The sequence below is a fragment of the Pseudomonas rhodesiae genome (assembly GCF_007858255.1).
GTDB lineage: Bacteria > Pseudomonadota > Gammaproteobacteria > Pseudomonadales > Pseudomonadaceae > Aquipseudomonas > Aquipseudomonas rhodesiae.
Genome location: NZ_VFEU01000020.1, coordinates 1 through 55,628, shown reverse-complemented (window position 1 = coordinate 55,628; position 55,628 = coordinate 1). Strand labels below are relative to the sequence as shown.

57 protein-coding genes, 1 tRNA gene and 1 pseudogene are annotated in these 55,628 nt (G+C 59.9%); 44 read left to right on the top strand and 15 right to left on the bottom strand.

The window, feature by feature from the left end:
* The first annotated feature begins 10 nt into the window (after positions 1-10).
* A complete protein-coding gene (gene mgtE / locus FIV35_RS22305) occupies positions 11-1,453 on the top strand; it encodes a magnesium transporter (protein WP_034099922.1) in 1,443 nt (480 codons plus the stop codon).
* A gap of 128 nt (positions 1,454-1,581) precedes the next feature.
* Here mgtE and FIV35_RS22300 read toward each other — a convergent pair whose 3' ends face one another.
* The 3 genes from FIV35_RS22300 to FIV35_RS22285 all read right to left on the bottom strand — a co-directional run bounded on the left by FIV35_RS22300 (position 1,582) and on the right by FIV35_RS22285 (position 2,715).
* A complete protein-coding gene (locus FIV35_RS22300) occupies positions 1,582-1,908 on the bottom strand; it encodes an Arc family DNA-binding protein (RefSeq protein ID WP_024076996.1) in 327 nt (108 codons plus the stop codon).
* Between the two features lie 386 nt (positions 1,909-2,294).
* Positions 2,295-2,474 (bottom strand): PA3371 family protein, encoded by a 180-nt coding sequence (locus FIV35_RS22290; protein WP_080761473.1) that lies wholly within the window; start codon positions 2,472-2,474, stop codon positions 2,295-2,297.
* Positions 2,475-2,484: 10 nt separating this feature from the next.
* Positions 2,485-2,715, bottom strand: coding sequence for a hypothetical protein (locus tag FIV35_RS22285; protein WP_034139045.1), 231 nt, complete (start codon positions 2,713-2,715; stop codon positions 2,485-2,487).
* Positions 2,716-3,039: 324 nt separating this feature from the next.
* On the opposite strand from FIV35_RS22285, the gene FIV35_RS22280 reads away from it, so the two are divergent.
* A tRNA-Arg gene (locus tag FIV35_RS22280) sits at positions 3,040-3,116 on the top strand.
* A gap of 285 nt (positions 3,117-3,401) precedes the next feature.
* Positions 3,402-4,793: an MFS transporter gene (locus tag FIV35_RS22275; RefSeq protein ID WP_034139044.1), complete on the top strand. Its 1,392-nt coding sequence runs from the start codon at positions 3,402-3,404 to the stop codon at positions 4,791-4,793.
* A gap of 59 nt (positions 4,794-4,852) precedes the next feature.
* Here FIV35_RS22275 and FIV35_RS22270 read toward each other — a convergent pair whose 3' ends face one another.
* From FIV35_RS22270 to flgA, 4 genes are all read right to left on the bottom strand, one after another.
* Entirely contained in the window at positions 4,853-5,602 is a 750-nt protein-coding gene (locus tag FIV35_RS22270) for a flagellar brake protein (protein ID WP_034099917.1), read from the bottom strand.
* 95 nt (positions 5,603-5,697) lie between these two features.
* Positions 5,698-6,168 (bottom strand): flagella synthesis protein FlgN, encoded by a 471-nt coding sequence (locus FIV35_RS22265; RefSeq protein WP_034139043.1) that lies wholly within the window; start codon positions 6,166-6,168, stop codon positions 5,698-5,700.
* A gap of 48 nt (positions 6,169-6,216) precedes the next feature.
* Complete coding sequence (flgM, locus tag FIV35_RS22260; protein WP_034139042.1) at positions 6,217-6,537, bottom strand: flagellar biosynthesis anti-sigma factor FlgM; 321 nt, start codon at positions 6,535-6,537, stop codon at positions 6,217-6,219.
* 140 nt (positions 6,538-6,677) lie between these two features.
* On the bottom strand, positions 6,678-7,433 hold the full coding sequence (flgA, locus tag FIV35_RS22255; protein ID WP_034139041.1) for a flagellar basal body P-ring formation chaperone FlgA: 756 nt from the start codon (positions 7,431-7,433) through the stop codon (positions 6,678-6,680).
* An 81-nt stretch (positions 7,434-7,514) separates the two neighbouring features.
* Between flgA and FIV35_RS22250 the strand changes: the two genes are divergently transcribed.
* From FIV35_RS22250 to FIV35_RS22220, 7 genes are all read left to right on the top strand, one after another.
* Positions 7,515-8,447, top strand: a complete 933-nt coding sequence (locus FIV35_RS22250) for a chemotaxis protein CheV (protein ID WP_034139040.1) — start codon at positions 7,515-7,517, stop codon at positions 8,445-8,447.
* Positions 8,448-8,488: 41 nt separating this feature from the next.
* Positions 8,489-9,316, top strand: a complete 828-nt coding sequence (gene cheR, locus FIV35_RS22245) for a protein-glutamate O-methyltransferase CheR (RefSeq protein ID WP_034099912.1) — start codon at positions 8,489-8,491, stop codon at positions 9,314-9,316.
* Between the two features lie 296 nt (positions 9,317-9,612).
* Positions 9,613-10,020: a flagellar basal body rod protein FlgB gene (gene flgB, locus FIV35_RS22240; RefSeq protein WP_003175633.1), complete on the top strand. Its 408-nt coding sequence runs from the start codon at positions 9,613-9,615 to the stop codon at positions 10,018-10,020.
* Between the two features lie 3 nt (positions 10,021-10,023).
* On the top strand, positions 10,024-10,467 hold the full coding sequence (flgC, locus tag FIV35_RS22235) for a flagellar basal body rod protein FlgC (protein ID WP_024076985.1): 444 nt from the start codon (positions 10,024-10,026) through the stop codon (positions 10,465-10,467).
* Between the two features lie 15 nt (positions 10,468-10,482).
* Positions 10,483-11,208, top strand: coding sequence for a flagellar hook assembly protein FlgD (gene flgD, locus FIV35_RS22230; protein ID WP_034139038.1), 726 nt, complete (start codon positions 10,483-10,485; stop codon positions 11,206-11,208).
* A gap of 31 nt (positions 11,209-11,239) precedes the next feature.
* Positions 11,240-12,550, top strand: coding sequence for a flagellar hook protein FlgE (flgE, locus tag FIV35_RS22225; protein ID WP_034139037.1), 1,311 nt, complete (start codon positions 11,240-11,242; stop codon positions 12,548-12,550).
* Positions 12,551-12,708: 158 nt separating this feature from the next.
* Positions 12,709-13,794 (top strand): ANIS5 family metal-binding protein, encoded by a 1,086-nt coding sequence (locus FIV35_RS22220; RefSeq protein ID WP_249040638.1) that lies wholly within the window; start codon positions 12,709-12,711, stop codon positions 13,792-13,794.
* Between the two features lie 103 nt (positions 13,795-13,897).
* Here FIV35_RS22220 and FIV35_RS22215 read toward each other — a convergent pair whose 3' ends face one another.
* Positions 13,898-16,792, bottom strand: a complete 2,895-nt coding sequence (locus tag FIV35_RS22215) for a ribonucleoside-diphosphate reductase subunit alpha (RefSeq protein WP_034099909.1) — start codon at positions 16,790-16,792, stop codon at positions 13,898-13,900.
* Between the two features lie 785 nt (positions 16,793-17,577).
* On the opposite strand from FIV35_RS22215, the gene FIV35_RS22210 reads away from it, so the two are divergent.
* On the top strand, positions 17,578-18,303 hold the full coding sequence (locus tag FIV35_RS22210) for a response regulator (RefSeq protein ID WP_034114870.1): 726 nt from the start codon (positions 17,578-17,580) through the stop codon (positions 18,301-18,303).
* Positions 18,300-19,916: an ATP-binding protein gene (locus FIV35_RS22205; RefSeq protein ID WP_034139036.1), complete on the top strand. Its 1,617-nt coding sequence runs from the start codon at positions 18,300-18,302 to the stop codon at positions 19,914-19,916. Before FIV35_RS22210 ends, FIV35_RS22205 begins: the two co-directional genes overlap by 4 nt.
* Here FIV35_RS22205 and FIV35_RS22200 read toward each other — a convergent pair whose 3' ends face one another.
* Positions 19,917-20,642 (bottom strand): 4'-phosphopantetheinyl transferase family protein, encoded by a 726-nt coding sequence (locus tag FIV35_RS22200; RefSeq protein ID WP_034139035.1) that lies wholly within the window; start codon positions 20,640-20,642, stop codon positions 19,917-19,919.
* Positions 20,643-20,777: 135 nt separating this feature from the next.
* Here FIV35_RS22200 and FIV35_RS22195 point away from each other — a divergent pair, with 135 nt between their 5' ends.
* The 3 genes from FIV35_RS22195 to FIV35_RS22185 are packed head-to-tail and all read left to right on the top strand — an operon-like array spanning position 20,778 to position 23,125.
* Positions 20,778-21,086 carry a hypothetical protein gene (locus tag FIV35_RS22195; protein ID WP_034099905.1) on the top strand — a complete coding sequence of 103 codons (309 nt, stop codon included), beginning with the start codon at positions 20,778-20,780 and terminating at the stop codon, positions 21,084-21,086.
* A gap of 18 nt (positions 21,087-21,104) precedes the next feature.
* Positions 21,105-21,782, top strand: coding sequence for a response regulator (locus tag FIV35_RS22190; RefSeq protein WP_034099904.1), 678 nt, complete (start codon positions 21,105-21,107; stop codon positions 21,780-21,782).
* Complete coding sequence (locus FIV35_RS22185) at positions 21,779-23,125, top strand: ATP-binding protein (protein WP_034139034.1); 1,347 nt, start codon at positions 21,779-21,781, stop codon at positions 23,123-23,125. Before FIV35_RS22190 ends, FIV35_RS22185 begins: the two co-directional genes overlap by 4 nt.
* 100 nt (positions 23,126-23,225) lie before the next feature.
* Here FIV35_RS22185 and FIV35_RS22180 read toward each other — a convergent pair whose 3' ends face one another.
* Positions 23,226-24,224 carry an AraC family transcriptional regulator gene (locus tag FIV35_RS22180; RefSeq protein WP_034139033.1) on the bottom strand — a complete coding sequence of 333 codons (999 nt, stop codon included), beginning with the start codon at positions 24,222-24,224 and terminating at the stop codon, positions 23,226-23,228.
* Between the two features lie 340 nt (positions 24,225-24,564).
* Between FIV35_RS22180 and FIV35_RS22175 the strand changes: the two genes are divergently transcribed.
* The 3 genes from FIV35_RS22175 (at position 24,565) to FIV35_RS22165 (ending at position 27,600) form a co-directional block, all read left to right on the top strand.
* On the top strand, positions 24,565-25,896 hold the full coding sequence (locus FIV35_RS22175; RefSeq protein WP_034139032.1) for a dicarboxylate/amino acid:cation symporter: 1,332 nt from the start codon (positions 24,565-24,567) through the stop codon (positions 25,894-25,896).
* 136 nt (positions 25,897-26,032) lie between these two features.
* On the top strand, positions 26,033-27,019 hold the full coding sequence (locus FIV35_RS22170) for an XdhC family protein (RefSeq protein WP_034139031.1): 987 nt from the start codon (positions 26,033-26,035) through the stop codon (positions 27,017-27,019).
* A complete protein-coding gene (locus tag FIV35_RS22165) occupies positions 27,016-27,600 on the top strand; it encodes a nucleotidyltransferase family protein (protein ID WP_034139030.1) in 585 nt (194 codons plus the stop codon). The genes FIV35_RS22170 and FIV35_RS22165 overlap by 4 nt, the downstream gene beginning before the upstream one ends.
* A 59-nt stretch (positions 27,601-27,659) precedes the next feature.
* Here FIV35_RS22165 and rne read toward each other — a convergent pair whose 3' ends face one another.
* Positions 27,660-30,860, bottom strand: a complete 3,201-nt coding sequence (gene rne / locus FIV35_RS22160; protein ID WP_080761472.1) for a ribonuclease E — start codon at positions 30,858-30,860, stop codon at positions 27,660-27,662.
* A gap of 767 nt (positions 30,861-31,627) precedes the next feature.
* On the opposite strand from rne, the gene rluC reads away from it, so the two are divergent.
* Genes rluC through FIV35_RS22145 form a run of 3 tightly spaced genes read left to right on the top strand, consistent with a single transcriptional unit; the run spans position 31,628 to position 34,241 of the window.
* Positions 31,628-32,587: a 23S rRNA pseudouridine(955/2504/2580) synthase RluC gene (gene rluC, locus FIV35_RS22155; protein ID WP_034114867.1), complete on the top strand. Its 960-nt coding sequence runs from the start codon at positions 31,628-31,630 to the stop codon at positions 32,585-32,587.
* Positions 32,574-33,236, top strand: coding sequence for an HAD-IA family hydrolase (locus FIV35_RS22150; protein ID WP_034114866.1), 663 nt, complete (start codon positions 32,574-32,576; stop codon positions 33,234-33,236). The genes rluC and FIV35_RS22150 overlap by 14 nt, the downstream gene beginning before the upstream one ends.
* 21 nt (positions 33,237-33,257) lie before the next feature.
* On the top strand, positions 33,258-34,241 hold the full coding sequence (locus tag FIV35_RS22145) for a S49 family peptidase (RefSeq protein ID WP_034099896.1): 984 nt from the start codon (positions 33,258-33,260) through the stop codon (positions 34,239-34,241).
* Positions 34,242-34,369: 128 nt separating this feature from the next.
* On the opposite strand, the gene FIV35_RS22140 is transcribed toward FIV35_RS22145, so the two are convergent.
* Positions 34,370-34,948, bottom strand: coding sequence for a Maf family protein (locus tag FIV35_RS22140; RefSeq protein WP_034139029.1), 579 nt, complete (start codon positions 34,946-34,948; stop codon positions 34,370-34,372).
* 104 nt (positions 34,949-35,052) lie between these two features.
* Between FIV35_RS22140 and FIV35_RS22135 the strand changes: the two genes are divergently transcribed.
* The 20 genes from FIV35_RS22135 to FIV35_RS22040 all read left to right on the top strand — a co-directional run bounded on the left by FIV35_RS22135 (position 35,053) and on the right by FIV35_RS22040 (position 52,569).
* A complete protein-coding gene (locus FIV35_RS22135) occupies positions 35,053-35,583 on the top strand; it encodes a YceD family protein (protein WP_034099894.1) in 531 nt (176 codons plus the stop codon).
* Between the two features lie 13 nt (positions 35,584-35,596).
* Positions 35,597-35,779, top strand: coding sequence for a 50S ribosomal protein L32 (gene rpmF / locus FIV35_RS22130; protein ID WP_003179396.1), 183 nt, complete (start codon positions 35,597-35,599; stop codon positions 35,777-35,779).
* A gap of 4 nt (positions 35,780-35,783) precedes the next feature.
* Complete coding sequence (gene plsX, locus FIV35_RS22125) at positions 35,784-36,794, top strand: phosphate acyltransferase PlsX (RefSeq protein ID WP_080761471.1); 1,011 nt, start codon at positions 35,784-35,786, stop codon at positions 36,792-36,794.
* Positions 36,795-36,920: 126 nt separating this feature from the next.
* Positions 36,921-37,859, top strand: a complete 939-nt coding sequence (gene fabD / locus FIV35_RS22120; RefSeq protein WP_034139027.1) for an ACP S-malonyltransferase — start codon at positions 36,921-36,923, stop codon at positions 37,857-37,859.
* 31 nt (positions 37,860-37,890) lie between these two features.
* Positions 37,891-38,634 carry a 3-oxoacyl-ACP reductase FabG gene (gene fabG / locus FIV35_RS22115; protein ID WP_034139026.1) on the top strand — a complete coding sequence of 248 codons (744 nt, stop codon included), beginning with the start codon at positions 37,891-37,893 and terminating at the stop codon, positions 38,632-38,634.
* 193 nt (positions 38,635-38,827) lie between these two features.
* Entirely contained in the window at positions 38,828-39,064 is a 237-nt protein-coding gene (gene acpP, locus FIV35_RS22110) for an acyl carrier protein (RefSeq protein WP_016973676.1), read from the top strand.
* A 128-nt stretch (positions 39,065-39,192) separates the two neighbouring features.
* A complete protein-coding gene (fabF, locus tag FIV35_RS22105) occupies positions 39,193-40,437 on the top strand; it encodes a beta-ketoacyl-ACP synthase II (protein ID WP_034099890.1) in 1,245 nt (414 codons plus the stop codon).
* Positions 40,437-41,252 carry an aminodeoxychorismate lyase gene (gene pabC / locus FIV35_RS22100; protein WP_034139025.1) on the top strand — a complete coding sequence of 272 codons (816 nt, stop codon included), beginning with the start codon at positions 40,437-40,439 and terminating at the stop codon, positions 41,250-41,252. Before fabF ends, pabC begins: the two co-directional genes overlap by 1 nt.
* A gap of 1 nt (position 41,253) precedes the next feature.
* Positions 41,254-42,363, top strand: coding sequence for an endolytic transglycosylase MltG (mltG, locus tag FIV35_RS22095; RefSeq protein ID WP_034139024.1), 1,110 nt, complete (start codon positions 41,254-41,256; stop codon positions 42,361-42,363).
* 19 nt (positions 42,364-42,382) lie between these two features.
* Positions 42,383-43,015 (top strand): dTMP kinase, encoded by a 633-nt coding sequence (gene tmk, locus FIV35_RS22090; RefSeq protein WP_034139023.1) that lies wholly within the window; start codon positions 42,383-42,385, stop codon positions 43,013-43,015.
* Positions 43,008-43,997: a DNA polymerase III subunit delta' gene (locus tag FIV35_RS22085; RefSeq protein WP_034099886.1), complete on the top strand. Its 990-nt coding sequence runs from the start codon at positions 43,008-43,010 to the stop codon at positions 43,995-43,997. The genes tmk and FIV35_RS22085 overlap by 8 nt, the downstream gene beginning before the upstream one ends.
* Before the next feature lie 65 nt (positions 43,998-44,062).
* Positions 44,063-44,848, top strand: coding sequence for a TatD family hydrolase (locus FIV35_RS22080; protein WP_034139022.1), 786 nt, complete (start codon positions 44,063-44,065; stop codon positions 44,846-44,848).
* 443 nt (positions 44,849-45,291) lie between these two features.
* Positions 45,292-45,951, top strand: a complete 660-nt coding sequence (locus FIV35_RS22075) for a TetR/AcrR family transcriptional regulator (protein ID WP_034139021.1) — start codon at positions 45,292-45,294, stop codon at positions 45,949-45,951.
* A 107-nt stretch (positions 45,952-46,058) separates the two neighbouring features.
* Positions 46,059-47,027 (top strand): GTP 3',8-cyclase MoaA, encoded by a 969-nt coding sequence (locus FIV35_RS22070; protein ID WP_034139020.1) that lies wholly within the window; start codon positions 46,059-46,061, stop codon positions 47,025-47,027.
* An 87-nt stretch (positions 47,028-47,114) separates the two neighbouring features.
* Complete coding sequence (locus FIV35_RS22065) at positions 47,115-47,720, top strand: DUF4823 domain-containing protein (RefSeq protein WP_034139019.1); 606 nt, start codon at positions 47,115-47,117, stop codon at positions 47,718-47,720.
* A 27-nt stretch (positions 47,721-47,747) separates the two neighbouring features.
* Positions 47,748-48,308: a DUF1285 domain-containing protein gene (locus FIV35_RS22060; RefSeq protein WP_034139018.1), complete on the top strand. Its 561-nt coding sequence runs from the start codon at positions 47,748-47,750 to the stop codon at positions 48,306-48,308.
* 70 nt (positions 48,309-48,378) lie between these two features.
* Positions 48,379-49,092 carry a GntR family transcriptional regulator gene (locus FIV35_RS22055; protein WP_034139017.1) on the top strand — a complete coding sequence of 238 codons (714 nt, stop codon included), beginning with the start codon at positions 48,379-48,381 and terminating at the stop codon, positions 49,090-49,092.
* The gene (locus tag FIV35_RS22050; RefSeq protein WP_034139016.1) at positions 49,089-50,090 is read left to right on the top strand and encodes an ADP-ribosylglycohydrolase family protein; all 1,002 of its coding nucleotides are present in this window, start codon (positions 49,089-49,091) and stop codon (positions 50,088-50,090) included. Before FIV35_RS22055 ends, FIV35_RS22050 begins: the two co-directional genes overlap by 4 nt.
* A 102-nt stretch (positions 50,091-50,192) precedes the next feature.
* Entirely contained in the window at positions 50,193-51,659 is a 1,467-nt protein-coding gene (locus FIV35_RS22045; RefSeq protein ID WP_034139015.1) for a purine-cytosine permease family protein, read from the top strand.
* Positions 51,652-52,569 carry a PfkB family carbohydrate kinase gene (locus tag FIV35_RS22040; protein WP_034139014.1) on the top strand — a complete coding sequence of 306 codons (918 nt, stop codon included), beginning with the start codon at positions 51,652-51,654 and terminating at the stop codon, positions 52,567-52,569. Before FIV35_RS22045 ends, FIV35_RS22040 begins: the two co-directional genes overlap by 8 nt.
* Before the next feature lie 51 nt (positions 52,570-52,620).
* On the opposite strand, the gene FIV35_RS22035 is transcribed toward FIV35_RS22040, so the two are convergent.
* The 3 genes from FIV35_RS22035 to FIV35_RS22025 are packed head-to-tail and all read right to left on the bottom strand — an operon-like array spanning position 52,621 to position 53,702.
* Entirely contained in the window at positions 52,621-53,001 is a 381-nt protein-coding gene (locus FIV35_RS22035) for a termination factor Rho (RefSeq protein ID WP_034139013.1), read from the bottom strand.
* Positions 53,002-53,051: 50 nt separating this feature from the next.
* The gene (locus tag FIV35_RS22030; RefSeq protein ID WP_034114858.1) at positions 53,052-53,318 is read right to left on the bottom strand and encodes a hypothetical protein; all 267 of its coding nucleotides are present in this window, start codon (positions 53,316-53,318) and stop codon (positions 53,052-53,054) included.
* 51 nt (positions 53,319-53,369) lie between these two features.
* Positions 53,370-53,702: a hypothetical protein gene (locus FIV35_RS22025; RefSeq protein ID WP_034139012.1), complete on the bottom strand. Its 333-nt coding sequence runs from the start codon at positions 53,700-53,702 to the stop codon at positions 53,370-53,372.
* Between the two features lie 219 nt (positions 53,703-53,921).
* Here FIV35_RS22025 and FIV35_RS22020 point away from each other — a divergent pair, with 219 nt between their 5' ends.
* From FIV35_RS22020 to FIV35_RS22010, 3 genes and pseudogenes are all read left to right on the top strand, one after another.
* Positions 53,922-54,401, top strand: a complete 480-nt coding sequence (locus FIV35_RS22020; protein WP_034139011.1) for a GNAT family N-acetyltransferase — start codon at positions 53,922-53,924, stop codon at positions 54,399-54,401.
* Between the two features lie 168 nt (positions 54,402-54,569).
* Positions 54,570-55,391 (top strand): SDR family oxidoreductase, encoded by an 822-nt coding sequence (locus tag FIV35_RS22015; RefSeq protein WP_034139010.1) that lies wholly within the window; start codon positions 54,570-54,572, stop codon positions 55,389-55,391.
* Positions 55,392-55,429: 38 nt separating this feature from the next.
* A pseudogene (locus FIV35_RS22010) lies at positions 55,430-55,628 on the top strand (arabinose ABC transporter substrate-binding protein); the annotation flags it as partial.

The window sequence follows — 55,628 nt, the reverse complement described above, 5'->3', positions numbered from 1 at the left end:
GAGTTCGCCTATGACCGAAGTTGAAGTAAAGAAAACTCAAGAAAGCCTGCAGGATCGCCTTGCTCAAGTTATCGAGCTGCTGCAGCGCCAGCGTGTGGTCGAAGACCTAACGCACCGCCAGGAAGGTCCTCACCACGACCGCGTCGAAAACCTGGTGCACCGGCAAAACCTCGTCGAGCTGCAACGCAAGCTCGATGATCTGCACTCCGCCGACGTTGCCTACATACTTGAAGCCCTCCCGCTCGATGATCGACTGACCCTGTGGCAGTTGGTCAAGGCCGACCGTGATGGCGACATCCTGCTCGAAGTGTCGGACTCGGTGCGTGAAACCCTGATCGCCGACATGGACGATCACGAGTTGTTGGCGGCGGCCAAGGAGATGGACGCCGACGAACTGGCCGACCTGGCGCCCGAATTGCCGCGTGACGTTGTCCACGAGCTGATGGAGGCCCTTGACGGTCAGCAGCGCGAGCGCGTGCGCTCAGCGTTGTCCTACGATGAGGATCAGGTCGGCGCCCTGATGGACTTCGAGATGGTCACCATCCGTGAAGACGTCAGCCTGGAAGTGGTACTGCGCTATCTACGTCGATTGAAAGAATTGCCAAGCCACACCGATAAGCTGTTCGTGGTGGATTACGAAGGTATTCTCAAGGGTGTGCTGCCGATCAAGCGGCTGCTGGTCAACGACCCTGAGAAAAAAGTGGCCGACTTGATGGCCAGCGACACGGTGAGCTTTCATCCTGACGAAGATGCTTACGAAGCGGCTCAGGCCTTTGAGCGTTACGACTTGATTTCGGCTCCCGTGGTCGATAAGAACGGCAAGCTGATCGGTCGTCTGACTATCGATGAAATCGTCGACCTGATCCGTGAAGAGAGTGAAACCGAAGTCCTCAACATGGCGGGTCTGCGTGAAGAGGAAGATATTTTTGCCTCGGTTTGGCGTTCGCTGCATAACCGCTGGGCGTGGCTGGCAATCAACCTGATTACTGCGTTTATCGCATCCCGCGTGATCGGATTGTTCGAAGGCTCCATCGAGAAGCTGGTGGCGTTGGCGGCGCTGATGCCAATTGTGGCAGGCATCGGCGGCAACTCAGGCAACCAGACGATTACCATGATTGTGCGTGCGATGGCGCTGGATCAGGTGAGTACTGCCAACTCGTCGCGATTGCTGCGCAAAGAATTGGCGGTGGGCTTGATCAATGGTCTGGTATGGGGTGGCGTGATCGGCGTCGTGGCTTACTTGCTGTATGGCAGTTGGTCGCTGGGGGTAGTGATGACTGCTGCCATGACCCTTAATCTGCTGCTTGCGGCGCTGATGGGCGTGTTGATCCCTATGACTTTGGCGCGCCTGGGGCGCGATCCTGCCATGGGCGCCAGCGTGATGATCACGGCCATGACCGACAGCGGCGGCTTCTTTATCTTCCTGGGCCTGGCGACGATCTTTCTCCTCTAAGCCAACTCGATGCGCGGCTGCCCGGCCGCTACGCCGCAAGAGCGAGCAGACTTGCTCTTGCGGTTGTTTTCACAAATCCCACGCAAAAAAAAGCCAGCACTAGGCTGGCTTCGGCTTTCGGTTGCACATCAATCGGCTTCTGCGGCCGCCTCAACGTCGTGCGCGATGAGCGAGACGAGAGCATTTTGCTGGCGATGGGAGAGCTGACGAAAACGCTGCAGCAGTTCGCGTTCGTGCAGCGACAGCTCAGGACTGTCCAGGCGCATGCTCAACTCTTCACCCAGCGCACCTTCCTGAATAAGGCTCTGTTCCAGGCGCGCGATGATTTCGGAGTTCATGCTGCGGTGATGATTGCGAGCCACCTCGGCAATGCGTTCCCGCATTCCGTCTGGCAGACGTACGACGAACTTGTCAGCCGTACGGCTGGAATAAATTGCCTGTTTCAATGGGCGCATATATTTAACCGGTTAGTTCAGGGGAGCGGTTTCTGGAATTGGCCGCAAGATGAGTGTTAAGACAAGACTCACGACCAAAGTTCAACCCGAATTGCAAAGAGGCCGCATCATGCCTCACATTTGCCAGTTCCTTGGCGTCAATTCTGTGACAAATATTGAACTGCCTGGAGGCTTTATGCCAGCACTGATTTGCATTTTTGCGGACTGGTTGGAAAACATTCACTTGAGGGGCTACCCAGATGGAACTATCCCAAAACCCAGTCACGGCAGGGTTTGAGGCCGCACATCCTATAGCAAAGTGGCCTTTTGCCCTTATCTTTAAGACTAGTGGCAAATGGCCGATTGGCTAGGTTGCGGCGACGTAAGGTATGGAGGAAGAGGAGCTTTCAGCGTAGGACTGGATCGAATTTGATGCGACGGCCCACGAAAAGGGTGAGCACGAATAAGCAGGCAGATACGCCGCTGGCAATCAGCGCAGTGGTTTGCTCATCTGGCGCATCTGTCCGCAGGCCATAGAGACCCGTTGCCGCGGTCAGGCATAGGAGAAGCCAGGCAGATTTGCTCATCATGTTGTCCTCAGAAAACCCAGTGTTCGGCTGCAGGGGCGGGCTGGGAGCCCTGGGTCAGGCGTACGGGAGATTGTGCGGTTGGCGTCATCACCGCCAGCTGCGGGCGTTGCTGCAGGTGGTGTGGAACAGCGTTTTGGCTGATCTGTGCCGGATCTTGCGCATTCGACGATTGAAAGTGAAACATCACCAGTGCAGCCAGGGCGACAGAATTGAGAGCTAACAGAAGGGCGCTGTTCATGGGCATGTTCTCCGTTTACCGCCTGGCTGAGTGGTGGGGTATAAGAACAGTATTGCAGGTGTCGTGCCAAACCATTATTTCAATAAAATCAATGGTTTGGAGGTGTTTATACTGCCTCTGAGGTTGCAATTTGCAACGCGACCAGTTTGCGGGAGTGCATTTTGCACGACTTAGGCCAAGTGCCTGTGTTTACGGGGCGAAACCGAAATCGCTGTAGTCAGGATCGGCTTACGGGCAAAAAGCCTAAGGACGACATGACAAAACTCACCTCCGCCGTTAACATGCACGCCGTCCATCGCCGCCATGGCTTGATGGCTGTCATTAGTCCCAGTAGCTCAATTGGATAGAGCATCCCCCTCCTAAGGGGAAGGTTGGCCGTTCGAACCGGCCCTGGGACGCCATATTCAAAGCCCCGTACGGAATATCCGGCGGGGCTTTTTTGTGCGTGCTCGAACTTTTCCAGAGCCGGTCGAACCTTGGCGGCAATCGAGGTTCACAGCAGGGACTGTCGTGTATTCGTGACAACGGTGTATCTCGAGCGCCACTGAGCTGCGTCTGAGCTGTAGCCAATTGTTTTGTACAAATTTATCCCCGGAAACTGCCTTACCGCCTGTCCGGAACCGGCCACCCAGGACTATCATGCCGATAGCCCTGTTTCTCACTGCAAGGAGCCGCTCGGAACGCCGATGCGACAGATCTGGAAATCTTTTCGAGCCCTTTATTTCGCCTCCTTGATGATGCTGATCGGCTCTGGCTTGCTCAGCACCTACCTGGCTCTGCGCCTGGCGGCTGATAACGTTGACAGCCTGTGGGTCGGTGCGCTGATGGCCGCCAACTATTTTGGTCTGGTGCTGGGCGGCAAGATTGGACACCGCCTGATTGCCCGAGTGGGGCATATCCGCGCCTATGCCACCTGTGCCGGGATTGTCGGTGCGGCGGTGTTGGGCCATGGCCTGGTCGATTGGTTGCCAGCCTGGATCGTGCTGCGGGTGATCGTGGGGCTGGGCATGATGTGCCAGTACATGGTCATTGAAAGCTGGCTCAACGAACAGGCTGACGCCAAGCAGCGGGGTGTGGTGTTCAGTGGCTATATGATCGCCTCTTATCTGGGCCTGGTACTGGGTCAGTTGATTCTGGTAATGCATCCCCAGCTCGGCCTGGAACTGTTGATGCTGGTCGCGTTGTGCTTTGCGCTCTGTCTGGTACCGGTTGCCATGACTCGGCGCATTCACCCGGCGCCTTTGCGGCCGGCTCCGATGGAGCCGCGCTTCTTTATCAAGCGCGTGCCGCAGTCGCTGAGTACTGTGTTGGGCGCGGGGCTGATCGTCGGCTCCTTCTACGGTTTGGCGCCGCTGTATGCCTCCCAGCAGGGGTTGACGACCGAGCAGGTCGGCTTGTTCATGGGTAGCTGCATCTTTGCCGGGTTGGTGGTGCAGTGGCCGTTGGGCTGGCTGTCGGATCGTTATGATCGCGCGCTGCTGATTCGTTGCTTCGCGCTTTGCCTGGCGGTGGCGTCATTGCCGTTGGCGATTCTCACTCAGGTGCCGCTGGAGGTACTGTTCATCGCCGGATTCCTGTGCTCGTTGGTGCAGTTTTGCCTGTACCCGCTGGCGGTGGCGTTTTCCAACGACCATGTCGAAGGTGACCGCCGGGTATCTTTGACGGCCATGCTGTTGGTTACCTATGGCGTCGGCGCCAGTGTCGGGCCTTTGTTGGCGGGTGTGGTGATGAAGTTGTTCGGCAGTCAGATGCTGTACGCGTTTTTCACCTTGTGCGCGCTGATCCTGGTGTGGCGGATTAGGCCCAAGGCGGTCACCAATCTGCATCAGGTGGACGACGCGCCTTTGCATCACGTCGCGATGCCCGACAGTATGTCCAGTTCGCCGCTGGTCGCGGCGCTCGATCCGCGGGTGGATGAGCAAGTGGTGCAGGATCAGATGCAAACGAGCCCTGAGCCCGAAGTCGAGCCGCCGCAGCCACCGCAGCCACCACCGGTCGAGGAGCCGAGTGCCGAGGCACCTGCCGAACAGCCGGACTCCGACGAGCATCCCAACGGCTTGAGTGGGGCGCGTCCCTAATAACGAAAAACGGGCAGACCCCTGAGGGTCTGCCCGTTTTTTATTGCGACCTGTTGCGCTTAAAAGTCGTCGTCTTTGTCGAAACGCCGTGCTTCGCGCTGCAATTGGTAAACGAAACGCTCGACCTGTCGCTGCACCAGCCCGCTCATATTATGGAAGCGTACGCCGGCGAAGGTGGTGTTGATCTTCTCTTCGAAGTGCAGGTAGCGCAGTTCGACCGAGGTGGTCATGCTGCCGAAGGGCAGGGCGGCGATAAATCGATCATAGACCTGGCCCAGTTGCAGGCGCTCAGTGATGTCTCCCTCGAAGCGCAATTTGCAGCCGGTGGCGGAAATATCCAACAGCTTGCCGTTGATCGGCGCCTTGAGCTTTTCTCCACCCAGCTCGATGTTCACCAACTGTGCCAGCTTCAGGGCGGCACGAAAGGCATTCCGACGTTGGTGATAGACAACTTCGTTGGGCATGCTGCCGGTGTAGATGCGGTGACCATTCTTTTCGCTGATGGTCATGCCACCGTTGCTTTCCCACGCAACGCGCACGCCATCGTGGAAACCTTCGATGCGGAACGGCTCGCCATTTTCAAGATAGCGCTCACCGTCGCGGGGGATCATTTCGTCCATGACCAGCGTGTTACTGTCCCGATCGACATCCACCAGATAACTCTGGAAACGCTGGCTGCGCTCGTGAAACGTAATGATCAGCGGGTCATGGCTTTCTTGCAGCATTCGCAAGTTGCCGGCGATTTCCAGAGGCGTGGTGAGGACCTTGGGGGGCTGCGGAGCATCTTCCGCATTAAGAGCGTTGAACACGGTTCTTCCATCTCCAGACAAATACGACTACACGCAAGAACCGGCATTTTGCCAGCATGTAGCGCGCCTTGGATAGGGCGCGCGGTAAACCGGTATCAGGCTTGGCTGCGGGTGCTGGGTTTGACCAAGCGAGAGGTAGAGCCTTGCGCGTTATACAACGCCGGTGGCTCGCCGCCGTGGAGTATACGCAACTGGTTGGCCGTCGTAGCTTGCTGAAGCTGGATCGACTGACCATTGAGTTGGTTGGCTTCCTGGCATTGGGTAAGCAACTGATTGAGTGCTTTGCTCTGACTCAGCAGTTGGTCGCCGACCGAAGAGTGGCTGGCCAGTTGGGCCAGGCCGTCATGGTCTGCGGGCAAGCCCAGGCTGATCAGGATCTGGCTGCGTTTCTTGCCGTGCTGTTCCAGCAGGACGATCAGCGACTGCTTACGTGCGAGGATTTCCTCCAGCAGTGGCATGTCCCGGCCATAGAGGGCCAAGGATTCTTCTTTCAGCAGCTCGAGCAATTGTTGCGTCGGCGCTAGATCATCGATGATCAGTTGAAGCAGGGTTTCGTCGTGATGCATGGCTGGCCTTGGGTTTTAAGCGTCCAAAAGCCCGGCGCAGGCCTTTGCCTAGCGCTCGGCTTCGAAGTTAAGCAGCTTGCTGGCTACACGGTTGCTGTCGACTTTATAGCTGCCATCAGCGATTGCCTGTTTCAACTCGGCCACGCGGGCTTTATTGACAACCGGTTGATCGCGCAGCGAGTCAGTGACCTTCTGCAACTGTTGAGCCTCATTGCTCAGGTGTACCGATTCCCCGCTCTGGCTGGCGCTGGTTTGTTCCGTCTTGGCAGGCACTGGGGCCTTGGTTTCCGCACTTTCTTTGGCACCCGTGGTGCGTGCAGTACCAGACGTTGCCGGGGAGTTATTTAAACGACTGAAATCAATGACCATGATAAAAAACCTCTGGGTATTTGGACGCTTGCCATGTTTTCGGCCATACCCGGATAAACTTTAGGCGCGAATGACAATAAATCTCCACACGGGACTTCTCGTGCACAGTGTAGGAAAACCCAGCGTCCTCTACCAGCGATCTATAAAGCCACCTCGACTTGTCCTGGGGCGGTCACGCGCGCTTTGATTACACGGTTTGAATTGAGGTTTTTAACCCGGATCTGCTCGCTCATACCGCCATTGGACAGTGCTTCACCGGGCATTTTCACGTTCAAGGCGCCGCTGCTGGCGGAGATCACCACCTGGTCGCCCTTGCGAATCACCTCGGCCTGTTCCAGATGGACAAGAGTCAGGACCTGATCGGTGACCACTGGTCGGGTTAATTTCTGCCCGATGGCCTGGTCGAGGCTTGTCAAATACCCCTGATTGATCTGGCTGATGTCGCGCTCGCGTAAGGCGACATCCTCAAACGCGATGATGGCGGTGCGTTTGAGCGGCCGTGCGACCACCACCACATCACGGAACAGCTTGACCTGCGCCGGCACAAACACAGTCCAGGGCGAAGCGCCGTCGCATCGGACCCTTACCGTCACACGGCCGATGGGCTGGGCGGGGCTTTCCAGGGTGGCTGTCAATTCCTTGTCGCACATAGGCATGCGCAAGCGAGGGTCCAACTGGTTGACTTGGATTTCATAACGCCCCAGCGTCTGTGTAGTTGCCAGATAATCTTCTACAGTGAACTCAAGAAAGCCTTGAGTGACGCCGATAAGGAGATCAGGCAAGGTGACGTTCTCTGCGCGGGCCGTGGTGCCCAGGCAGAAAGCCAGCAATGCCATCGAGACGCTGAGCAATCTGCGGTGGCGGGGGTGTCGGGAAACTGTCGTTTTCATATCCATAGCCAACAAATAGCAAAGCTCGTGCCGTTTAGTGTCGGGTGCGCGTCGTACCCCCGAAGGTTTTAGCGTAGGAGTCTGGGCATGGCAGGTGTAATGGATTCAGTAAACCAGCGCACACAGCTGGTAGGGCAGAATCGCCTGGAGTTGTTGCTTTTTCGCCTCGACGGCGGGCAGCTGTATGGCATCAATGTGTTCAAAGTGAGGGAAGTGCTGCAATGTCCCAAGCTGACGATCATGCCCAAATCCAGTCCAGTGGTATGTGGCGTTGCCAATATTCGCGGTGCGACCATCCCGATTCTTGATCTGGCTCTGGCGACAGGCTCGTCCGGTCTTCAGGACCGTGAAAGTCCGTTCGTGATCATCACCGAGTACAACACCAAGACCCAGGGTTTCCTGGTGCGCTCGGTGGAGCGCATCGTCAATATGAACTGGGAAGAGATTCATCCACCACCCAAGGGCACCGGCCGCGATCACTACCTTACGGCGGTGACGCGGGTCGATAACCAGTTGGTGGAAATTATCGATGTGGAGAAGATCCTCGCCGAAGTGGCCCCTACCTCTGAGACGATTTCGGTGGGCGTGGTAGACGCCGAGACGGCGCACAAAGCGGTGTCCCTGCGTGTGCTGACGGTGGATGACTCTTCCGTGGCCCGTAAGCAGGTGACCCGTTGCCTGCAAACTGTCGGCGTGGAAGTGGTAGCGCTCAACGATGGCCGCCAGGCGCTGGATTACCTGCGCAAACTGGTGGATGAGGGCAAGAAGCCGGAAGAAGAATTCCTGATGATGATCTCGGATATCGAGATGCCGGAAATGGACGGCTACACTCTCACAGCCGAGATACGCAGCGACCCGCGTATGCAAAAATTGCATATCGTGCTGCATACTTCGTTGTCGGGTGTATTCAACCAGGCCATGGTCAAAAAGGTCGGGGCGGATGATTTCCTGGCCAAATTCCGTCCTGATGACCTCGCATCCCGAGTCGTCGACCGGATCAAAGCAGCAGATCACGGCTAAGGTTTATTCTTGGCGATCATACGATTTTAGAGGCGGTATCAGTGTCGACAGGTAATTTGGATTTTGAACAGTTCCGGGTCTTCCTGGAAAAAGCCTGTGGCATATTGCTCGGTGAGAACAAGCAGTACCTGGTATCCAGCCGTCTCAACAAGCTGATGGAGCAGCAGGGCATCAAGTCCCTGGGCGAGTTGGTTCAGCGGATCCAGAGTCAGCCGCGCAGTGGGCTCAAGGAGATGGTGGTCGATGCCATGACCACCAACGAAACCCTGTGGTTTCGCGATACGTATCCGTTTGAAGTGCTTAAAAGCAAGGTGCTGCCGGAGGCCATCAAGGCCAGTCCCGGACAGCGCTTGCGCATCTGGTCGGCGGCCTGTTCTTCGGGGCAGGAGCCGTACTCGATTTCCATGGCTATCGACGAGTTCGAGCGAACCAACATGGGCCAGTTGAAGGCTGGAGCGCAGATTGTCGCCACAGACTTGTCCGGGACCATGTTGAATAACTGCAAGACCGGCGAATACGACACCCTGGCGCTGGGGCGCGGTTTGTCCCAGGAGCGTTTGCAACGTTACTTCGACTCCAAAGGCGCGGGCCGCTGGGCGGTGAAAGCGCCGATCAAGAGCCGAGTGGAGTTTCGCTCGTTCAACCTGCTCGACAGTTACGCCAGCCTGGGCAAGTTCGACATGGTGTTCTGCCGCAACGTGCTGATCTACTTTTCGGCCGAGGTGAAGAAAGACATCCTGTTGCGTATCCATGGCACGCTCAAGCGTGGCGGCTACTTGTTCCTCGGTGCGTCTGAGGCGCTCAACGGCCTGCCGGATCACTACCAGATGGTGCAGTGCAGCCCGGGCATCATCTACCAGGCCAAGTAAACAAGGCCTGTGCAGTCAAAAATGTGGGAGGGGGCTTGCCCCCCGATAGCGTTGGATCAGTCACCTGTCCATGACTTGATACGCCGCTATCGGAGGCAAGCCTCCTCCCACTTTTAGTTTTGCGGCAATCCCCCATTGCCGCTTTACTGGCGCCAAGCGGAAGCCGCTTGCCGCTTTTCTGGCATTGCCGCCGGCAATGTCGGCTTAAGTCCTTGATATAAGGGGCTTGAAAAAATTGGCATGCACCTTGCTATACCTCTGTTAACGAACAGCAGGTCAGCCTAAAGGTCTCCGCCATGAGCATCAGCTTCGACAAAGCGCTCGGTATCCACGAACAAGCCTTGGGCTTCCGCGCCCAGCGTGCCGAAGTCCTGGCCAACAACATTGCCAACGCCGATACCCCGAACTACAAGGCTCGGGATCTGGACTTCTCCGCCGTGCTCGCTGCACAGCAGGACAAGACCAAAAACGGCACCTTTGCCTTGAATATGACCAACAGCCGTCATATCGAAGCACAAGGTCTGAGCAGTGGTGACGAGTCGCTGCTTTATCGCACGCCGATGCAGCCGTCCATCGACCAAAACACCGTCGACGCGCAGTTGGAGCAATCGGCCTATGCCGAGAACTCGGTGAACTTCCAGGCCAGCTTTACCCTGCTCAACAGTAAATTCAAAGGGCTGATGTCAGCCCTGCGTGGAGAGTAAGCCATGTCCCTGTCCAGTGTTTTCAATATTGCCGGCAGTGGCATGAGCGCGCAGACCACGCGCTTGAACACCGTCGCCAGTAACATCGCCAACGCCGAGACCGTGTCTTCGAGCATTGACCAAACCTACCGCGCCCGTCACCCGGTGTTCGCCACCATGTTCCAGGGCGGCCAGAGCGGTGGCAGCGATTCGCTGTTTCAGAACCAGGACGCCGCGGGCCAGGGTGTGCAGGTACTCGGCGTAGTCGAGGATCAAAGCAACCTCGAAGCCCGTTACGAGCCCAACCATCCGGCGGCGAACGAAAAAGGCTACGTGTACTACCCGAACGTCAATGTGGTCGAGGAAATGGCGGACATGATTTCGGCCAGCCGCTCGTTCCAGACCAACGCGGAAATGATGAACACCGCCAAAACCATGATGCAGAAGGTCCTGACCCTGGGTCAGTGATAAGGGGCGCCAACCATGGCCATTGTCGATACGTCCAATAACACGGCGGTTCAAGACCTTTTCAACTCGAAGGTCAAGACGGCGTCGGACAACACTAATTTAGCCGATGCTTCCAAGGCCGCGACCGGCAGCCAGTCGCTGGGCAAGGATGCATTCTTGCAGTTGCTGGTTACCCAACTGAAAAACCAGAACCCGCTGTCGCCTCAGGACAACGGTGCGTTCGTCGCTCAACTGGCGCAGTTCAGTAGCCTGGAAGGCATCAATACCCTGAATGACTCGGTGAATGCGATTTCCAGCAACTTCAGTTCCTCCCAGGCGCTGCAGGCTTCGTCGCTGGTGGGACGCTCGATCATTACCCAGACCGACAAGGCGCTGGTCGATACCAGTAAAAGCATGACCGGTTCGGTGGCGGTGACGGCGGCGACGGGCAACGTCTCCATCAAGATCTCCGACAAGGACGGCAACGTGGTCCGCACCATCGACATGGGCGCCCAAAGCGCCGGCACGTCCGACTTTATCTGGGACGGCAAGAACGACAAAGGTGAGGTGGCGGCAGCGGGTACTTATACCTTCGCGGCCACGACCAAGAACGACAAGGGCGACTCGGTGGCCCTGGCGACTTCGCTGCCAGCAACGGTGACCAGCGTGACGCTGAGCAAGACCGGCGGCGAAATGCTGCTGAACCTGGCGGGCGGCATGGGCAGCGTCAAGCTGTCGCAAATTCAGACTATCGGTACATAGAGCCGGCTAAATACGGCAGAAGGAGAGAAACATGTCTTTTAACATCGGCCTTAGCGGCCTCTATGCAGCCAACAAACAACTGGACGTGACGGGCAACAACATCGCCAACGTCGCGACCACTGGCTTCAAATCCTCTCGTGCGGAATTCGCCGATATCTACGCTGCCTCCAAGCTGGGCACCGGTCAGAACAGCATCGGTAACGGTGTGAACCTGGCGGCGGTGTCACAGCAGTTCACCCAAGGTGACGTCAACGGCAGCGGCGGTATCCTGGATATGGCTATCCAAGGCGGCGGCTTCTTCGTGCAGAAGGGCAGCGACGGCTCCCTGGAGTACACCCGTTCCGGTGCTTTCCGTGCCGACAAGGACGGCTACATCACCAACAACACCGGCACCTCGCGTCTGCAGGGTTACGCAGCGGATGAAGACGGCAAGATCATCAAGGGCGGCCTGACCGACTTGCAACTGAACCTGTCGAATCTGCCGCCGAAAGCATCCACCAAAGTGGACTCCACCAGTAACCTGAACTCCTCTGAGCCGGTGATCGACCAGACGCTCAAGCCGTTCAATCCGAGCGATACCAGCACCTTCACCACCCAGTACAGCACCACGTTGTATGACGCCCAGGGTAATGCGCACCCGATGGTGCAGTACCTGGTGAAAACCGACGGCAACAAGTGGAACGCCTACACTTTGATCGACGGCCGCAACCCGGACGGTTCGGCGCCTACCGGCACACCTTCCACGCCGCCTGTACCGTCGACCCTGAGCTTTGATGGCGCGGGCAAGCTCACCGGTATTCTCACCGGCACTGTGTCCAGCACGACGCTGACCATCACCGGGTGGGTGCCAGGCACCGTGACCAATGGCGTGTGGACGGCAAACGGTGCGGATGCCAACCCGGGCGGTATCGCCGTTAACATGGCCAACATCACTCAGTACAACTCGGCCACCTACCGTAACCCGCCAGTGACTGATGGTTATGCGACTGGCCAGATCACCGGCCTGAAAATTGACGGCAACGGGGTACTGTTCGCCACGTTCAGCAACCAGCAGAGCAAGGCCATCGGCCAAATCTCTCTGGCCAGCTTCAATAATGAACAGGGGCTGCAGCCTTCGGGCGGCACTTCCTGGCGTGAGACCTTTGCTTCGGGCCAACCGGGTTACGACACTCCGCAATCCGGTACCTTGGGTTCGATCGTGGCCAACTCGCTGGAGAACTCCAACGTCAACCTGACCAACGAACTGGTAGACCTGATCAAGGCCCAGAGCAACTACCAGGCGAACGCCAAGACCATCTCGACCCAGAGCACCATTATGCAGACCATCATTCAGATGACCTGATCCCATCGCGCTCGGTAAAAAGCCCCTCATTTGAGGGGCTTTTTTGTGGGCGCAGAAAAGTGATCGGAGGGCAGCAGTTAATTGCTGTTACGCATTGGCAGGAACGCCCGTTCCAGTCTCGCCACTGAAGTGAGCAGAACCCCATGGGGGGCACTGCAATGAACAGAGGGGCGGTGGTGATGGCAATTGCGGGAGCGTCGCGGCGCAGCGCCGTGAGTGTGCTTTACGGGGTGGATGCCAGGCAGTCGACTTCGGATGTCGTGGAACCGGTCAGCGAGGCTTCAACGGTCAAGGCACTGCTTAACGAACTATTTGATGCAACAAAAGACAACAAGTCGCAAACGGTTCAGGACGTGCGGGACAAGTTGAATGCGTTGCGCGAAAAGCTGGGTGACGAAAAATTCAAGGAGATCTTGAACAAGCTGATCGAAGAGGCGAGGGGCGAGTGGCTTGAGTTTCTCAAGCGGCTGTTGGGACAGTGGTTTCCTGATGAAGTGACACCACCGGCTCCCCCGGCACCGTCATCACCCAGAGGTGGCGGTGGGGGTGGCGGCGGTGGCGGCCAAGTTAATCCGCAGGATTTTGGCCCCTCGGAATCCATGAGCGACAAGCCGATTACCGAAGGCGCGAATTTCTACGACTATAAGCCGGACAACAGTAATCCTGGCGTTAAACCCGACAAGGGAAGAGGGGCTGGCAATATCTGGAGTGGCTTCTACCAAGGGTCTAACGGCAATTGCATTACGGTTTCAGCCATAAAGGCGGCCATGATGCATTTCGGCAAGAAACCTACGGATGTTTTCAAAAGCGTTAAAGAGGCCGGTGACGGTTATGACGTGGAAATGAGAGACGGGGTCAAAGTCCATTTATCCAAGGACGAGCTTAAACAAGCCGCACTTCACGCGCGTTTTAGAGGGGATGACCCCGAGATGTTGACTAATGCCAATTTCATGTACGCCGTTAGCGCTAAACGTGCACAGAAGGAAAATAACGATGGCGTGGCTGGACGCAGTTTCATGGCGGCGATGCAAAGTCTCAACGATGGAGAGTACGCGCGAGAAGGCCTGGACCGCTTGGGCTTGAGAGGGCATTACCGGCCGGCAACCGATGCCGATTTGAAAAGTAGCAAAGTGGGTACGGTGGAGTACGGTGGGCATTCAATGGCGGTGATCGACGGCCGTATTGAGAAATGGGGACGGCGAGGTTTAGCACCTGAGTCGGGCACTGCGACTGTGCTGATCTAAAGCGCTTTGGTATTTCGTCAGATAAAAGAAAAACCCCCGATACGCCATCAGGCTTATCGGGGGTTTTTTTACCTTGGGCGGTTAAGCCCGAGGCACGCTCAGCTTATTGGCAAGCTTCGCAATCCGGCTCGTCGATAGCACAGGCCTTTGGCACTGGCGCTGGGCCGGCCGGGGCGGCGAGTACCGAATCATCACCGTGGTTGCCGCTGGAAACGGCGTTCAGCTTACCGGTGTTGATGGTCGACTTCTCGGTGCTGGTTGCGGCCAGGGCGCGGAGGTAATAGGTGGTTTTCAGGCCACGGTACCAAGCCATGCGGTAGGTCACGTCCAGCTTCTTGCCCGAAGCGCCGGCGATGTACAGGTTCAGGGACTGCGCCTGGTCGATCCACTTCTGACGACGGCTGGCGGCGTCAACGATCCACTTGGTGTCCACTTCGAACGCGGTCGCGTAGAGCTCTTTGAGTTCTTGCGGGATGCGCTCGATCTGCTGCACGGAACCGTCGTAGTACTTCAGGTCGTTGATCATCACCGAGTCCCAGAGGCCGCGGGCTTTCAGGTCGCGAACCAGGTACGGGTTGATCACGGTGAATTCGCCCGACAGGTTCGATTTCACATACAGGTTCTGGTAAGTCGGTTCGATCGACTGCGACACGCCGGTGATGTTGGCGATGGTAGCGGTCGGTGCGATGGCCATGATGTTGGAGTTACGAATACCTTTCTGCACACGGGCACGTACCGGCGCCCAGTCCAGGGTTTCGTTCAGGTCAACGTCGATGTACTTCTGGCCACGGGCTTCGATCAGGATCTGTTGCGAGTCCAGCGGCAGGATGCCCTTGGACCACAGCGAACCCTGGAACGTCTCGTAGGCGCCGCGCTCGTCGGCCAGGTCGCAGGAAGCCTGGATCGCGTAGTAGCTGACCGCTTCCATGGACTTGTCGGCGAACTCGACCGCAGCGTCCGAACCGTAAGGAATGTGCTGCAGGTACAACGCGTCCTGGAAGCCCATGATCCCCAGGCCCACTGGGCGGTGCTTGAAGTTGGAGTTCTGCGCCTGTGGCACCGAGTAGTAGTTGATGTCGATCACGTTATCGAGCATGCGTACGGCGGTGTTGACGGTGCGTTCCAGCTTGGCGGTGTCCAACTTGCCGTTGACGATGTGGTTCGGCAGGTTGATCGAACCCAGGTTGCAAACGGCGATCTCGTCCTTGTTGGTGTTCAAGGTGATCTCGGTGCACAGGTTCGAGCTGTGGACCACGCCCACGTGCTGCTGCGGGCTGCGCAGGTTGCACGGGTCCTTGAAGGTCAGCCATGGGTGGCCGGTTTCGAACAGCATGGACAGCATCTTGCGCCACAGGTCTTTGGCCTGGATGGTCTTGAACAGCTTGACCTTGCCTGGGTACTCGGTGAGGGCTTCGTAGTACTCGTAGCGCTCTTCGAAGGCCTTGCCGGTCAGGTCGTGCAGGTCCGGTACTTCGGAGGGCGAGAACAGGGTCCACTTGCCGTCATCGAAGACGCGCTTCATGAACAGGTCAGGGATCCAGTTGGCGGTGTTCATGTCGTGGGTACGACGACGGTCGTCACCGGTGTTCTTGCGCAGCTCGATGAACTCTTCGATGTCCATGTGCCAGGTTTCCAGGTAAGCACACACAGCGCCTTTGCGCTTGCCACCCTGGTTAACCGCGACGGCGGTGTCGTTCACCACTTTCAGGAACGGAACTACGCCCTGGGACTTGCCGTTGGTGCCCTTGATGTACGAACCCAGTGCACGCACTGGCGTCCAGTCGTTGCCCAGGCCACCGGCGAATTTGGACAACATGGCGTTGTCGTGGATCGCATGGTAGATGCCCGACAGGTCGTCCGGCACGGTGGTCAGGTAGCAGCTGGACAGCTGTGGGCGCAGGGTGCCGGCGTTGAACAGCGTCGGTGTCGAGGACATGTAGTCGAATGACGACAGCAAGTTGTAGAACTCGATGGCGCGGTCTTCTTTGTGCTTCTCTTCGATCGCCAGGCCCATGGCCACGCGCATGAAGAACACTTGCGGCAGTTCGAAGCGGATACCGTCCTTGTGGATGAAGTAACGGTCGTACAGGGTTTGCAGGCCCAGGTAGGTGAACTGCTGGTCACGCTCGTGGTTGATGGCCTTGCCGAGCTTTTCCAGGTCGAAAGTGGCCAGGACCGGGTTCAGCAATTCGAATTCGATACCCTTGGCGATGTACGCAGGCAGGGCCTTGGCGTACAGGTCGGCCATTTCATGGTGGGTGGCGCTTTCGGCGACTTTCAGGAAGCCCAGGCCTTCGGCACGCAGGGTGTCCATCAGCAGGCGCGCGGTTACGAACGAGTAGTTCGGCTCGCGTTCAACCAGGGTGCGGGCAGTCATCACCAGTGCGGTGTTGACGTCGGTCAGGGCCACGCCGTCGTACAGGTTCTTCAGGGTTTCGCGTTGGATCAGGTCGCCGTCGACTTCTTCCAGGCCTTCGCAGGCCTCGGTGATGATGGTGTTCAGGCGGCCGAGGTCCAGCGGCGCAAAGCTGCCGTCGGCCAGGGTGATGCGGATCGACGGGTGCGCTTGTACCGCTGCTTCTTCGGCGGGAGTGCGCACGGCACGTTCCTTGGCGCGCGAATCGCGGTAGATCACGTAGTCGCGGGCGACTTTCTGTTCACCGGCACGCATCAGGGCCAGTTCGACCTGGTCCTGGATTTCTTCGATGTGGATGGTGCCGCCCGAGGGCATGCGGCGCTTGAAGGTCGCGGTGACTTGTTCGGTCAGGCGGGCAACGGTGTCGTGGATACGCGACGAGGCGGCAGCGGTGCCGCCTTCAACTGCAAGAAACGCTTTGGTGATGGCGACGGTGATTTTGTCATCGGTGTAAGGAACGACAGTGCCGTTACGCTTGATCACGCGCAGTTGGCCAGGTGCAGTGGCGGACAGATCCATAGTCGAATCGGCGGCCTGCGGCACGGAGCCCTGCGGGTTCTCGCGAGTTGTGTCGGTTTGCATGGGGGGGTGTCTCCACATTCTATATTTATTTGGGCACCATCACGGTGCCCACCGTTCCGTCCTGAAGCACTTACAGCAGGCCTGGGCCTGGCATAACAACTTCGGGACAGTAGGAAGGGGGCTGTTCGCGCCGCTTCCATGCCGAAGTCTTCGGTTCGGGGCTCAATGCCCTTGGCCGTATTCCTGGTAGGTGACAGTTGCTGGATTCAAGCACTGCAACACCCATACCGTTTTGCGCTGTTGAAGCTTGAAAACGGTCGCCATCCGCGTGCGCGGTTTGGGCTTTCAAAAAATGCTTTGGTTCAACCAAACGGGAGCAAGAAATGACTTGAGTTTCTTGTCTGATCTGTGTTTGGTGGTTTCGCTTAAAACCCTACATGTAGGGTTTTTTTAGCGCCGAGCTACAAGATAATGCGTTTTGGAGGGCTTAGCAACGCAAGACCTGTGGATAACGCTGTGGGTAAAATGTGTATGAAACGTGGAACGCCCGTGTAGGCCGCAGTACTGCTGGATTCAGCCGTTTGTCACTGAATATTCCAGGAGAAAAACCGCCGGTTGGATTTTTGAGGGCGCGAACCCTACCACAAAAAAGGTGATCACCGAATGGATTTCCTGGCTTGTGTTTGAAGGCTGGCCCATGGCTACAATCGGCGGTAGTTTGCCCTGGCCAGATGACAGCTGTAGGAGTGCGCTTGCCTGCGCACGAGCTCGGCGATCACCCTGGCATCTTGCATAGACGCGGGCCCCTTGGGCTTCTCCAACAATAAATACAACCGAGGTAGCGGATGGAGCATGACGCCTGGCAAATCCTGATCGTCGAAGACGATGAGCGATTGGCCGAGTTGACCCGTGATTACCTGCAAAGCAACGGTCTGAGGGTTGCGGTGGAAGGCAATGGAGCGCTGGCGGCCGAGCGCATCATCGACGAGCAACCGGACCTGGTGATCCTCGACTTGATGCTGCCTGGCGAAGACGGCCTGAGCATCTGCCGCAAAGTGCGCGAACGCTATGACGGCGTGATCCTGATGCTCACCGCGCGCACCGACGACATGGACCAAGTGCTCGGCCTCGACCTGGGCGCCGACGATTATGTGTGCAAACCCGTGCGTCCGCGCTTGTTGTTGGCGCGTATCCAAGCGCTGTTGCGCCGCAGCGAGCCGGCAGAACCGGCGACGGTGGAGCTGCAACGGCGCCTGCAGTTCGGCCCGCTGGTGGTGGACAACGCCCTGCGCGAAGCCTGGCTGCATGACACCGGTATCGAGCTGACCAGCGCTGAGTTCGACCTGCTGTGGCTACTGGTGGCCAACGCCGGGCGCATCCTGTCCCGCGAAGAAATCTTCATTGCCCTGCGTGGCGTCGGCTATGACGGCCAGGATCGCTCCATCGATGTGCGCATCTCGCGGATTCGCCCGAAAATCGGCGACGACCCGATCCACCCACGCCTGATCAAGACCATCCGTAGTAAAGGCTACCTGTTCGTCCCCGAAGCCGCCGCTGACATGCCGCTGTGAACTCGATCTTCCTGCGTATCTACGGCGGCATGTGCGCCGCGCTGATCCTGGTGGCGTTGCTTGGCGTGCTGGCGCTGCACCTGCTTAATGAGGTGCGCAGTGGTCAGTATCGTGAACGCTTGGCCCACGGCACGTTTGCGTTGATGGGCGACAACCTGAAGCCCATGAGCACCATCGAACGCCAACGCGCCCTGGCGGTATGGGAGCGGCTGCTGGGTATTCCTCTGGAGTTGCGCACCCTCGCCGAAGCCCGCCTGGACCTCAGCCAGCGCACGCGCCTGCAACGCGGCCAGGTTCTGGTGGAACAGACCGGCCCCCACGCGGCGCGGGTGGTGCGCCTGGTCAGTGAGCAGGAACAACTGGTGCTGACCGGCGAAGTGCAGCAGATCAGCGAGCAATTGGCCCGCGCGACTATTTATTTACTGGCCGATGAGCTGGTGCGCTATCCCGAGGCCGAGCAGCCGCAGCGGCTGGCGGATATCAAAGAGGCCAAGGGTTTCGGCTTCGACATGCATTTGATGACCCTCGACCAGGCCGACATGGACGACGATCAGCGTCGACGCGTGTCCGAGGGCGACACGGTGATGGCCCTGGGCAAGGGCGGCGATTCGATCCGCGTGTTCGCCGGTATGGTCGGCACGCCGTGGGTGCTGGAAATCGGCCCGTTGTATCAAATGAACCCGTACCCGGCGCAATGGCTGATCCTGATTGCGTTGATCGGCCTGACCCTGATCGGCTTAATCGTCTATTTATTAGTCCGTCAGTTGGAGCGTCGGCTCAAAGGGCTGGAAGCGGCGGCTACCCGTATCGCCAAGGGCAATCTGCAAGTGCGCGTACCGGCCCGTGGCGCGGACTCGGTGGGGCGCCTGGCGGCGGCGTTCAATGGCATGGCCGAGCACTTGCAGCAATTGCTGGCGATCCAGCGTGAACTGGTGCGTGCGGTGTCCCATGAACTGCGCACGCCAGTGGCGCGCCTGCGCTTTGGCCTGGAGATGCTGGGCGATGCCGCCACGCCAGAAGCGCGACGCAAGTACCTGGACGGTATGGACAGCGATATCCAGGATCTGGATGGACTGGTGGACGAAATGCTCACCTACGCACGCCTGGAGCAAGGCTCGCCGGCGCTGAATTTCCAGCGGGTGGACCTCAATGCGTTGCTCGATCAGGTGATCGGCGAATTGTCGCCACTGCGCCCGCAGATCACCGTCAGTCGTGGCATTTGCCTGTCGTCTGCGCATTGGGACGACGCCTGGGTCGATGCCGAGCCGCGCTATCTGCATCGCGCGTTGCAGAACCTGGTGTCCAATGCCATGCGTCATGCCCAGGGGCAGGTGTTGATCAGTTATCAAGTGGGCCAGGTACGTTGCCGCATCGACGTGGAGGATGACGGCCCCGGCGTGCCGGAAAGTGCCTGGGAGCGTATCTTCACGCCGTTTCTGCGCCTGGACGACAGCCGCACCCGCGCCTCGGGAGGCCATGGTCTGGGCCTGTCTATCGTGCGACGCATCATTTATTGGCACGGCGGGCGGGCGTTGATCGGTAAGAGCAACAACCTGGGCGGGGCGTGTTTCAGCCTGAGCTGGCCGCGGAGCCAAGAAAAACCGGCAGATTGATCAATGGGGCTGATTGGATACCGCGACGACGCTCAAGAGCTGACCATCGTCGAGCGCAAACTGCCCCTGCAACTCTTTGCCCTGGCACCACTCATGGGACAGGTCCGTCAGCAACCGCAGGCGCACCTGGCCGGTGTCGGACCATTCCAGTAACTCGGCGTGCTCAAAGTAAAAGCGCTTCTGCACAATCGGATAGAGCGCCTTGAACAGGCTCTCCTTGATGGAAAACGTCAGGGTCACCAGCAGGGCGACCTGCTCTGGCGCCAGGGCGGCCATGCGTTGCAACTCATCGGCGGTCAGGATTTCCGCGGCCAGGCGTTGTGCTCGCTCCAGGCTCAGCAGGTTCTCCAAGTCCATCCCCAGGCCGCGCCATTGCGCCTTGTGCCCGACAATCGCAGCGGCGTGGCCGGTGCTGTGGGTGATGGAGCCGCTGATAGACGCCGGCCATACCGGCGCGCGGTCTTCGCCAATGGCCGGGATGCAGTCGCGGTGACCGAGCTGATGCAGCGCGTCGCGGGCGCACACGCGGCCGGCGAGGAACTCGGCCTGACGCTTGGCGACCGAACGCTGGATACTGGCCGGCGGCGGCACGGCGCAACGTTGGAAATCATCCGCTACCAGTGACGCAGGATCGAAGCGGGTGCTGAGGAATACCGTGCCCGGCAAGCGTTCGGGTAACGGCCAGCGGGCGTCAAGTGGGGTGCAGCAAGCGGGAAGAGGATTCATGGGCGCTATTTTGCCCAGTTGCCGCGCCACAGGATAGCCCGCGCCGGTTCAGGTTGGGTTCAGAGCCTGTTCAGGGGGAGTTCAGGGGCGCTTGCGTAGTCTGGTTCTACAGCCAAACGCGTATGAGGTAACACCATGACTGCGATCAAAAAGCTGATGCTGGCCTTGACCTTGCTGAGTGCCACCGCTGGCGCCCAGGCATCCGAGGGCGCTTTCGCCGAGTTCGGCAGGGAGAAAACCAGGAAGCCCAGTAGCCTGATCCATCGTGTGAACTTCGAAGAGGTCAGCAGCCAGGCCTCGCCCTGGGGCCAGCCCTTGGGCGCCACCGCCGCGCAGCCAGCCTACCGCGTCGGTTATGCGCACCTGACCGGCCAATTCAATGGCATTAAACTGCGCCCGCAAGACCTGCAGGGCCGCTATGATGTCACCCAGTCGGACAGTTGATTTGCTTTGGAGAGCCTTATGAAATTGCTGGTGGTGGAAGATGAGGCGCTGCTGCGCCATCACCTGTTTACCCGCCTGACCGACAGTGGCCATGTGGTCGAGGCTGTGGCCAACGCCGAGGAAGCCTTGTACCAGACCGGCCAGTTCAATCACGACCTGGCCATCATCGACCTGGGCCTGCCCGGCATGGGCGGCCTGGACTTGATTCGCCAGTTGCGCGCCAAGGGCAAGACGTTCCCGATCCTGATCCTCACCGCGCGCGGCAACTGGCAGGACAAGGTCGAAGGCCTGGCCGCCGGCGCCGACGACTACGTGGTCAAACCCTTCCAGTTCGAAGAGCTGGAAGCGCGGATGAATGCCTTGTTGCGCCGCTCCAGCGGGTTTACCCAGTCCACCATCGTCGCCGGGCCGTTGCTGCTGGATATCAACCGCAAGCAAGCCTCCCTCGACGAGCAACCCCTGGCGCTGACCGCCTACGAATACCGCATTCTCGAATACCTGATGCGCCATCACCAGCAAGTGGTGGCCAAGGATCGTTTGATGGAGCAGTTGTACCCGGACGACGACGAGCGCGACCCGAATGTCATCGAAGTGCTGGTCGGCCGCCTGCGCCGCAAATTGGAAGGCCCGGCCGGGTTCAAGCCCATCGACACCGTGCGTGGCCTGGGCTACCTGTTCAATGAGCGCTGCCGTTGATTCGCTCGCTACGTGTGCGCTTGATGCTGGCGGCCGCCACCCTGGCCGTGCTGTTTATGCTCGGTTTGCTGCCGGCGATGCAAGGCGCCTTCAGCCTGGCGTTGCAGGATTCCATTGAGCAGCGCCTGGCGTCGGACGTCACCACGCTGATCTCCGCCGCGCGGGTGGAAAACAACCACTTGCTGATGCCTGCGCAATTGCCCGATGAGCGCTTCAACCTCGCCGACAGTCGGCTGCTGGGTTACATCTACGACCGCGAAGGCCATTTGGTATGGCGCTCGCGCGCGACCCGCGAAGAAAACATCAACTACAAACCGCGTTATGACGGACGCGGCAATGAGTTTGCGCGGATTCGCGAAGACAACGGCCAGGAATTCTTCGTGTATGACGTCGAGGTCAAGCTGCTCGGTGGCAAGAGCGCGGCGTTCAGCATTGTGGCCCTGCAACCGGTGCGCGAATACCAGCTGACCCTCGAAGGCCTGCGCGAAAACCTCTATCTGGGCTTCGGCGCGGCATTGCTGGTGCTATTGACTCTGTTGTGGCTGGGCCTGACCTGGGGCTTGCAGGCGCTGCGGCGGCTGAGCCAGGAGCTGGACCAGATTGAAGGCGGCACCCGCGAGAGTTTGTCCGAGCAGCACCCCCGCGAGCTGCTGCGCCTGACGGGCTCGCTCAACCGCTTGTTGCACAGCGAGCGCGAACAGCGGGCGCGTTACCGCGACTCCCTCGACGACCTGGCCCATAGCTTGAAAACCCCGCTGGCGGTCTTGCAGGGCGTGAGCGAAGACATGGCTCAACGCCCTGCGGACCGCGACCAGGCCAGAGTGCTGCAAACACAGATCGAGCGCATGAGCCAACAGATCAGCTACCAGTTGCAACGCGCCAGCCTGCGTAAAAGCGGCCTGGTGCGCCATCAGGTGCGCCTGGAGCCGGTAGTGCAAAGCCTTTGCGATACCCTGGGCAAGGTGTACCGCGACAAAGCAGTGACGGTGTCCTTCCAGTTGCCGGATGAATGTGACGTACCCATCGAGAAGGGCGCCTTGCTTGAATTGCTTGGCAACTTGCTGGAAAACGCCTACCGCCTGTGCCTGAGTCAGGTGCGCGTCAGCCTGGTGGAAAGCGAGGACGGCACCGAGTTGTGCATCGAAGATGACGGCCCCGGTGTGCCGCCGGACCAACGTGCCCGCATCCTGCAACGTGGCGAGCGCCTGGACCGTCAGCACCCGGGCCAGGGCATCGGCCTGGCGGTGGTCAAGGACATCATCGAAAGTTACGGCGCGCGGTTGACCTTGGACGATTCACCCCTGGGCGGCGCGGCGTTCAGGATTCACTTTCCGGCCGTGTGATCAGTTGTGGCTGGATCGCTCGTTCGCATTTTTCATGCGTGAACCCGTACAAATGGGGGAGGGAGCTTGCTCCCGATGAGACGCACCAACACCACCCTCTCTAACTCTCCTGCTCGCGATAGGCGCCCGGCGTCAGCCCCGTCCACTTCTTGAACGCCCGATGAAACGCCGATGGTTCGGAGAAACCCAACTGTTCGGCAATGTCCTGCAATGACAAGTCCGCCCGTCCCAAGTGAAAAATGGCGATGTCTCGCCGCAGTTCATCCTTGAGTGCCTGGAAACTGGTGCCTTCTTCGCGCAGATGTCGGCGCAGGGTCTGCGGGCTGATGTGCAGGTGCTGGGCGACCGCTTCAAGGTCCGGCCAAGGCGTGCGGTCGCGGCTCAGCAGGCGGCGCAGCTGGCTGCTCAGGCTGTCGCCTTCGTCCGGCCGTGAGAGCAGGTCGGCGGGGGAGCGTTCGAGGAAATGCTTGAGGGTACGCTCGTCCTGCAGCAGTGGCAGGCTCAAATAGCGCACCGGAAACACCAGGCTGCTGTTCGGTGCACCGAATACCTGAGGGCACGGGAACAGCAGATCATATTCGCTGGCGTGGGCCGGTTTCGGGTAGGCGAAGGTGGCCTGGTGCAGTCGAATGCGCTGGCCGATCAGCCAACTGCCCAGCCGATGCCAGATCACCAGCAGGCATTCACTGAGGAAGTGGTCCGGGTCCCAGAGTTGGGTGTGGTCCAGGCTTAAGTGCGCCATTTCCCCTTCACGCGTCAGCTGCCAGCGGGGCCCCTGTGGGAACAGGCTATAAAACAACAAGCCGCGTTCCAGAGCCTTCTCCAAGGTACGGCAGTGGATCAGCGCGTGGCACATCATGGCGAAGGTGCCGCGTTTGCTGGGGCCTTCAGCAAACCCCAGGTATTCGTCGTCCAGCGCCAGCCAGAGCAATTGCAACAGTCGGGTAAATTGTTCCGGTGCGATGCGTGCGCGTGGTTCGCTCAACAGCTCCTGGGCAATGCCCACCTGCTGCAGCAGGGCCGAATAGTCATAACCGACCCGCCGCGCACCGCCCAGGGCTGCGCGGGCAAAGTGGCTGGCGATGGTACGTTCGCGCATGGGGGGCCCTCGTCCATAGAATGGCCGATGGTAGCCACCACCGAGTGGGAGCGACAAGGCGGATATCCGCCAAATTGCAGGGTGCTATCGGTCGGTACGGCGGAAATCCGCCATGTGCTCGTCGACTGGGAGGGGCCGCTTGTAGGCGCCGGGCCCGCTGTCTTAAGGCATAAAGCGGATCTGCACAAAGTGGCACGACGTTTGCGATAGGTAAGACAGCGCAGGACTTATCTCACAGCCCTCGCAAACAACAAATCCCTCCAGTGCAGGAGGGTTCGCAATTCAAGTGTCGTGGGCAATGGCGGATATTTGCCACACGGGACGATTGAGGAATTTTGCAATGACGACTCGTCAGCCACTCTACAAATCCCTGTATTTCCAGGTGATCGTTGCAATCGTTATCGGTATTTTGCTCGGTCACTTCTACCCGCAGACCGGCGTGGCCCTCAAGCCATTGGGTGACGGGTTCATCAAACTGATCAAAATGGTCATCGCCCCGATCATCTTCTGTACCGTTGTCAGCGGCATCGCCGGCATGCAGAACATGAAGTCGGTGGGCAAAACCGGTGGCTATGCGCTGCTCTACTTCGAAATCGTCTCCACCATTGCCCTGCTGATCGGCCTGGTCGTCGTCAACGTCGTGCAACCGGGCGCCGGCATGCACATCGACGTGTCGACCCTGGACGCGTCCAAAGTGGCTGCTTACGTCACCGCCGGTAAAGACCAGAGCATTGTCGGCTTTATTCTTAATGTGATCCCGAACACCATCGTCGGCGCCTTCGCCAACGGCGACATTCTGCAAGTGCTGATGTTCTCGGTGATCTTCGGCTTTGCCCTGCACCGCCTGGGCGCTTACGGCAAGCCGGTGCTGGACTTTATCGATCGCTTCGCTCACGTGATGTTCAACATCATCAACATGATCATGAAGCTGGCGCCGATCGGTGCCCTGGGCGCCATGGCGTTCACCATCGGTGCCTACGGCGTGGGTTCCCTGGTGCAACTGGGCCAGTTGATGATCTGCTTCTACATCACCTGCGTGCTGTTTGTGGTCGTGGTGCTGGGCGCCATCTGCCGCGCTCACGGTTTCAGCGTGCTGAAATTGATCCGCTACATTCGTGAAGAGCTGTTGATCGTTCTGGGTACATCCTCCTCCGAATCCGCGCTGCCACGCATGCTGATCAAGATGGAGCGCCTGGGGGCGAAGAAATCCGTAGTAGGTCTGGTGATCCCGACCGGCTACTCCTTCAACCTCGACGGTACCTCCATCTACCTGACCATGGCGGCCGTGTTTATCGCTCAGGCGACGGACACCCATATGGACATCACCCACCAGATCACCCTGCTGCTGGTGCTGCTGCTGTCCTCCAAAGGTGCTGCGGGCGTGACTGGTAGTGGTTTCATCGTACTGGCTGCAACCCTGTCGGCGGTTGGCCACCTGCCAGTTGCCGGTCTGGCGCTGATTCTGGGTATCGACCGTTTCATGTCCGAAGCCCGTGCGCTGACCAACCTGGTGGGTAACGCCGTTGCCACCATCGTTGTGGCCAAGTGGGTCAAGGAGTTGGATACCGACAAGCTGCACAGCGAACTGGCATCGGGCGGGACCGGTATTTCCGAAACCCGTGAACTCGATGACCTGGGTGTGGCCGAAGGTCCTGCACCGGTGGTCAAGTAAGCCGCTGATGGCGTGAACTGACGCCCCCAGCTCTGCGCAAACGCCCCGACTTGTTCGGGGCGTTTGCGTTTCTGGCGCGCGGCACCCGGGTTATTTTTTGGTTACAGTAAGCGCGATATTGCCCGCGGGAGGCTTGATGGACAGTGTGGATCTGAATGTGCTGCGCAGTGTGCTGGAGTGGCGTCGTGCCGGGCAGCGAGTGGTGTTGTACAGCGTGGTCCAGACTTGGGGCAGCGCGCCGCGTCCACCGGGCGCCATGTTGGCGCTGCGCGGCGATGGTGTTGTCATCGGCTCGGTGTCTGGCGGTTGTATCGAAGATGACCTGATAGCCCGCTTGTACGACGGCCGCCTGGCGGACGACGGGCCGCCGGTGCAGTTAGTGACCTACGGCGTGACCCAGGACGAGGCCGCGCGTTTTGGCCTGCCCTGCGGCGGCACCTTGCGCCTGACCGAAGAGCGGGTGCTGGACTGGCAATGGGTCGCCGACCTGCTGGCGCGTTGCGAAGCCCATGAGATCGTCGCGCGGGAACTCAACCTGGCCACGGGCGAGGTTACCTTGAGCAGCGCCACCAAGACCGATGGGCTGAGTTTCGACGGTGAACGCTTGCGCGCCATTTATGGCCCGCGCTGGCGTCTGCTGCTGATCGGCGCCGGGCAATTGTCGCGGTACGTGGCGCAAATGGCGCGCTTATTGGATTTCGAAGTGCTTATCTGCGACCCCCGCGAAGAGTTCGTCTATGGTTGGGAGGCGCAACACGGGCGCTTCGTGCCCGGTATGCCCGATGAAGCGGTTCTGTCTATCCAGACCGACGAGCGTACGGCCATCGTTTGCCTGACCCATGACCCGCGCCTGGACGATATGGCGCTGCTGACGGCGTTGGATTCCCGGGCGTTCTACATTGGCGCGCTGGGCTCGCGGGTCAACAGTCAGAAACGCCGTGAGAACCTGTCGGCGCTGGGACTGTCAGCGCAGGCGATCGCGCGGCTACATGGGCCGATCGGCTTGCATATCGGCAGTCATACGCCGTCGGAAATCGCACTGTCGCTGATGGCGGAAATTGTCGCGATCAAAAACGGCGTAGCACCGATGCAGAAAAAGCCGCTGCCGGTGGTGGCCGAGTGACCGTCACCGCGATTGTGCTGGCGGCGGGGCAGGGCAGTCGTTTCCGCGCCGAGGCGGGAGCTGATCAGGATAAATTGCTGGCGCCTTGCCTGGGACTGGACGGGGTGACGCGGCCGGTGATCGAACAGGTGTTGGTGAATTTGCCGACGTGCGTGGTAGAGCGCTGGCTGGTGACGTCGCCGGAGCGTGCCGAGGTGATTCAGTTGGCCGAGGCACATGGCTGTAAGGTTTTGCAACTGACGTCGGCAGGCATGGGCGACAGTATCGCGGCGGCGGTAGCGGCCAGCGCTAAGGCCGAAGGTTGGTTGGTGGTACTGGGGGATATGCCCTTTATCCAGTCATCCAGCATCGAGCAAGTGATTCAGGGGCTGCCGGAGCAGGGCATTCGCGTGCCAGTGCAGGATGGCCGTTATGGTCACCCTGTGGCGTTTGGGCGTGACTTCGGGCCGGGGTTGAAGGCGTTAACGGGTGATCGAGGTGCCAGGCTCTTGTTTACACCGACGGCTGTCAGGGAGGTGCCGGTGAATGACCCAGGCGTGTTATGGGATGTGGATGTACCAGAGCGGCTGAATTACCGCTGATCCGATATAAAAAAGCCCCGCCTGATCACTCAGGCGGGGCTTTTTAGTGGCGGTTGGAATCAGACGAGAGGTTTAGGCTCGTGTTCTTCTTCCTGAACCTTGCGCTCGGCCACTTCTTCGACAGCAGAGTGCTCAGTCACGGTTTCTGCAGCCGGGGCTGGCGCCTCGACAGCTTCCACCACAGCCGGTGCAGCCGCTGCCGCAGCGGCGGCCGCCTCGGCTTCCTTGCGACGACGACGCACTTCACGTGGGTCGTTCGGCGCACGGCCGTTTTCGGTCAAGGCGCTGGCCGGTGCGGCTTCAACTACCGGCGCGGCGACTTCGACAACCACGGGCGCTTCAACCACAGGCGCAGGTTCAACCACCGGAGCGACCTCAACCACGGGTGCAGGCTCGGCAACCACCACTTCGGCAACCGGTGCCGGGGCTTCTTCCGCCGCCGGTGCAGGCGCTTCAACTGGAGCGGCAGGTTCGGCGGTCCACTGGAAGGCGGTCTGTTCTTCACGAACTTCGCGCACTGCCGGGGCGGCTTCTTCTACGGCCGGCGCTTGCGCAGCGGCTTCAACCACGGGTTCAGGCTCAGCCACTGGCGCCACTTCAACCGCAACCACGTCGGTCACCGGCTGGGCGTCGCGAACCGGCGCGACTTCTACTTCTGGTACCACGGGGGCTTCGATCGGAGTCGTTGCTTCTACTACCGGCGCTTCAACTGCTGGGGTCTGCACCACAGGCGTTTCGGCGACAACGGTGTCCTCGACAGCGGCGGTAGCACGCTCAGCCTGCTGATGAGCCTGGGCTTCAGCCGGGGCACTGATAACCGAGCTGGCAACCGCTGCGGTAACGGCCAGACCTGCAGCCAGTTCGGTAGTGGTCGGCTCGCTGTTGGCGCCTTCGGCGTTCTCGCCGGTCTCTTCCGAGCCTTCGATCACATTGCCGTTGGCATCACGCTGACGCTCACGACGGTTGCTGCGACGACGCTGGCCACGGGAGCGGCGGCGTGGACGATCGCCTTCGGCGTTGTCCTGACCGTCGTCCTGCAGTTGCTCTTCGCCGGTCAGCACTTCCTCTTCGCTTGCGGCAGCGGCCTGCTCGGCGCGCGGTTGACGCTCTTCACGCGGGGCACGAGGCTGGCGTTCTTCTCGTGGCGCACGCTCTTCGCGCGGCGCACGGGCTGGGCGTTCTTCGGTGGCAGCAGCAGCGGCAACGGCCGGGGCGGCATCCAGAGGCTCGCGCAGTTCACGCACACGCTCTTCACGCTCACCGCGAGGCTTGCGATCTTCACGCGGGGCACGCGGCGTACGTGGCGCGCGCTCTTCACGCGGTGCACGCTCTTCGCGGGCTACGGTCGGGGTGTCTTCGCGGGCTTCACGAGGCTGACGCTCTTCACGCGGCGCACGCTCTTCACGCGATGCACGCTCTTCGCGCGGCTTGCGCTCTTCGTCACGACGACCGTTGCGGTTACGGCTTTGCTGGCGACCGTTGCGACGCTCTTCGTTGCGCGCTGGGCGCTCGGCGGCAGGTTTTTCGACCACGACCGGTGCGACAGGCTCTTCCTTGGTGGCGAACAGGCTGACCAGGGATTTCACCAGGCCTTTGAACAGGCTTGGTTCAGGCATCGCGGCCGGCGCGGCAACCGGTGCAGCGGCTTCAACCGGAACCGGTGCGTTGGCACGGGCTGGAGCGGTCTTCACGGCAGCTTCCTGGCGGACCAGGGTGCGGGTTGCGGCGGCTGGCTGGACTTCTTCCACCTCGGCAGCGGCTGCAGCGATTTCGTAGCTGGACTGACCACTGTGGGCTTCCGGGCTGTCATCACGCAGGCGCTGCACTTCGAAGTGCGGCGTTTCGAGATGGTCGTTCGGCAGGATCACGATACGAGCGCGGGTACGCAGTTCGATCTTGGTGATCGAGTTGCGTTTTTCGTTGAGCAGGAACGCGGCCACCGGGATCGGCACCTGGGCGCGGACTTCGGCGGTACGGTCCTTCAGGGCTTCTTCTTCGATCAGACGCAGGATAGCCAAGGACAGCGATTCAACGTCACGGATGATGCCGGTGCCGTTGCAGCGCGGGCAGACGATGCCGCTGCTCTCGCCCAGGGAAGGACGCAGGCGCTGACGGGACATTTCCAGCAGGCCGAAGCGCGAGATGCGGCCCACTTGCACGCGGGCACGGTCGGCTTCCAGGCATTCGCGGACTTTTTCTTCCACGGCGCGCTGGTTCTTGGCCGGGGTCATGTCGATAAAGTCGATCACGATCAGGCCGCCGATGTCGCGCAGGCGCAGCTGGCGGGCAATTTCTTCGGCCGCTTCCAGGTTGGTCTGCAGGGCGGTTTCTTCGATGTCGCTACCTTTCGTGGCGCGCGCCGAGTTGATGTCGATGGACACCAGGGCTTCGGTCGGGTCGATCACGATGGAGCCGCCGGAAGGCAGTTCGACCACGCGCTGGAAAGCGGTCTCGATCTGGCTTTCGATCTGGAAACGGTTGAACAGTGGGACGCTGTCTTCGTACAGCTTGATCTTGCTGGCGTACTGCGGCATCACCTGGCGGATGAAGGTCAGGGCTTCGTCCTGGGCTTCGACGCTGTCGATCAGCACTTCGCCGATGTCCTGGCGCAGGTAGTCGCGGATGGCGCGGATGATTACGTTGCTTTCCTGGTAGATCAGGAACGGCGCGGAACGATCCAGCGAGGCTTCCTTGATGGCAGTCCACAGTTGCAGCAGGTAATCGAGGTCCCACTGCATCTCTTCGCTGCTGCGACCCAGGCCGGCAGTGCGCACGATCAGGCCCATGTCGGCCGGGGCGATCAGGCCGTTGAGCGCTTCACGCAGCTCGTTGCGCTCTTCGCCTTCGATGCGGCGGGAGATGCCACCGGCACGCGGGTTGTTCGGCATCAGGACCAAGTAGCGGCCGGCCAGGCTGATGAAGGTGGTCAGGGCGGCGCCCTTGTTGCCACGTTCTTCTTTTTCCACCTGAACGATGACTTCCTGGCCTTCGCTCAGGACGTCCTTGATGTTCACGCGGCCTTCGGGGGCTTTCTTGAAGTATTCGCGGGAGATTTCTTTGAGGGGCAGGAAGCCGTGGCGCTCGGAGCCGAAATCGACAAAGGCAGCCTCAAGGCTTGGTTCGATGCGAGTAATACGGCCTTTATAGATGTTGGCCTTTTTTTGCTCGCGTGCACCGGATTCGATGTCCAGGTCGTAGAGGCGTTGGCCATCTACCAGTGCAACACGCAACTCTTCGGGTTGAGTTGCGTTAATCAGCATTCTTTTCATGTTGTACCGTCGGTTTCCGGGCTGCCGGAAACGGCGTTCGGCACACACGACTTCTCACGGTCGGTGTCAGGTGCGTCAAGAGTGGTTGGCCACTCCAGTGTCCAGCAAAACCTGCCAATTGGGCGGGAGTCGCGACGGACGCGTCCTGCTTGTTAGCGGCGGTGACAAAGGCACCGCTTCAACAAAAGCTAAGGTCAGGAGGAGGAATCAACCGGCGACTGTGGACGAGATGAAGCGTCTAAATATAAGCCTAGTGCTACACGGTCCGACGGTTGTGCATCTCCACCCTACACGTATCCCTGATAATTCGGGTGCTGCCGCGCGCAGAATCCGCAGCGGGTTGGCATTTACCGTGTTCTCCAACGGGGAGTCCACGCTCATGGCTAAACAGGCCTGAATGAAAACGACTGCGCTCTCACTCAGCTCTTAACAGGCGTTGTTTCCGAAGCATTCGCCATGGTCTGGCTCAAAACTGACTGCACTTTGTGAACTGGCCGTAAATATCGGCGCCAAACGCGAGTATTCACTCTGCTTTTGGCACTCGCTTCAGGCCTCATGTCACCTGCGCTTGTTACAATTTTGAGCTTTCCAGGGTGGCAAACGCCCCGTAGGACGGCCTCGCGTCCTGATGAATTGCGATGGTCAGGGCCGGCAGTTTGCCGCAAGTCCTCTGGCCAGGCCGCTTTTGGCGGCGTTCGCGACTATAGCAGTAATGATTAAGTGCTTCAATTCCATAAAAAATTGTTATCATCGCCGCCATGACGACTACCGCCCCCCCGACCCCCAGCGTTCAGCTGCTTGAGGTCTCGCCGGAATATGCCGGCCAACGCATCGACAATTTTCTCCTGGCCAGGCTCAAAGGCGTGCCCAAGACCTTGATTTACCGCATCTTGCGTAAAGGCGAAGTGCGCGTGAACAAGGGGCGGATCAAGCCCGAGTATAAATTGCAGGCGGGCGATATCGTCCGTGTGCCGCCGGTTCGCGTGCCTGAGCGCGACGAGCCTGTGCCGCTGGCACAAGGCCTGCTTCAGCGTCTGGAAGCATCGATCGTCTTCGAAGACAACAAGCTGATCGTGATCAACAAGCCCTGCGGCATTGCGGTGCACGGCGGCAGCGGCCTGAATTTCGGCGTGATCGAAGCCTTTCGTCAGTTGCGCCCGGATGCCAAGGAGTTGGAACTGGTGCACCGTCTGGATCGCGACACCTCTGGCCTGCTGATGATTGCCAAAAAACGCAGCATGCTGCGTCATCTGCATACCGCTCTGCGCGGCGATGGCGTGGATAAGCGCTACATGGCGCTGGTGCGGGGCCACTGGGCCAGTTCGATCAAGAGCGTTAGAGCGCCGTTGCAGAAGAGCAACTTGCGCTCTGGCGAGCGCATGGTGGAGGTGGACGAGGAGGGCAAAGAGGCGCTGACTCTTTTCAAGGTGCTGCGCCGCTTCGGCGACTTCGCCACGCTGGTGGAGGCCAAACCTGTTACCGGGCGTACCCACCAGATCCGCGTGCACACCCTGCACGCTGGTCACTGCATTGCCGGTGACACCAAGTATGGCGATGAAGATTTTTCCAAGGAAATTCGCGATCTGGGCGGTAAACGCCTGTTCCTTCACGCCTATATGCTGACCGTGCCGTTGCCCGATGGCGGTGAGCTCAAGCTGCAGGCGCCGGTTGATGAGATGTGGGCCAAGACCGTGGAGCGTTTGAGTGTCGCACCGTGACTACAAACTGCTGATTTTCGATTGGGACGGGACCCTGGCCAACTCCATTGGTCGCATCGTCGAATCGATGCACATGGCCTCGACCCGCTCGGGGTTCGAGCTGTGCAGCGACCTGGCGGTCAAAGGCATCATCGGCCTGGGCTTGCCTGAGGCGATTCGTACCTTGTATCCGCAGATCGCCGATCAAGAGTTGCTCGCATTCCGTGAGCACTACGCCGATCACTACATTGCGCTGGAGGCCGAACCTTCGCCTCTGTTCGAGGGTGTGCGCCAATCCCTGGAGGCGTTCCGTGCCGACGGCTACCACTTGGCTGTCGCCACCGGCAAGGCCCGTCGCGGTTTGGATCGGGTACTCAAAGCTCACGGTTTTGAAGATTATTTCGATATCACCCGCGCAGCCGATGAAACCGCCAGCAAGCCTCACCCTCTGATGTTGGAGGAGATTCTGGCCCATTGCGCCGTTTCCCCGCGTGAGGCGTTGATGGTGGGGGATGCGTCCTTTGACCTGATGATGGCGCGCAATGCGGGTATGGACAGTGTGGCCGTCAGTTACGGCGCGCAGTCGCCCGAGGCGTTGCAGCAGTACGAGCCCAGGGTCACGATCGATCATTTTTCTGAATTGCACGCCTGGCTCAATCGGGCTCAATAAGTCTTTGCTGGGGTTTATGGCATGAGTGACGAGTGGAAAGCGCCCGAAAAGGCTGAAAGCAGCGACGACAAAAGCTGGAAACTGCTGGAGAAAACCCTGCTGGCCAGTGTGCAGGAGCAGCGTCGCTCGCGGCGCTGGGGGATTTTCTTCAAGCTGCTGACCTTCACTTACTTGTTGATCATGCTGGCGCTGTTCAGTCCATTAATGGATATGGAGAAAAGCGCGACCCGCAGCGCCAACTACACCGCGCTGATCGAAGTGCGCGGGGTGATTGCCGATAAAGAACCGGCCAGTGCCGACAATATTGTCAGCAGTCTGCGCGCCGCGTTCGAAGACACCAAGGTCAAGGGCGTGATCCTGCGCATCAACAGCCCGGGCGGCAGTCCTGTGCAATCGGGCTATGTGTATGACGAGATTCGTCGTCTGCGCGCTCTGCATCCGGATATCAAGCTGTACGCGGTGATCTCTGATCTTGGCGCCTCCGGTGCTTATTACATTGCCAGCGCGGCCGACCAGATTTACGCCGACAAGGCCAGTCTGGTGGGCTCCATAGGCGTGACGGCGGCCGGTTACGGTTTTGTCGGTACCATGGAAAAGCTTGGTGTGGAGCGTCGTACCTACACCTCGGGTGAGCACAAAGCGTTTCTTGACCCGTTTCAGCCGCAGAAGCCCGATGAAACGCAGTTCTGGCAGAGCGTGCTTGATACCACTCATCGCCAGTTCATTGCCAGCGTCAAGCAGGGCCGAGGCGATCGTCTGAAGGACAAGGAGCACCCTGAGTTGTTTTCCGGCCTGGTCTGGTCCGGAGAGCAGGCGTTGCCGTTGGGCTTGATCGACGGCTTGGGCAGTGCCAGTTCGGTGGCGCGGGATGTGATTGGCGAGAAAGAACTGGTGGACTTCACTGTTGAGGAATCGCCATTCGATCGGTTTTCCAAGAAGCTCGGCGCCAGCGTGGCTGAAAAACTGGCGCTCTATATGGGCTTCCAAGGTCCGACGTTGCGTTGAGATAGTCAGGCTGACATAGCCAAAATGTGGGAGGGGCTTGCCCCCGATTGCTGGGGTGCTACAGACAGATTGGCTGATCCAATACTGTCAGGAGCAAGCGCCCTCTCACAATGGGTTTTGCGGTGTTCTTAAGGGACCTGCACGCCTTCGCTGAGCAGCATGTCCACCAGTCGAATCAGGGGTAAGCCGACGAGGCTGGTGGCATCTGGCCCTTCGGTGCTCTGGAACAGGCTCACGCCCAAGCCTTCAGCTTTGAAGCTGCCCGCGCAGTCAAATGGTTGCTCGATGCGCAGGTAGCGCTCGATGCGCTCAATGTCCAGCTCGCGCATATGCACGGTAAAAGGCACGCAGTCGACTTGGCAGCGCCCGGTTTCGCTGTTGAGCAATGCCAGGCCGGTAAGAAAGCTGACACGCTTGCCGCTTGCCGCCAGCAACTGCTCGCGGGCGTTCTCGAATGTATGCGGCTTGCCGATGACCCGGCCGTCGAGCGCGGCCACCTGGTCCGAGCCGATAATCAAATGCCCGGGATGGCTGGCGGCCAACGCTCGGGCCTTCTCCTCGGCCAGGCGTTTGACCAGCTCCACCGCCAGCTCATTTGGACGATGGCTTTCATCGATATCCGGAGAGCTGCAGATGAACGGTAGGTGCAGGCGGTTCAACAATTGCCGGCGGTAAACCGAGCTGGATGCGAGTAATAAAGGCAGCATGGGCGTCTCCTCAGGGCAGGCCGGGATTCTAGCGTGTGACCGGCTGACGCACAGGGCCGAATTTCCTTTGACATGGCCGGGGGCATCCCTATAATGCTGCGCCTATGTTGAATGACCCGATTCCACCTCACGTTGACCCGCGCAAATTGGCTGATCGTGGCACCTCCCTTCAAGGTGAAGTGCTGCTGGCCGATTTGGAGAGACTCTGCGACCCGCTTTCCGACACTGTCGGTACGGTGCAGGCCAAATTCGTTTTTGAACGAGATGAACGTAAATCTGTGGTAATTCACAGCTTTATCGACACCGAAGTCAAAATGGTTTGCCAGCGTTGTCTTGAGCTGGTCACCCTGCCGATCCACAGCGAATGCAGTTACGCCGTGGTGAAGGAGGGTGCGAATACCCAGTCGTTGCCGAAAGGTTATGACGTGCTGGAACTGGGCGAAGATCCTTTGGATCTGCATGCACTGATCGAGGAGGAGCTTCTGCTCGCCTTGCCCATTGTGCCTGCTCATCATCCGGAAGAATGCCAGCAGCCGGCGGGCCTCGATGACGAGCCCGAACCGAGCGAGGACGAGGTAACGCGGTCCAACCCGTTCAGTGTATTGGCGCAGTTAAAGCGTGACCCAAACGTTTAGGAGTTAATCAATTATGGCTGTTCAGCAGAACAAAAAATCCCGCTCCGCCCGTGACATGCGCCGTTCGCACGACGCTCTCGAGGCAAGCACTCTGTCCGTGGAAAAGACCACTGGTGAAGTTCACCTGCGTCACCACGTATCGCCAGAAGGCGTATACCGTGGTCGTAAAGTGATCGACAAGGGCGCTGACGAGTAATCACTTGTCTGCTCTCGTCATCGCGATTGACGCAATGGGCGGGGACTTCGGTCCCCGCAGCATTGTTCAGGCCTGCGTTGCCAGCCTGTCTGCAACACCCTCGCTGCACCTGACCCTTGTCGGTCAACCCTCCCTTCTTGAAGAACTGATTGCCAGCCATCCGGCGGTGGATCGCGCGCGCCTGAGCATTGTGCCGGCCAGCGAAACCATCACGATGGATGAAAAGCCGGCGGCGGCCCTGCGCGGTAAACCTGACTCTTCGATGCGGGTGGCCCTGGAACTGTTGCGCGACGGCAAGGTGCAAGCCTGTGTCAGCGCCGGCAATACCGGGGCCTTGATGGCGTTGTCGCGGCATGTGCTCAAGACTTTGCCCGGAATCGACCGGCCGGCCATGGTGGCGGCGATTCCCACGCAGACAGGCTATTGCCAGTTGCTAGACCTCGGGGCGAACGTGGATTGCAGTGCCGAGCACCTGTTCCAGTTCGCTGTGATGGGCTCGGTGGCGGCGCAAGCCTTGGGCGTGGCCCGCCCGCGCGTGGCGCTGTTGAACATCGGCACCGAAGACATCAAGGGCAACCAGCAGGTCAAGCTCGCCGCGACGTTGTTGCAAGGCGCGCGAGGCTTGAATTACATCGGCTTCGTCGAAGGTGACGGTTTGTATCGTGGCGAAGCGGACGTGGTGGTGTGCGACGGCTTTGTGGGCAATATCCTGCTTAAATCCAGCGAAGGCCTGGCGACCATGATTGCCACGCGCATCGAGTCGTTGTTCAGGCAGAGCCTGGTCTCGCGTCTGGTAGGTGCTCTGGCGCTGCCATTGATGCGTCGTCTGCAGGCTGATCTGGCGCCGGCGCGGCATAACGGGGCGAGTTTTCTAGGCTTGCAGGGCATTGTGGTGAAAAGTCACGGTTCGGCGGGCGTGGAAGGTTTTCAGAGTGCGATTGCCCGCGCGGTGATCGAGCTCCAGGAAAACCTGCCCCAACGCCTGCATGGCCGTCTCGAGGACCTGTTGCCTTAGGCGAATTGGCCCAGGAATGCTTAAATGTGACCGGCCAGTTCAATTGACCATCCAATCTGTCAGTTTCGTGCGCTCCCACCGTAGGGGCGCCCATTTCCGACGACCAGATCATTAGGGGCTTGTTACATGTCTACATCCCTCGCATTCGTCTTTCCAGGGCAGGGCTCGCAGTCCCTCGGCATGTTGGCCGAGCTGGGCGCGCAATACCCGCTGATCCTGGATACTTTCAAGGAAGCTTCCGATGCCTTGGGTTACGACCTCTGGGCACTGACCCAGCAGGGGCCGGAAGAGCAACTCAATCAAACTGATAAAACCCAACCGGCGATCCTGACTGCCTCGGTTGCCCTGTGGCGCTTGTGGCTGGCAGAGGGCGGCGCACGTCCAGCGTTTGTTGCAGGTCATAGCTTGGGCGAATACAGCGCTCTGGTCGCGGCGGGTAGCCTGACCCTGGGTGAAGCGGTCAAGCTGGTCGAGCGTCGTGGTCAACTGATGCAAGACGCCGTTCCGGCCGGGCAGGGCGGCATGGCCGCTATCCTGGGTCTGGACGACGCGGTGGTGATCGAAGCCTGCGCCGAAGCCGCTCAGGGCGAAGTGGTCAGCGCTGTCAACTTCAACTCCCCTGGCCAGGTGGTGATTGCCGGTGCCAAGGCCGCCGTCGAGCGCGCCATTGAGGGTTGCAAGGCGCGTGGTGCCAAGCGTGCGCTGCCGTTGCCGGTTAGCGTGCCGTCCCATTGCGAGCTGATGCGGCCGGCGGCCGAGCGTTTTGCCGAGTCCATCGCTGCGATCAACTGGCAGGCGCCGCAGATCCCGTTGGTACAGAACGTCAGCGCAGCGGTAGTGGCCGACCTCGACACCCTCAAGCGCGACCTGCTGGAGCAGCTCTACAAGCCGGTGCGTTGGGTTGAGTCGGTCCAGACCCTGGCCGCCAACGGCGCCACCGAGCTGGTTGAGTGCGGTCCGGGCAAGGTCCTGGCTGGCCTGAACAAGCGCTGTGCCGATGGGGTCTCGACATCCAACCTCAATACCCCGGATGCCTTCGCTGCCGCTCGCGCGGCACTGGCCTGAACCCTGAATTCCGAACTTAGGAGAAGCCTGCATGAGTCTGCAAGGTAAAGTTGCACTGGTTACCGGCGCAAGCCGTGGCATTGGTCAGGCGATCGCCCTGGAACTGGGCCGTCAGGGCGCCGTCGTGATCGGCACCGCCACTTCCGCTTCAGGCGCCGAGCGTATTGCCGCGACCCTGAAGGAAAACGGCGTTCAGGGCACTGGCCTTGAACTGAACGTGACCAGCGATGAGTCCGTGGCTGCCGTACTGGCCGAGATCACTGCACAGTTCGGCGCCCCGTCGATCCTGGTAAACAACGCCGGTATCACCCGCGACAACCTGATGATGCGCATGAAAGACGACGAGTGGTACGACGTGGTCGATACCAACTTGAACAGTCTGTTCCGCCTGTCCAAGGGCGTTTTGCGCGGCATGACCAAGGCGCGCTGGGGCCGAATTATCAATATTGGCTCCGTAGTGGGTGCCATGGGCAACGCAGGCCAAGTAAACTACGCAGCCGCCAAGGCCGGCCTGGAAGGTTTCAGCCGCGCACTGGCGCGTGAAGTCGGTTCGCGCTCGATTACGGTCAACTCGGTGGCCCCAGGGTTCATCGACACCGATATGACACGCGAACTGCCGGAAGCACAGCGTGAAGCCTTGCTGACGCAGATTCCGCTGGGCCGTCTGGGCCAGGCTCAAGAGATCGCGAATGTGGTCACTTTCCTGGCATCTGACGGTGCGGCATACGTGACTGGGGCTACAATCCCGGTGAACGGCGGGATGTACATGAGTTAAATTGTGACGGATCGCTTCAAAAAAATGTCATACGAGCTGTCTAAAATCCGTTATAAAGCTGCAACTTAATTTATAGGCAGAGGGTCGTTCGGGGTACAGGGTGAAGCTTTCAGTTGAAAAGCTGAAAAGGCTTTCTATACACTTACCCACTGGCCAGCTGCCTGAATTTGTCCATTAGGAGTGAAAACAAGGTATGAGCACCATCGAAGAGCGCGTCAAGAAAATCGTTGCCGAGCAACTGGGTGTTAAAGAAGAAGAAGTGACCAACAGCGCTTCCTTCGTTGAAGACCTGGGTGCCGACTCCCTTGACACCGTTGAGCTGGTGATGGCTCTGGAAGAGGAATTCGAGACCGAAATCCCGGACGAAGAAGCTGAAAAAATCACTACTGTTCAAGCTGCTATCGACTACGTTACTGCCCACCAGGCGTAATAGTTTGTAGTCGTCGCTTGCTGTCAGGGAAAAACCGCACTGCTGTAACGGCGTGCGGTTTTTTCTTTAGCTCCAATGAAAAGTGAGCGCTGAAGCAAAGTGTCGTCATCAAGAAAAAGGAGAGTGCTGTGTCGCGTAGACGCGTCGTAGTCACCGGTATGGGTATGTTGTCGCCACTGGGTACAGATGTGCCGAGCAGTTGGCAGGGCATTCTGGCTGGCCGCAGTGGTATTGGTCTGATCGAACACACAGACCTTTCTGCCTATTCCACCCGTTTTGGCGGCTCGGTAAAGGGGTTCAATGTCGAGGAATATCTCTCGATCAAAGAGTCCCGCAAACTCGACCTGTTCATTCAATACGGTTTGGCTGCTGGTTTTCAGGCAGTGCGTAATGCTGGCTTGGAAGTCACTGACGCCAACCGTGAGCGTATCGGCGTAGCCATGGGTTCGGGCATTGGCGGTTTGACCAATATCGAAGAGACCAGCCGCACGCTGCATGAGACGGGCCCACGTCGGATTTCGCCGTTCTTCGTGCCAGGCTCGATCATCAATATGATTTCCGGCTTCCTGTCCATCCACCTGGGCGCACAGGGACCCAACTACGCAATTGCCACGGCCTGCACCACGGGCACCCACTGCATCGGCATGGCGGCGCGCAACATTGCCTATGACGAGGCGGACGTGATGATTGCCGGCGGCGCCGAAATGGCAGCCTGCGGCCTTGGCATGGGTGGCTTCGGTGCCTCTCGTGCGCTGTCGACCCGCAACGACGAGCCGACCCGCGCCAGCCGTCCCTGGGACAAGGGCCGTGATGGCTTCGTGCTGTCCGACGGTGCCGGTGCCTTGGTATTGGAAGAGTTGGAACACGCCAAGGCGCGTGGTGCCACCATCTATGCCGAATTGATTGGCTTTGGCATGAGTGGCGACGCCTACCACATGACTTCGCCACCGTCCGATGGTGCTGGCGCCGCGCGCTGCATCACCAATGCGTTGCGTGATGCAAAGGTCAATGCCGACCAGGTGCAGTACATCAACGCTCATGGTACCTCGACCCCGACCGGCGATCTGGCGGAAGCCGAGGCCATCAAGTCGGTGTTCGGCGAGCACGCCTATAAGCTGGCGGTCAGCTCCACCAAGTCCATGACCGGTCACCTCTTGGGTGCGGCGGGCGCGGTTGAGGCGATCTTCAGCGTGATGGCCATCAAGGATCAGGTCGCACCGCCGACCATCAACCTGGATGAGCCGGACGAAGGCTGCGACCTGAACTTCGTGCCTCACGAAGCCCAGCCGATGCCGATCGATGTGGCCATCTCCAACTCGTTTGGCTTTGGTGGCACCAACGGCTCCCTGGTGTTCCGCCGGTTCGCCGAGTGATGCACTGCTGGGTCGACGGTCAGCCAGCGGACACCGTGCCCCTGAAAGACCGGGGCCTGGCATACGGCGATGGTCTATTCGAGACCATTGCCGTCAAGGCCGGGCGGCCCGTGCTGCTCGACCGACATCTGCAGCGCCTGGAAGAGGGTTGCCGGCGCCTCGCTTTAAAGGTCGACCACAGCCTTGTGCGCAATGAAGTGCTGGCCTACGCCGCCGGCCTCGGCGAAGGCGTTCTCAAGTTGATTCTCACCCGTGGCGACAGCCTGCGCGGTTACGGCATGAACCCCGACGCAGCGGTGCGTCGCATTGTGCAGGGCAGCCCGCCCGCCTCCTATCCCCTGGCCCACGGAATTGACGGCATTCGTCTGTTTCCGTGTGCCACCCGTCTGGCCGAGCAACCGCTGTTGGCCGGGCTCAAACACCTCAATCGGCTGGAACAGGTGATTGCCCGTGCCGAGTGGCAGGACGTCGAGCATGCCGAAGGCTTGATGCTGGATATGTCCGAACGTGTCATCGAAGGCGTGTTCAGTAATTTATTTATCGTAAGCAACGGTTTGTTACTAACCGCCGATCTGAAGCGTTGCGGGGTTGCTGGCGTCATGCGTGCCGAGATTCTGGCTCAGGCCGAAGCGCTGGGCGTCCCGGTGGCCGTGGCCGACATCAATGTCGAGCAGTTACGGCAGGCGGACGAAGTCTTTGTCTGCAACAGCGTTTATGGCATTTGGCCGGTGCGTGAGTGCGCGGCGATGAGCTGGTCGGTTGGCCCGCTCACCCGTAAACTGCAGGGCATTGTTCGCGCCTTATTGGATATTTGAGTTGATACGAAAACTGGTTGTACTGCTGCTGATCGGTCTGTTTTCCGCCGGTTTGCTGTTGGGCTTTTCTGCCTGGAAACTCGACTCTGCCCTCAAGCAGCCCTTGAAGCTGACCCAGGAGCAATTGCTTGATGTACCGGCCGGGGCAACCCCCACCGGTACCTTCAATCGCCTCGAAGCCGACGGCGTGCTCGACGACGCCTTCTGGTTGCGCCTGTACTGGCGCTTGAACTTGGATGGCCAACCGCTGCACAGCGGTGAATATCGCATGACCCCCGGCATGACTGCCCAGGGGCTGATCGGTTTGTGGCAGCGTGGCGAAGTGGTGCAATACAGCCTCACGTTGGTGGAAGGCTGGAACTTTCGCCAGGTGCGGGCGGCGTTGGCCAAGCACGAAAAAATCGTGCAGACCTTGGCGGGCCTGCCTGACAGCGATGTCATGGATAAGCTCGGTCATCCTGGTGTGTTCCCCGAAGGGCGATTCTTTCCCGATACCTACCGCTTTGTGCGGGGCATGACTGACGTCGAATTCCTGAAAAAAGCCTATAACCGCTTGGACGATGTCCTGGCTCAGGAGTGGAGCAAGCGCGCCGCCGATGCGCCATACACCGATCCTTATCAGGCGCTGATCATGGCGTCTTTGGTGGAGAAGGAAACCGGCATACCGGAAGAGCGCGGTCAGATTGCCGGTGTGTTTGTGCGTCGCTTGAAGATCGGCATGTTGCTGCAGACCGATCCCACGGTGATCTACGGCCTGGGCGAGCGCTACAACGGCAAATTGACCCGCGCCCATCTCAAGGAAGCCAACCCGTACAACACTTACATGGTGGCCGGGTTGCCGCCGACACCGATCGCCATGGTCGGCCGTGAGGCGATCCATGCGGCGTTGAACCCCGCACCGGGCAGCAGCCTGTATTTTGTCGCGCGTGGCGATGGCAGCCATATTTTCTCGGATGATCTGGATGCGCATAATGCAGCCGTGCGCGAGTTTCAACTCAAGCGTCGGGCCGATTACCGCTCCAGTCCGGCACCGGTGGTGAAGCCGCCGGAAGAGGCGGCACCTCCGGCCGAGGCGGTGCCGGACACCGCCGCGCCGCAAAGCCCGCAATGACTCTGACTAAGGACCGCCTGTGACTGGCTTGTTTATTACCCTGGAAGGCCCGGAAGGCGCCGGCAAAAGCACCAACCGCGACTACTTGGCCGAGCGCTTGCGCGCCGAAGGCATCGAGGTGGTGTTGACCCGTGAGCCTGGCGGTACGCCTCTGGCCGAACGCATCCGTGAAGTGCTGTTGGCCCCGGGCGAAGAACAGATGAATCCGGACACCGAGCTGCTGCTGGTGTTCGCCGCCCGCGCCCAGCACCTTGCCGAAGTGATCCGTCCGGCCCTGGCCCGCGGCGCCGTGGTGATCTGCGATCGTTTCACCGATTCGACCTACGCCTACCAGGGCGGTGGTCGCGGCTTACCCCTGGAGCGCATTGCCACGCTGGAAACCTTTGTACAGGGCAGCCTGCGCCCGGACCTGACCCTGTTGTTCGATCTGCCGGTGGAAGTGGGCATGGCGCGCGCCAGCGCCCGTGGCCGTCTGGACCGTTTCGAGCTGGAAGGCCAGGTGTTCTTCGACGCGGTGCGTCGCGCTTTCCTCGCGCGCGCCAAGGCTGAACCTGCGCGCTATCACCTGCTGGATGCGGCGCAACCGTTGGCCAATGTGCAACATGCCATCGATGCGCTGTTGCCCGCGCTACTGGAGCGCGCCCGTGGCTGAAGCCTACCCCTGGCAGGACAGCCTTTGGCAGCAGTTGGCCGGACGTGCCCAGCATGCCCATGCCTATTTGCTGCATGGGCCGGCAGGCATCGGTAAGCGCCATCTGGCCGAGCGCTTGATGGCCAGTCTGTTGTGCCAACGGCCGGTCAACCTGGAGGCTTGCGGCGAGTGCAAATCCTGCTTGTTGCTCAAGGCGGGCAGCCATCCGGATAACTACCTGCTCGAACCGGAAGAGGCCGACAAGGCGATCAAGGTCGACCAGGTGCGCGATCTGGTCAGCTTCGTGGTGCAGACCGCGCAGATGGGCGGGCGCAAAGTGGTGCTGATCGAGCCGGTGGAGGCGATGAACATCAATGCCGCCAACGCCCTGCTCAAAAGCCTCGAAGAGCCTTCCGGCGACACTGTTCTGTTGTTGGTGAGTCACCAGTCCAGCCGCTTGTTGCCCACCATTCGCAGCCGCTGCGTGCAGCAGGCTTGCCCTCTGCCAAGCGAGGCGATGAGTGTGCAATGGCTGGCGCAGGCCCTGCCGGATTGCTCCGCTGAGGAGCGCGTGGAGTTGCTGACCCTGGCGGCCGGCTCGCCACTGGCGGCCGTCAAGCTGCAGGCCCAAGGCGTGCGTGAGCAGCGGGCCCTGGTGGTCGATGGAGTGAAGAAACTGCTCAAGCAGGAGCTGTCCGCCACTCAGTTGGCCGAGACGGCCTGGAAGGATATCCCTCTGCTGCTGTTGTTCGACTGGTTCTGCGACTGGTCCAGCCTGATCCTGCGCTACCAATTGACCCAGGACGAAGCCGGTCTGGGTCTGCCGGATATGCGCAAAGTGGTGCAGTACCTCGCGCAGAAAAGCCCCCAGGCCAAGGTGCTGACTATCCAAGACTGGATCCTTGCCCAGCGCCAGAAAGTCCTCGGCAAAGCCAACCTCAACCGTGTGCTGCTGCTTGAAGCGCTGCTGGTGCAATGGGTTGGCCTGCTCGGGCGCCGTTGATCCTTCGATGGCCGACGAGTGTATCGTTGGTCAGACATTTACCGTGACTTAAGTCGTACCTTCTTATGCTCGTAGATTCCCATTGCCACCTTGACCGCCTTGATCTCGCCCAGCACGCCGGGTCCCTTGACGCTGCGCTTGAAGCGGCGCGCCAGCGCGGGGTAGGGCATTTCCTGTGCATCGGCGTCAGCGCCGAAAACGCCGCTGATGTCAAAGCCCTCGCCGAGCGCTACGCCGATGTGGATTGTTCGGTGGGTATCCACCCGCTGGACCTCAAGCCTGGTGAAGCGCCAGCGCTCGATTGGCTGCTGGCTGAGCTCAATCACCCACGCGTGGTGGCCATTGGCGAGACCGGCCTGGATTACCACTACGAGCCCGAAGCCGCCGAGTTGCAGCAGGCGTCCTTCCGTTTGCACCTGCAAGCCGCCCAGCAGACCGGTAAACCGGTGATCGTCCATACCCGTGGCGCCCGTGCCGACACATTGACGCTGCTGCGCGAAGCCGCCTTGCCCCAGGCCGGTGTGTTGCATTGCTTCACAGAGGACTGGGACATGGCCAAGGCCGCCCTGGACCTGGGTTTCTATATCTCCTTGTCGGGGATTGTCACGTTCCGCAATGCCGATGCCCTGCGCGACGTGGCGCGACAAGTACCGGCCGACCGTCTGCTGGTGGAAACCGACTCGCCATATCTGGCCCCTATCCCCCATCGCGGCAAGCCGAACCTGCCGGAGTACGTACGCGATGTGGCGGATTACCTGGCAATGCTGCGCGGCGTGCCCTACGAGCGGTTCGCCGAGCAGACCACCGAGAACTTCAAACGCCTGTTCCCGTTGGCTCATGTCGCCGCTTGAGGGACCAAATCCCAGGCAAAAAAAACCCGGGTTCTGGGGGGTGAATCCGGGCTAAGACCATTAGGAGTAAACAAGGGTACGCAGTCCGTCGGTACCCAGATCGGCGTTTCACTTGGGGGAGATGTCACGCCGACAGTTGAAGTATTGATCAGTATCCGATTCAGTCCAGTCGCCCCTGATCGTTTTTTAAACAGATTTGGAATACGTGCGCTTCAGTTGAGTTCTCATCGACGCCATGGGCATGGGTGGATGTTGCGTATTATTTCTGACTGATAACCGCTGATTCGTTGGCATGTTGTCATTAAAGTGCAGGGTGGGTTCACATAGGCGTTGCCCAACGACCGTTCAGTCGGGATAATCCCTCGCATCGGGTAAATCGTATCGCCACGTATCCGTGGCCTTGCATGGCCCTCCCTCTACCGACCTCTGCAGATCTCTTCCTCATGCACAAAGAACCCCGTAAGGTCCGTGAGTTTCGCCGCCGAGAGCAGGAAATTCTCGACACCGCGCTCAAGTTGTTCCTCGAACAAGGTGAAGACAGCGTCACCGTCGAGATGATTGCGGATGCCGTGGGTATCGGCAAAGGCACCATCTACAAACATTTCAAATCCAAGGCCGAGATCTACCTGCGCCTGATGCTCGACTACGAGCGCGATTTGAACGAGTTGCTGCATTCGGCCGACGTGGACAAGGACAAGGAAGCCCTGTCCCGCGCCTACTTCGAATTCCGTATGCGTGACCCCCAGCGCTACCGCCTGTTCGACCGACTGGAAGAGAAGGTGGTCAAAGGCCATCAAGTCCCGGAAATGGTCGAGGAGCTGCATAAGATCCGCGCCTCGAACTTCGAACGCCTGACCCTGCTGATCAAAGGCCGTATCAGCGAAGGCAAGCTGGAGGATGTACCGCCGTATTTCCACTATTGCGCCGCCTGGGCGTTGGTGCACGGCGCCGTGGCGCTGTATCACTCGCCGTTCTGGAGCAATGTGCTGGAAGATCAGGAAGGGTTCTTCCAGTTCCTGATGGATATCGGTGTGCGTATGGGCAACAAGCGCAAGCACAGTGCCGAACCGGCGCTTGAAGCCACGCCCGCCACTCAAGATTAGCTGCCAGGCGCAGTAACCCAGGAATATACTCAGGCAAGGATCTTGCTAAAAGCTGATTTATAGGTCAGCTTTTAGTGCGCCCGAATTATCCTCTGCCGGAGTGTTCCATGATCGTTGATCGTCAAGGCAGGCGTTTTCGCAATTTGCGGATCAGCCTGACCTCAGCCTGCAATTACGCGTGTACCTACTGCGTGCCTGATGGCAAGCGGCTGGTGGCTGCCCAGGACGAACTCTCGGCCCAGGCCATGGCCCGTGGCGTGGCGTACCTGATTGAAGCGGCCGGCATCGAGCGTTTACGCATCACTGGCGGTGAGCCGCTGGTCAGTCCCAAGCTGGAAGTGTTCCTCGGTGCCGTGGGCCAGCTGGGGCTGAGCGATATCAGCCTGACCACCAATGGCCAACTGCTTGCTCGCAAATTGCCGCTGCTGGTGGATGCCGGCATCCGGCGTATCAACGTCTCCCTCGATACCCTGGACGCCGGCGCGTTCCGCAGCATTGCCCGTGGCGGCGACCTGGCCACCGTGCTCGATGGCATGGATCAGGCTCGCGCCGCCGGGCTCAAGATCAAGGTCAATATGGTGCCATTGCGCGGCCAGAACCTGGATCAGGTGATGCCGCTGCTCGATTACTGTCTGGAGCGCGGCTACGAGTTGCGCTTTATCGAGTTGATGCGCATGGGCCACCTGGCCAAGGATTCCAATGCCTTTCTGCAGCAGTTCGTCAGCCTGCAACAACTGTTGAGCCTGATCGGCGAACGCTACGAATACTTGCAGGCCAATGCCCCCGTGGACGCCACGGCGGTGCGCTATGAAGTGCCGGGCAAAGGCCATTTCGGCGTGATCGCCAACGAAAGCGTGCCGTTCTGCCGTACTTGCTCGCGGTTGCGGCTGTCGTCCACCGGTTGGTTACATGGCTGTCTATCGTCGAGCAACCGCCACTATGTCGGCGACTTGCTCGACAAGCCCCGTCATCAGGCGCTGCCGGCCTTGCAGGGTTTGTTGATGAAAGCCCTGGGTGATAAGCAGGAAGTGGCATTCTCCGGCGGCGCAACCATCATGAAAATCATCGGCGGCTAACGCCGCATGTGTGCAGCTGCCCTGGCCCAGATTCTGCATCTCGTGCCCATTCGCCGGTTTTCCGTCACCGGCTTCTGGAGGAATAGGATGCGTAGTCTGGTTTTGTTGCTGGCGTCGTTGACGCTGAGTGGTTGCATGACCGTCAGCGATATGGCCGAAGGCACCCGCTATCAGATGAGTGACGCCGGGTTGCTGGATCACAGCGACACTCGCCGCACGGCGTCGATTCGTGTGCAGCCGGATTCCTTTATATTTATCGCCCAGGGCGCGTTTGTGCCGCCGGGCAGTGCCTATCCGCGTCCGAACGTGGTGGCTGAGGAAGCCTTCAATGGTTTCGTCGAATATTTCCCCATGGTACGTCGCGCCCGGCAACCTGAAGGCCTTGAGCAAGCCATGGCTGAAGCCCGTGCGGCGGGCGCTCATTACCTGCTGTACTGCCGCTTCGCCAAGGCCGACGACCGTATCGGTAATGCCGATGAATGGGCCGATCAAGAGGCGCTCGACCGCGTTGGCCTGGACAGCGGCGTTATCCAGATCATGTTGATCGAGACCAGCACCCAATATTTGATTGATACTGCACGTATTCGCAGTCGTGGCGGTTTACTGACATTCCACGACAATAAGCCACAAGACCTGATTGCCCGCCCTCTGGCGCAGTATGCACGCAGCTTGCTGGGTATGAGTGATCAATAGGTCCGGCGCATCCTCAAGGGAGAACCCATGACCGATTCCGCCAAGGCCAACGATCTGTTGGCGCAACTGCCCAAAGGCAAGGGCCCGGCACCGGTGCATCTGTGGAACCCGGAGTTCTGCGGCAATATCGACATGCGCATCGCCCGCGACGGCACCTGGTTTTACCAAGGCACACCGATCGGGCGAAAGCCGATGGTCAAATTGTTCTCCAATATCATTCGCCGCGATGGCGATGATTACTTTCTGGTTACCCCGGTGGAAAAAGTCGGGATCGTGGTCGACGACGCGCCGTTCGTTGCGGTGACATTGGAGGTGGAAGGCGAGGGCGAAAGTCAGCGGCTGCGCTTGACCACCAACGTCGACGAGCAGATCGAGGCGGGTCTCGAACATCCCCTAAGGGTGGTGATTGACCCGGTCACCGAAGAGCCATCGCCTTATCTGCGCGTGCGCGCCAACCTCGAAGCCCTGGTGCATCGCAACGTGTTCTATCAATTGGTCGAGTTGGCGGTGAGTCGTCCGATCAACGGGCGAAATTGGCTGGGTGTGTGGAGCGGCGGGGAGTTTTTCCCGATTGGCTTGGAACCCTGAGGCCGGTTTTTACCAGGCCCTGACATAATTCGCTTGCCGCTCACCGGGCCTTTCGGTTATCAATTTGTACATGATTAGACATGTGCGATTCGATAAGAAAAAACGCGTCGTCGACGAACTCATCCGCCGCATTGAAGGTGGCATGATGGCCGACGGTTTCCTGCTGCCGGGCGAGCACCAATTGGCCGAAGAGTTCGGGGTCAGCCGAGGCACCTTGCGCGAGGCGCTGGCCGAGCTGAAGCGCCGCAACTACATCGCCACCCAGAGCGGGGTCGGCTCCATTGTCACCTTTGACGGCATGGTGCTCGATCAAGCCAGCGGCTGGGCGCAGGCCTTGGCCGATACGGGGGCGTTGATCACCACTGACGTCCTGCGCCTGGAAGCGGTAACCCGCCCGGACTTGCTCAACCGCTTCGGCAGCGATCAGTTCATCGCCCTCGACCGGCGCCGTCGGACCACCGATGGCACTGCCGTGTCCCTGGAACGCTCGTTGATGCCCGCCGCTGGCAGTCTTGAGAGCCTGCCCCGGGTCGGCCTGATCGACAATTCTCTGACCATTACCCTGGCGGCCTATGGCTATGTCGGCGCTGATGGCGACCAGTGGATCGGTGCCGAGCCATTGAGCGACGAAGACGCCGAGCTGCTGGGTCGCCCAGTCGGCACGGTGTTTTTGAAGGCTTCGCGAACCACTTTCGACCGTCGCGGACGTTTTATGGAGTACGTCGAAAGCGTGCTTGACCCTGTGCACTTTCGCCTGCACCTGCAATTCGGAACCGCCAAATGACCCCGCATAATCGCGCCCTCGGCGCCTTTTACGGCCTGGCCCTGGGCGATGCCCTCGGCATGCCGACCCAATCCCTCAACCGCGAGCAGGTACGCGCGCGGTTCGGCGCGATCACAACGCTGGTCGATGCCCACGCCGACCAACCCATCGCCCCCAACATGCCCGCCGGCTCGGTGACCGATGACACCGAGCAAGCGATTCTGGTGGGCGAGTTGTTGGTGCAAGGCCAGGGCACGATCGAGCCTGCGGTCCTCGCCCAGCGCCTGATCGACTGGGAAGCGAGCATGCGCGCCAAGGGCTCCCAGGACTTGCTCGGTCCCTCCACCAAGCGCGCGATCGACATGATCCTCGCCGGCCATACTCCAGAGGAATCCGGGCGTTATGGCACCACTAACGGCGCGGCCATGCGTATCACGCCGGTGGGCATTGCCGCCGATGTCAACGATTCGGTTCGATTTGTCCAGTCGGTGATCCAGGCGTGCCAAGTCACCCACAACACGACCCTGGGCATCTCCAGCGCGGCAGCGGTGGCGGCGGTGGTTTCGGCCGGTATCAACGGCGTGGATCTAGGCGAAGCGTTAAGCATCGGCACCCAGATTGCCCAACAAACCGAGAGCCATGGCCATTGGGTGGCGGGTGGGCGGATTTCCACGCGCATCAGTTGGGCGCGCACCTTGAGCGTTGGCAGCGGCGATACCGCGCTGTTCGCTGACCTGTTGTATGAGTTGATCGGCACCTCCGTGGCCTCCCAGGAGTCAGTGGTGGTGTCGTTCGCCCTCGCGCAGCGGGTGGCGGTGGGTGAGCTGACGGCGCTGGACGCGTTGTGCCTGGCCGCCAGCCTCGGCGGCGATACCGACACCATTGCAGCGATGCTGGGCGCCATGCTTGGCGCTTGTCTGGGCATGCAGTGCTGGCCACCAGCGATGATCGAGCAGGTCAAACGGGTCAATGGGCTGGATTTGCAACCCTTGGTCCAGGGGCTGCTCGCCTTGCGTTAAGCGCGCGTTGCGACGTGCGTTGCTGAACACAGTCAGGATGACGGGTTAACCCTTTAACTATTTGCCATCACCACAACAAATACAGGCATCAGGAGCAGCACCATGAGCAGCACGTCTGCCGGCCATAACGCCGGGCAATTGGAAACACGCGGTATCGAACCGGTCCCCGAAGCGGAGTGCAATGGTCATCCGCTGCAGCTGTTCTGGGTGTGGTTCGCCGCCAATATCAGCATCCTCGGCCTGCCGCTGGGCGCCACGTTGGTGGCGTTTCGCGGCTTGGCGATCTGGCAGGCGGTGATCGTGGCGATCCTCGGCGCCGCCGGTTCCTTTGCTGTGGTGGGCATCATCTCCATCGCCGGCCGACGCGGCCGCGCACCCAGCCTGACGCTGTCGCGCGCCATCTTCGGCGTGCGCGGTAATATCGGTCCGACTTTGGTTTCGCTGATGTCGCGCCTGGGCTGGGAAACCGTCAACACCACCACCGCTGCGTTTGTGCTGCTGTCGCTGTGCTCAATCCTGTTCGGCTCGGCGGTCGAGGCCAAAAGCGCGCCGGTGCTGACCCTGATCTTTATCGGCATTTTCGTGCTGCTGACCCTGGCGGTCTCCGGCCTGGGCCATGCCACATTGTTGGTGATCCAGAAATGGGCCACTTACGTGTTTGGCGCGTTGAATATCCTAGTGGGTGGTTTTCTCTGCGCCACCATCGACTGGAACGCCGTGTTCAATGCCACGCCGGCACCGCTGAGCGCGATGATCATCGGCATCGGCACCATGGCGGCCGGTACCGGTATCGGCTGGGCCAACGCCGGTGCCGATATGTCGCGCTATCAGCACCGCAGCGTGAAGGCCACGCGACTGGTGGCGTCCGCTGCCTTTGGCGCGGGCATTCCGCTGGTGCTGTTGATCACCCTGGGCGGCCTGTTGTCGGTGGGCAATAACGACCTGGCGGCGGCCACGGACCCGATCATCGCGATCCGCGACATGCTGCCCACCTGGATGGCGGTGCCGTACCTGATCACGGCGTTCGGGGGGCTATTGCTGTCGAATAACCTGTCGGTGTATTCGGCGGGGCTGACCACCCTGACCCTCGGTTTGAAGGTCAAGCGCGTACATGCGGTGATCGTCGATATCGTGGCGATCTTCGCCGGTTCGATTTACTTCATGCTGATTGCCGACAGTTTCTACGGCCCGTTTATTACCTTCATTTCACTGCTGGCGGTGCCGATTACCGCGTGGGTCGGCATCTTCGTGGTCGACTTGATCCACCGTCACTACTACAGCGCCCAGGATCTGCTGGACGTCAGCCCCAGCAGCGCGTACTGGTATCGCGGCGGCGTGGAATGGCGCGCATTCGGCGCGTGGGCCGTGGCGATCGTGCTGGGTTTCAGCTTTACCACCATCGGCACTACCGCTGACAACATATGGTTTGCCGGGCCGTTGTCCGACTCCTGGCTGGGCCATAACGGCCTGGGTTGGATTGTCACGTTCTTGGTCGCGGGTGGGATCTACGCCGTGCTGGGTGGTGCATCTGATCGACGCCCGGCGCTGGTCGAGGGCGCGCATGTCTAGATTGCTGCACACGGGGCAGGTCATCGTCGACCTGGTCATGGCCCTCGATACATTGCCTGCCACGGGGGGCGACGTACTGGCCCAATCGGCCAGTTTCGAAACCGGCGGCGGCTTCAATGTGATGGCCGCCGCGCGACGCAACGGCATGCCGGTGGTGTACTTGGGGCGCCATGGCACCGGGCGCTTCGGCGATCTGGCCCGTGCGGCGATGCAGGCGGACGGCATCGACATGGCCCTGGCACCGAGCAGTGGCAAGGACACAGGCCTATGCGTGGCCCTGACCGAGGCGTCCACGGAGCGAACTTTTATCTCGCGCCTTGGGGCAGAGGGGGAACTGAGCGCCGAAGATTTGGCCAGCGTGGTGCCATGTGCCGATGACTACGTGTATGTCAGCGGCTACAGCCTGCTGCTGGAAGGCAAGGCCCAGCCGCTGATCGACTGGCTGCTGGCCTTACCGCGGACCATCGCGGTGGTGTTCGATCCGGGACCGCTGGCCAAGGGGCCGAATTCGGCACTGATGGTTGCCTTGCTGCCGCGCATCGATATCTGGACCAGCAACGGGCCAGAAGCACTGGCATTCACCGGGGCGGCGGATATTGCGCAGGCGTTGACCGACCTCGCTCTGCACTTACCCGCTGACACGCTGTTGGTGGTACGGGATGGTCCGAATGGCTGCTGGGTAGGGCGTGGGGCTCAGATCGAACATGTGCCTGGGTTCATGGTGCAGGCGGTGGATAGCAATGGCGCTGGGGACGCGCACGCGGGGGTGATGATTGCCGGTCTGGCCCAAGGCCTCGAACCGGTGGAATCGGCGCGCCGTGCAAATGCGGCGGCGGCGTTGGCGGTGACGCGCTGGGGCCCGGCCACTGCGCCGACCGGTGCTGAAGTCGACGCCTTCCTCAAACCATGACAACCAACGGTGGCAGGACGCGGACGTCCTCCCACCGCTGCCAAGACAGGGTCAACCGGCCTTCTTCAACGCTTCGATCAACTGATCTTTACGCATGCTCGAACGCCCGCGGATATCTTTCGCCCGGGCTTCTTTGAGCAGGCTTTCCTTGGTCTGGGTGCTTAAGGACACGCGGCTGTTGCGCGGGTGCCCTTCACGGCTGGCGGCAGCCCGCTTGGCCGAGTCATGACGATCCTGGGCCTTCTTCGCCGGGGCCTTGCGCTGACCCGAGCCGCCGGCCTTTTCGCCCCCGCCAGACTGCTTGTTGACGGTGGCCCACGCACGGGCTTCGGCTTCGGATTTGGGCACGCCTTTGTCCTCGTAACTCTGTTCGATACGGGAGGCTTTACGCTTCTGTGCGGCGGTGTATTTGGCTTTGCTTCCAAGAGGCATTGCGATACTCCTACTGGCCCTGTCGCCAGGGCCAGACCAGACAAAATGAATTACTGAGGGTCGGCACTTTCCAGCTTGCGCGCCTCATCGACACCCGACGCGGTCAACTTGATCGGCAGGTTCAAGGCATATTCACCGGCAGCGTCGGTGGTCACGTGACCGTCCTTGATAAGTCCACGGTCTTGAAGGAACGCCAAGGCACTGGCGACTACTTTCTCACCGCGGTAGTTGTCGAGCACCTCCTTGCCCAAACCATGGGGATGGGCGTGCAACAGGCGGGTGAGGACTTCTCTCTCAAGGTTCTTATCGACGTTCATGCGTACCTCTTCATGGGGAAATGATCGGGTGTTCGACTCGCGTGCGATGAATCAAGGTGCAGGTTGCTTCGGCGCACCCGGCAGGTTCGAGTCGTCGCCTTTGTTGATCTTCGGCTCGTTCACCGACGGGCCCATCTTGCCGTTACCCACCGCAGCCGGTGCCTGGCGTTGGGTGTCATGGCCTTGAGTGTGCGGGTCGGCGGCGTTGGTGTTATCGATCACCGCGCCGCCATTGGTGTCCAGGCCCGTGCCCATGGACTTCTGCGACTCGGTGGTGGCGTCCGGGTTGGTCGGGCCGGTGGATGAGGTCGCGGCGAAGCTGCTCAGGGAAACCGCGGACAGCAGACCGGCGAGGGCGAGGGCAGCACATTTGGAATGGTTCATGAGGGTGTCTCCTTATGATTAATGTCCTTACCCTTTGTTGGTCAGCCGACGTTTATTGATCGTGCCTCGATGGCGACGAACGGTATCAAGTTGCCTGTAAAAATTTGTGTGTCAGCGCACCGGGCCACATCGACGCCACCTCGTAGCCCATAAAATTGCGCTGCAATCAGTCATCAAAGCGCCTTAGTATGTGGGCTTTGACATTGCCAAGGCTCGCCCATGACCATCGAGATTCGTCCCGCCGTGCCCAGTGACGCTGCGCAGATCCTGACTTTTATCACCGAGCTTGCGGAGTACGAAAAAGCCCGGCATGAAGTGATCGCCAGTGTGGTGGACATTGAACGTAGCCTGTTCAGCGAGGGCGCCACCGCCCATGGTCTGATTTGCTTGCGGGACGGCGTGCCCATCGGTTTTGCAGTGTTTTTCTTCAGCTACTCCACCTGGCTGGGCAGTAACTGCCTGTACCTCGAAGACCTCTACATCAACCCGGAACAACGTGGCGGCGGGGCGGGCAAGAAGTTGTTGCGCCATTTGGCCAAGATCGCGTTCGACAATGGCTGCGGGCGCTTTGAGTGGAGCGTGCTGGACTGGAACGAGCCGGCGATTGCCTTCTACAAATCCATTGGCGCACAGCCGCAGGAAGAGTGGGTGCGGTACCGCATGGAAGGCGATGCGTTGCGTGACTTCGCCTTGGGTTGAGGCTGAAAGTCGTTCTATTACTTGATCAATTACCGGCATGGATGTGCCGGTTTTTTTACATTTTTTCTCACAATATGGGATGTAAATTTATATATTGAGATGTTTCAAGTTCTAGGTTTATAGTCGGCGGCATCAGCACTCACTACCAAAAATAAAACAGGTGAAGCGATGCAGGCACAACCGTTGTCGTTGCCCAGGGTGCCCGAGCCTACTTACGGCGAGCGTCTCAAAGGCAAGGTGGTCGTGATCACCGGTGCCGCCCAAGGTATTGGCGAGGCGATCGTCGCGTGCTTTCAAGCCCAGCAGGCGCAGTTGGTGATCGGCGATATCCAGGGCGACAAGGTCGAGGCCGTTGCCGCTCACTGGCGCGAACGCGGCGCCCAGATCCATGCACTCCCTATCGATATCACCGCCAAAGAACAGTGGCAGGCGCTGGTCAACCTGGCCATCGAGCGCTTCGGGCGTGTGGATGTGCTGGTCAATTGCGCCGGGGTCAATGTGTTCCGCGACCCGCTGGAAATGACCGACGAAGACTGGCGCCGCTGCTTCGCCATCGATCTCGACGGTGCCTGGTTCGGCTGTCGCACGGTGTTGCCGCACATGATCGAGCAGGGCATCGGCAATATCATCAACATCGCCTCCACCCATTCCAGCCACATCATTCCCGGGTGCTTTCCGTACCCGGTGGCCAAACATGGCCTGCTCGGCCTGACCCGCGCGCTGGGCATCGAATACGCGCCCAAAGGCATCCGCGTGAATGCGATTGCGCCGGGCTATATCGAAACCCAGCTGAATGTCGATTACTGGAACGGTTTCCCCGACCCCCACGCCGAACGCCAGCGCGCCTTCGACCTGCACCCGCCCAAGCGCATCGGCCAACCGGTCGAGGTGGCGATGACGGCGCTGTTCCTGGCCACCGACGAAGCGCCTTTTATCAATGCCACCTGCCTGATGATCGATGGCGGGCGGTCTGTGATGTACCACGACTAGAACCTGCCGCTCTCCAATAACAACAAGAGGTGCCGTTCATGAAAAAAGCCTTACGTGTTCTCGCTACCGCCGTTGCGTTCAGCAGCCTCAGCTCCTTCGCCGTGGCTGCGGATACAGTCAAAATCGGCTTCCTGGTCAAACAAGCCGAAGAACCCTGGTTCCAGACCGAGTGGGCCTTCGCCGAAAAGGCCGCCAAGGACAAGGGGTTTGAGTTGATCAAGATCGCCGTGCCCGACG

What these genes read in the sequence shown, in the direction of transcription:
- mgtE (WP_034099922.1), top strand. Translation starts at nt 11, where the DNA reads ATGACCGAAGTTGAAGTAAAGAAAACTCAAGAAAGCCTGCAGGATCGC.
- FIV35_RS22300 (WP_024076996.1), bottom strand. Translation starts at nt 1,908, where the DNA reads ATGCGCCCATTGAAACAGGCAATTTATTCCAGCCGTACGGCTGACAAG.
- FIV35_RS22290 (WP_080761473.1), bottom strand. Translation starts at nt 2,474, where the DNA reads ATGAGCAAATCTGCCTGGCTTCTCCTATGCCTGACCGCGGCAACGGGT.
- FIV35_RS22285 (WP_034139045.1), bottom strand. Translation starts at nt 2,715, where the DNA reads ATGAACAGCGCCCTTCTGTTAGCTCTCAATTCTGTCGCCCTGGCTGCA.
- FIV35_RS22275 (WP_034139044.1), top strand. Translation starts at nt 3,402, where the DNA reads ATGCGACAGATCTGGAAATCTTTTCGAGCCCTTTATTTCGCCTCCTTG.
- FIV35_RS22265 (WP_034139043.1), bottom strand. Translation starts at nt 6,168, where the DNA reads ATGCATCACGACGAAACCCTGCTTCAACTGATCATCGATGATCTAGCG.
- flgM (WP_034139042.1), bottom strand. Translation starts at nt 6,537, where the DNA reads ATGGTCATTGATTTCAGTCGTTTAAATAACTCCCCGGCAACGTCTGGT.
- flgA (WP_034139041.1), bottom strand. Translation starts at nt 7,433, where the DNA reads ATGGATATGAAAACGACAGTTTCCCGACACCCCCGCCACCGCAGATTG.
- FIV35_RS22250 (WP_034139040.1), top strand. Translation starts at nt 7,515, where the DNA reads ATGGCAGGTGTAATGGATTCAGTAAACCAGCGCACACAGCTGGTAGGG.
- flgB (WP_003175633.1), top strand. Translation starts at nt 9,613, where the DNA reads ATGAGCATCAGCTTCGACAAAGCGCTCGGTATCCACGAACAAGCCTTG.
- flgC (WP_024076985.1), top strand. Translation starts at nt 10,024, where the DNA reads ATGTCCCTGTCCAGTGTTTTCAATATTGCCGGCAGTGGCATGAGCGCG.
- flgD (WP_034139038.1), top strand. Translation starts at nt 10,483, where the DNA reads ATGGCCATTGTCGATACGTCCAATAACACGGCGGTTCAAGACCTTTTC.
- flgE (WP_034139037.1), top strand. Translation starts at nt 11,240, where the DNA reads ATGTCTTTTAACATCGGCCTTAGCGGCCTCTATGCAGCCAACAAACAA.
- FIV35_RS22220 (WP_249040638.1), top strand. Translation starts at nt 12,709, where the DNA reads ATGAACAGAGGGGCGGTGGTGATGGCAATTGCGGGAGCGTCGCGGCGC.
- FIV35_RS22215 (WP_034099909.1), bottom strand. Translation starts at nt 16,792, where the DNA reads ATGCAAACCGACACAACTCGCGAGAACCCGCAGGGCTCCGTGCCGCAG.
- FIV35_RS22210 (WP_034114870.1), top strand. Translation starts at nt 17,578, where the DNA reads ATGGAGCATGACGCCTGGCAAATCCTGATCGTCGAAGACGATGAGCGA.
- FIV35_RS22200 (WP_034139035.1), bottom strand. Translation starts at nt 20,642, where the DNA reads ATGAATCCTCTTCCCGCTTGCTGCACCCCACTTGACGCCCGCTGGCCG.
- FIV35_RS22195 (WP_034099905.1), top strand. Translation starts at nt 20,778, where the DNA reads ATGACTGCGATCAAAAAGCTGATGCTGGCCTTGACCTTGCTGAGTGCC.
- FIV35_RS22190 (WP_034099904.1), top strand. Translation starts at nt 21,105, where the DNA reads ATGAAATTGCTGGTGGTGGAAGATGAGGCGCTGCTGCGCCATCACCTG.
- FIV35_RS22180 (WP_034139033.1), bottom strand. Translation starts at nt 24,224, where the DNA reads ATGCGCGAACGTACCATCGCCAGCCACTTTGCCCGCGCAGCCCTGGGC.
- FIV35_RS22175 (WP_034139032.1), top strand. Translation starts at nt 24,565, where the DNA reads ATGACGACTCGTCAGCCACTCTACAAATCCCTGTATTTCCAGGTGATC.
- FIV35_RS22170 (WP_034139031.1), top strand. Translation starts at nt 26,033, where the DNA reads ATGGACAGTGTGGATCTGAATGTGCTGCGCAGTGTGCTGGAGTGGCGT.
- rne (WP_080761472.1), bottom strand. Translation starts at nt 30,860, where the DNA reads ATGCTGATTAACGCAACTCAACCCGAAGAGTTGCGTGTTGCACTGGTA.
- rluC (WP_034114867.1), top strand. Translation starts at nt 31,628, where the DNA reads ATGACGACTACCGCCCCCCCGACCCCCAGCGTTCAGCTGCTTGAGGTC.
- FIV35_RS22145 (WP_034099896.1), top strand. Translation starts at nt 33,258, where the DNA reads ATGAGTGACGAGTGGAAAGCGCCCGAAAAGGCTGAAAGCAGCGACGAC.
- FIV35_RS22140 (WP_034139029.1), bottom strand. Translation starts at nt 34,948, where the DNA reads ATGCTGCCTTTATTACTCGCATCCAGCTCGGTTTACCGCCGGCAATTG.
- FIV35_RS22135 (WP_034099894.1), top strand. Translation starts at nt 35,053, where the DNA reads ATGTTGAATGACCCGATTCCACCTCACGTTGACCCGCGCAAATTGGCT.
- rpmF (WP_003179396.1), top strand. Translation starts at nt 35,597, where the DNA reads ATGGCTGTTCAGCAGAACAAAAAATCCCGCTCCGCCCGTGACATGCGC.
- fabD (WP_034139027.1), top strand. Translation starts at nt 36,921, where the DNA reads ATGTCTACATCCCTCGCATTCGTCTTTCCAGGGCAGGGCTCGCAGTCC.
- fabG (WP_034139026.1), top strand. Translation starts at nt 37,891, where the DNA reads ATGAGTCTGCAAGGTAAAGTTGCACTGGTTACCGGCGCAAGCCGTGGC.
- acpP (WP_016973676.1), top strand. Translation starts at nt 38,828, where the DNA reads ATGAGCACCATCGAAGAGCGCGTCAAGAAAATCGTTGCCGAGCAACTG.
- pabC (WP_034139025.1), top strand. Translation starts at nt 40,437, where the DNA reads ATGCACTGCTGGGTCGACGGTCAGCCAGCGGACACCGTGCCCCTGAAA.
- FIV35_RS22080 (WP_034139022.1), top strand. Translation starts at nt 44,063, where the DNA reads ATGCTCGTAGATTCCCATTGCCACCTTGACCGCCTTGATCTCGCCCAG.
- FIV35_RS22075 (WP_034139021.1), top strand. Translation starts at nt 45,292, where the DNA reads ATGCACAAAGAACCCCGTAAGGTCCGTGAGTTTCGCCGCCGAGAGCAG.
- FIV35_RS22070 (WP_034139020.1), top strand. Translation starts at nt 46,059, where the DNA reads ATGATCGTTGATCGTCAAGGCAGGCGTTTTCGCAATTTGCGGATCAGC.
- FIV35_RS22065 (WP_034139019.1), top strand. Translation starts at nt 47,115, where the DNA reads ATGCGTAGTCTGGTTTTGTTGCTGGCGTCGTTGACGCTGAGTGGTTGC.
- FIV35_RS22060 (WP_034139018.1), top strand. Translation starts at nt 47,748, where the DNA reads ATGACCGATTCCGCCAAGGCCAACGATCTGTTGGCGCAACTGCCCAAA.
- FIV35_RS22055 (WP_034139017.1), top strand. Translation starts at nt 48,379, where the DNA reads ATGATTAGACATGTGCGATTCGATAAGAAAAAACGCGTCGTCGACGAA.
- FIV35_RS22050 (WP_034139016.1), top strand. Translation starts at nt 49,089, where the DNA reads ATGACCCCGCATAATCGCGCCCTCGGCGCCTTTTACGGCCTGGCCCTG.
- FIV35_RS22045 (WP_034139015.1), top strand. Translation starts at nt 50,193, where the DNA reads ATGAGCAGCACGTCTGCCGGCCATAACGCCGGGCAATTGGAAACACGC.
- FIV35_RS22040 (WP_034139014.1), top strand. Translation starts at nt 51,652, where the DNA reads ATGTCTAGATTGCTGCACACGGGGCAGGTCATCGTCGACCTGGTCATG.
- FIV35_RS22035 (WP_034139013.1), bottom strand. Translation starts at nt 53,001, where the DNA reads ATGCCTCTTGGAAGCAAAGCCAAATACACCGCCGCACAGAAGCGTAAA.
- FIV35_RS22030 (WP_034114858.1), bottom strand. Translation starts at nt 53,318, where the DNA reads ATGAACGTCGATAAGAACCTTGAGAGAGAAGTCCTCACCCGCCTGTTG.
- FIV35_RS22025 (WP_034139012.1), bottom strand. Translation starts at nt 53,702, where the DNA reads ATGAACCATTCCAAATGTGCTGCCCTCGCCCTCGCCGGTCTGCTGTCC.
- FIV35_RS22020 (WP_034139011.1), top strand. Translation starts at nt 53,922, where the DNA reads ATGACCATCGAGATTCGTCCCGCCGTGCCCAGTGACGCTGCGCAGATC.
- FIV35_RS22015 (WP_034139010.1), top strand. Translation starts at nt 54,570, where the DNA reads ATGCAGGCACAACCGTTGTCGTTGCCCAGGGTGCCCGAGCCTACTTAC.